The 57671-nt window shown below is 73.6% G+C and carries 42 protein-coding genes and 1 pseudogene (1 of these 43 running past the window's edge); 13 read left to right on the top strand and 30 right to left on the bottom strand.

Going from position 1 to position 57671, the window contains the following annotated elements:
• From AAC134_RS12940 to AAC134_RS12950, 3 genes and pseudogenes are all read right to left on the bottom strand, one after another.
• The coding region (locus AAC134_RS12940; protein WP_339949513.1) for an alpha/beta hydrolase at positions 1-828 on the bottom strand (828 nt) is incomplete at its 3' end.
• 200 nt (positions 829-1028) lie between these two features.
• Positions 1029-1520: pseudogene (locus AAC134_RS12945) on the bottom strand (pirin-like C-terminal cupin domain-containing protein); the annotation flags it as partial.
• A 150-nt stretch (positions 1521-1670) separates the two neighbouring features.
• Complete coding sequence (locus AAC134_RS12950; protein WP_339949514.1) at positions 1671-2666, bottom strand: zinc-dependent alcohol dehydrogenase family protein; 996 nt, start codon at positions 2664-2666, stop codon at positions 1671-1673.
• Positions 2667-3069: 403 nt separating this feature from the next.
• Between AAC134_RS12950 and AAC134_RS12955 the strand changes: the two genes are divergently transcribed.
• Together AAC134_RS12955 and hpxZ are read left to right on the top strand one after the other, a co-directional pair.
• Positions 3070-4224 (top strand): amidase, encoded by a 1155-nt coding sequence (locus tag AAC134_RS12955; RefSeq protein ID WP_339949515.1) that lies wholly within the window; start codon positions 3070-3072, stop codon positions 4222-4224.
• A complete protein-coding gene (gene hpxZ / locus AAC134_RS12960; protein WP_339949516.1) occupies positions 4221-4622 on the top strand; it encodes an oxalurate catabolism protein HpxZ in 402 nt (133 codons plus the stop codon). Before AAC134_RS12955 ends, hpxZ begins: the two co-directional genes overlap by 4 nt.
• Positions 4623-4682: 60 nt before the next feature.
• Here hpxZ and AAC134_RS12965 read toward each other — a convergent pair whose 3' ends face one another.
• The 7 genes from AAC134_RS12965 to AAC134_RS12995 form a co-directional block, all read right to left on the bottom strand.
• Positions 4683-5315, bottom strand: a complete 633-nt coding sequence (locus tag AAC134_RS12965; protein ID WP_339949517.1) for a TetR/AcrR family transcriptional regulator — start codon at positions 5313-5315, stop codon at positions 4683-4685.
• A 110-nt stretch (positions 5316-5425) separates the two neighbouring features.
• A complete protein-coding gene (locus AAC134_RS12970) occupies positions 5426-5641 on the bottom strand; it encodes an acetyl-CoA carboxylase biotin carboxyl carrier protein subunit (protein ID WP_339949518.1) in 216 nt (71 codons plus the stop codon).
• 10 nt (positions 5642-5651) lie between these two features.
• Positions 5652-7199, bottom strand: coding sequence for a carboxyl transferase domain-containing protein (locus tag AAC134_RS12975; RefSeq protein ID WP_339949519.1), 1548 nt, complete (start codon positions 7197-7199; stop codon positions 5652-5654).
• 100 nt (positions 7200-7299) lie between these two features.
• Positions 7300-8910 carry an AMP-binding protein gene (locus tag AAC134_RS12980; protein ID WP_339949520.1) on the bottom strand — a complete coding sequence of 537 codons (1611 nt, stop codon included), beginning with the start codon at positions 8908-8910 and terminating at the stop codon, positions 7300-7302.
• A gap of 14 nt (positions 8911-8924) precedes the next feature.
• Complete coding sequence (locus AAC134_RS12985; RefSeq protein WP_339949521.1) at positions 8925-10487, bottom strand: ABC transporter substrate-binding protein; 1563 nt, start codon at positions 10485-10487, stop codon at positions 8925-8927.
• 86 nt (positions 10488-10573) lie between these two features.
• Positions 10574-12184 carry an acyl-CoA carboxylase subunit beta gene (locus AAC134_RS12990; RefSeq protein ID WP_339949522.1) on the bottom strand — a complete coding sequence of 537 codons (1611 nt, stop codon included), beginning with the start codon at positions 12182-12184 and terminating at the stop codon, positions 10574-10576.
• Between the two features lie 321 nt (positions 12185-12505).
• Complete coding sequence (locus AAC134_RS12995; RefSeq protein WP_339949523.1) at positions 12506-13399, bottom strand: dihydrodipicolinate synthase family protein; 894 nt, start codon at positions 13397-13399, stop codon at positions 12506-12508.
• A 192-nt stretch (positions 13400-13591) separates the two neighbouring features.
• Between AAC134_RS12995 and AAC134_RS13000 the strand changes: the two genes are divergently transcribed.
• Positions 13592-14605, top strand: a complete 1014-nt coding sequence (locus AAC134_RS13000) for an alpha/beta fold hydrolase (protein ID WP_339949524.1) — start codon at positions 13592-13594, stop codon at positions 14603-14605.
• Positions 14606-14790: 185 nt separating this feature from the next.
• On the opposite strand, the gene AAC134_RS13005 is transcribed toward AAC134_RS13000, so the two are convergent.
• Both AAC134_RS13005 and AAC134_RS13010 read right to left on the bottom strand, forming a co-directional pair.
• Positions 14791-15369, bottom strand: a complete 579-nt coding sequence (locus AAC134_RS13005) for a hypothetical protein (RefSeq protein WP_339949525.1) — start codon at positions 15367-15369, stop codon at positions 14791-14793.
• A gap of 35 nt (positions 15370-15404) precedes the next feature.
• Positions 15405-15812, bottom strand: coding sequence for a hypothetical protein (locus AAC134_RS13010; protein ID WP_339949526.1), 408 nt, complete (start codon positions 15810-15812; stop codon positions 15405-15407).
• 400 nt (positions 15813-16212) lie between these two features.
• Here AAC134_RS13010 and AAC134_RS13015 point away from each other — a divergent pair, with 400 nt between their 5' ends.
• Both AAC134_RS13015 and AAC134_RS13020 read left to right on the top strand, forming a co-directional pair.
• Positions 16213-17217 carry a lytic transglycosylase domain-containing protein gene (locus tag AAC134_RS13015; RefSeq protein ID WP_339949527.1) on the top strand — a complete coding sequence of 335 codons (1005 nt, stop codon included), beginning with the start codon at positions 16213-16215 and terminating at the stop codon, positions 17215-17217.
• Between the two features lie 123 nt (positions 17218-17340).
• Positions 17341-18228: an enoyl-CoA hydratase-related protein gene (locus tag AAC134_RS13020; RefSeq protein ID WP_339949528.1), complete on the top strand. Its 888-nt coding sequence runs from the start codon at positions 17341-17343 to the stop codon at positions 18226-18228.
• Positions 18229-18625: 397 nt separating this feature from the next.
• Here AAC134_RS13020 and AAC134_RS13025 read toward each other — a convergent pair whose 3' ends face one another.
• On the bottom strand, positions 18626-20488 hold the full coding sequence (locus AAC134_RS13025; RefSeq protein ID WP_339949529.1) for a di-heme-cytochrome C peroxidase: 1863 nt from the start codon (positions 20486-20488) through the stop codon (positions 18626-18628).
• A 140-nt stretch (positions 20489-20628) separates the two neighbouring features.
• Between AAC134_RS13025 and AAC134_RS13030 the strand changes: the two genes are divergently transcribed.
• A complete protein-coding gene (locus tag AAC134_RS13030; RefSeq protein ID WP_339949530.1) occupies positions 20629-23703 on the top strand; it encodes an AAA family ATPase in 3075 nt (1024 codons plus the stop codon).
• 14 nt (positions 23704-23717) lie between these two features.
• Here AAC134_RS13030 and AAC134_RS13035 read toward each other — a convergent pair whose 3' ends face one another.
• Complete coding sequence (locus tag AAC134_RS13035) at positions 23718-25037, bottom strand: hypothetical protein (protein WP_339949531.1); 1320 nt, start codon at positions 25035-25037, stop codon at positions 23718-23720.
• Positions 25038-25578: 541 nt separating this feature from the next.
• Here AAC134_RS13035 and AAC134_RS13040 point away from each other — a divergent pair.
• Positions 25579-26256 (top strand): Crp/Fnr family transcriptional regulator, encoded by a 678-nt coding sequence (locus AAC134_RS13040; protein ID WP_339949532.1) that lies wholly within the window; start codon positions 25579-25581, stop codon positions 26254-26256.
• Positions 26257-26448: 192 nt separating this feature from the next.
• Here the strand turns inward: AAC134_RS13040 and AAC134_RS13045 are convergent, their stop codons facing one another.
• The 3 genes from AAC134_RS13045 to hisD all read right to left on the bottom strand — a co-directional run bounded on the left by AAC134_RS13045 (position 26449) and on the right by hisD (position 31091).
• Entirely contained in the window at positions 26449-28116 is a 1668-nt protein-coding gene (locus AAC134_RS13045; RefSeq protein ID WP_339949533.1) for an AMP-binding protein, read from the bottom strand.
• A 261-nt stretch (positions 28117-28377) separates the two neighbouring features.
• Positions 28378-29625, bottom strand: coding sequence for an aminotransferase class V-fold PLP-dependent enzyme (locus AAC134_RS13050; protein ID WP_339949534.1), 1248 nt, complete (start codon positions 29623-29625; stop codon positions 28378-28380).
• Positions 29626-29768: 143 nt separating this feature from the next.
• Positions 29769-31091 carry a histidinol dehydrogenase gene (gene hisD / locus AAC134_RS13055; protein WP_339949535.1) on the bottom strand — a complete coding sequence of 441 codons (1323 nt, stop codon included), beginning with the start codon at positions 31089-31091 and terminating at the stop codon, positions 29769-29771.
• Between the two features lie 165 nt (positions 31092-31256).
• On the opposite strand from hisD, the gene AAC134_RS13060 reads away from it, so the two are divergent.
• Positions 31257-32444, top strand: a complete 1188-nt coding sequence (locus tag AAC134_RS13060; protein ID WP_339949536.1) for a serine hydrolase domain-containing protein — start codon at positions 31257-31259, stop codon at positions 32442-32444.
• Between the two features lie 398 nt (positions 32445-32842).
• On the opposite strand, the gene AAC134_RS13065 is transcribed toward AAC134_RS13060, so the two are convergent.
• The 4 genes from AAC134_RS13065 to AAC134_RS13080 all read right to left on the bottom strand — a co-directional run bounded on the left by AAC134_RS13065 (position 32843) and on the right by AAC134_RS13080 (position 38151).
• On the bottom strand, positions 32843-33682 hold the full coding sequence (locus AAC134_RS13065; protein ID WP_339949537.1) for an enoyl-CoA hydratase: 840 nt from the start codon (positions 33680-33682) through the stop codon (positions 32843-32845).
• Positions 33679-34860, bottom strand: coding sequence for a CaiB/BaiF CoA-transferase family protein (locus AAC134_RS13070; protein ID WP_339949538.1), 1182 nt, complete (start codon positions 34858-34860; stop codon positions 33679-33681). The genes AAC134_RS13065 and AAC134_RS13070 overlap by 4 nt, the downstream gene beginning before the upstream one ends.
• Before the next feature lie 325 nt (positions 34861-35185).
• The gene (locus AAC134_RS13075; protein WP_339949539.1) at positions 35186-36409 is read right to left on the bottom strand and encodes a CoA transferase; all 1224 of its coding nucleotides are present in this window, start codon (positions 36407-36409) and stop codon (positions 35186-35188) included.
• A 5-nt stretch (positions 36410-36414) separates the two neighbouring features.
• The gene (locus tag AAC134_RS13080; protein WP_339949540.1) at positions 36415-38151 is read right to left on the bottom strand and encodes an acyl-CoA dehydrogenase family protein; all 1737 of its coding nucleotides are present in this window, start codon (positions 38149-38151) and stop codon (positions 36415-36417) included.
• Between the two features lie 132 nt (positions 38152-38283).
• Here AAC134_RS13080 and AAC134_RS13085 point away from each other — a divergent pair, with 132 nt between their 5' ends.
• A complete protein-coding gene (locus AAC134_RS13085) occupies positions 38284-39192 on the top strand; it encodes a LysR family transcriptional regulator (RefSeq protein ID WP_339949541.1) in 909 nt (302 codons plus the stop codon).
• Positions 39193-39430: 238 nt separating this feature from the next.
• Here AAC134_RS13085 and AAC134_RS13090 read toward each other — a convergent pair whose 3' ends face one another.
• Genes AAC134_RS13090 through AAC134_RS13100 form a run of 3 tightly spaced genes read right to left on the bottom strand, consistent with a single transcriptional unit; the run spans position 39431 to position 42549 of the window.
• The gene (locus tag AAC134_RS13090; RefSeq protein WP_339949542.1) at positions 39431-40585 is read right to left on the bottom strand and encodes an acyl-CoA dehydrogenase family protein; all 1155 of its coding nucleotides are present in this window, start codon (positions 40583-40585) and stop codon (positions 39431-39433) included.
• Between the two features lie 13 nt (positions 40586-40598).
• Positions 40599-41789 (bottom strand): acyl-CoA dehydrogenase family protein, encoded by a 1191-nt coding sequence (locus tag AAC134_RS13095; protein ID WP_339949543.1) that lies wholly within the window; start codon positions 41787-41789, stop codon positions 40599-40601.
• Between the two features lie 16 nt (positions 41790-41805).
• Positions 41806-42549, bottom strand: coding sequence for an enoyl-CoA hydratase/isomerase family protein (locus AAC134_RS13100; RefSeq protein WP_339949544.1), 744 nt, complete (start codon positions 42547-42549; stop codon positions 41806-41808).
• 368 nt (positions 42550-42917) lie between these two features.
• Here AAC134_RS13100 and sthA point away from each other — a divergent pair, with 368 nt between their 5' ends.
• Both sthA and AAC134_RS13110 read left to right on the top strand, forming a co-directional pair.
• Positions 42918-44309, top strand: a complete 1392-nt coding sequence (sthA, locus tag AAC134_RS13105) for a Si-specific NAD(P)(+) transhydrogenase (RefSeq protein WP_339949545.1) — start codon at positions 42918-42920, stop codon at positions 44307-44309.
• Between the two features lie 212 nt (positions 44310-44521).
• A complete protein-coding gene (locus AAC134_RS13110; protein ID WP_339949546.1) occupies positions 44522-46906 on the top strand; it encodes a transketolase in 2385 nt (794 codons plus the stop codon).
• A 48-nt stretch (positions 46907-46954) separates the two neighbouring features.
• Here the strand turns inward: AAC134_RS13110 and AAC134_RS13115 are convergent, their stop codons facing one another.
• The 4 genes from AAC134_RS13115 to AAC134_RS13130 all read right to left on the bottom strand — a co-directional run bounded on the left by AAC134_RS13115 (position 46955) and on the right by AAC134_RS13130 (position 52784).
• The gene (locus AAC134_RS13115; RefSeq protein ID WP_339949547.1) at positions 46955-48817 is read right to left on the bottom strand and encodes a calcium-binding protein; all 1863 of its coding nucleotides are present in this window, start codon (positions 48815-48817) and stop codon (positions 46955-46957) included.
• A gap of 196 nt (positions 48818-49013) precedes the next feature.
• Positions 49014-51275, bottom strand: coding sequence for a xanthine dehydrogenase family protein molybdopterin-binding subunit (locus AAC134_RS13120; protein ID WP_339949548.1), 2262 nt, complete (start codon positions 51273-51275; stop codon positions 49014-49016).
• Positions 51268-52278 carry an FAD binding domain-containing protein gene (locus AAC134_RS13125; protein WP_339949549.1) on the bottom strand — a complete coding sequence of 337 codons (1011 nt, stop codon included), beginning with the start codon at positions 52276-52278 and terminating at the stop codon, positions 51268-51270. Before AAC134_RS13125 ends, AAC134_RS13120 begins: the two co-directional genes overlap by 8 nt.
• The gene (locus AAC134_RS13130) at positions 52275-52784 is read right to left on the bottom strand and encodes a (2Fe-2S)-binding protein (RefSeq protein ID WP_339949550.1); all 510 of its coding nucleotides are present in this window, start codon (positions 52782-52784) and stop codon (positions 52275-52277) included. Before AAC134_RS13130 ends, AAC134_RS13125 begins: the two co-directional genes overlap by 4 nt.
• A 174-nt stretch (positions 52785-52958) precedes the next feature.
• On the opposite strand from AAC134_RS13130, the gene AAC134_RS13135 reads away from it, so the two are divergent.
• Positions 52959-53618, top strand: a complete 660-nt coding sequence (locus AAC134_RS13135) for a helix-turn-helix domain-containing protein (RefSeq protein WP_339949551.1) — start codon at positions 52959-52961, stop codon at positions 53616-53618.
• A gap of 24 nt (positions 53619-53642) precedes the next feature.
• Here the strand turns inward: AAC134_RS13135 and AAC134_RS13140 are convergent, their stop codons facing one another.
• Together AAC134_RS13140 and AAC134_RS13145 are read right to left on the bottom strand one after the other, a co-directional pair.
• The gene (locus tag AAC134_RS13140) at positions 53643-55766 is read right to left on the bottom strand and encodes an acetate--CoA ligase family protein (protein WP_339949552.1); all 2124 of its coding nucleotides are present in this window, start codon (positions 55764-55766) and stop codon (positions 53643-53645) included.
• On the bottom strand, positions 55763-56929 hold the full coding sequence (locus AAC134_RS13145; protein WP_339949553.1) for an acyl-CoA dehydrogenase family protein: 1167 nt from the start codon (positions 56927-56929) through the stop codon (positions 55763-55765). The genes AAC134_RS13140 and AAC134_RS13145 overlap by 4 nt, the downstream gene beginning before the upstream one ends.
• Before the next feature lie 99 nt (positions 56930-57028).
• Here AAC134_RS13145 and AAC134_RS13150 point away from each other — a divergent pair, with 99 nt between their 5' ends.
• Positions 57029-57671, top strand: partial view of a LysR substrate-binding domain-containing protein gene (locus AAC134_RS13150; protein ID WP_339949554.1) — the 5' portion only. It continues 293 nt past the right edge of the window; 643 of the gene's 936 nt are visible here — the first part of the coding sequence; the start codon lies at positions 57029-57031; its stop codon lies off the right edge, out of view.

Below are 57671 nucleotides of genomic sequence, written 5' to 3' on the forward strand. Positions count from 1 at the left end.
GATGAAATCCAGGATCTCCGCGTTCAGCATCTCGGCGTTCACCGTCAGCATGCCTTGCGAGAGGCCCGCGTAGGTTTTCAGCGTCCCGTCCGACAGCAGCCGGATCGCCTTGTGGGCGGAGGCCTCGATCGGGACCACCTGGTCGTCCTCGCCGTGCAGCAGCAGCGTGGGCACGGCGAGCGCCTTGAGATCCTCGGTCAGGTCGGTCTCCGAGAACGCCTTGATGCCGTCGTAGTGGGCCTTGGCGGCGCCCATCATGCCCTGCCGCCACCAGTTCTGGATCACGCCCTCCTGGACCGTCGCGCCCTCGCGGTTGAAGCCGTAGAAGGGGCCCGCGGGCAGGTCGCGGAAGAACTGCGCGCGGTTGCCCGCCAGCGCCGCGCGGAAGCCGTCGAAGACCTCCATCGGCGTGCCCTCGGGGTTGTCGGCGGTCCTGAGCATCAGCGGCGTGATGGCCGCGACCAGCACCGCCGCGCTGACCCGGCCCGCCGGCCCGCCGTGCCGCGCCACGTAGCGCGCCACCTCCCCGCCGCCGGTGGAGTGGCCCACGTGGACCGCGTCGCGCAGGTCCAGCGCCTGCGCCACGGCGAAGGCGTCGGCGGCGTAGCGGTCGATGTCATGCCCATGCGAGACCTGTTCCGAGCGCCCGTGCCCGCGACGGTCATGCGCGACGATGCGATAGCCCCGGGACAGGAAGAACAGCATCTGCGCGTCCCAGTCGTCGGAGCTGAGCGGCCAGCCGTGGTGAAAGACGATGGGTTGGGCGTCCTTCGGACCCCAGTCCTTCACGAAAATCCGCACGTCGTCCGCGGTCGTCACATAACCCATGGCATTGTCTCCGTCTGCAAGGTCGAGGGGGGCGGGATCGGCGGCCCGGGCGCCGCCCGGGCGCCACAGGACGGCGGCCGCGAGGGCCGAGCCCGCGCGCAGGACGTCGCGGCGGCGGAGCGGAGGGCCGCGGTCGGACGTCGAGGGCATGGCGCGCCTCGCCGGAGCCCGAAAGCGTCGGGGCGGGTCAGTCCGGCAGGGGGGATGTGTTCGTCGCGATCCTCGGCCGGCAGATCGAACCTGCCCTCGCCCCACCTGCCTGCGCGCCATTCGGCCTTGGCCTGCTCGATGCGCTCCTGCGAGGAGGCGACGAAGTTCCACCAGAGGTATCGCGGACCGTTGAAGGTCGCGCCGCCCAGGATCATCAGCCGCGCCCCCTGCTCGCCGGCCGCGACCGTGATCCTGTCGCCGAGCCGGAAGACCATCATCTGCGCCGCGCCGAACGCCCGCCCCGCGACCGAAATCGCGCCCTCCATCACATAGATCGCCCGGTCCTCGTGATCGTCGGGCATCGGAAACCGCTGGCCGGGCGCGAGCGTCACGTCCGCGTAGAACGTCTCGGAGAGCAGGGTCGCGGGCGCGGTCTCGCCATAGGCCGCGCCCAGGATCAGGCGGACCGAAAGGCCGCGATCCTCGATCATCGGCAGCGCGTCCTTGCCGTGATGTTCGAAGCTGGGCGCCGCATCCTCGTGCGCGTCGGATGCGGGGTCGGGGGGGCGTCGGAAGGCATCCCGGGTCCGTTTGCCGGTTGTGTCTCGGCCCGACTGGACGGGGCGCCGCGTCGGTCGGGGGCCGCGCCCCGCCCAGGCGATCCGGGGGGGGCGATCCGGGCGGGCGCGTCGTCAGAACATGGGCTCGCCGCCCGGAGCGACAGTGATCACGACCTTGCCGCGCAGCGCGTTGGCCCGGCCCGCTTCGAGGTAGGCGTGCGCCTCGCCGATCCGCTCGAGGGGGAAGCTCGCGCCGATGATCGGCTTCACCTGCCCCCGCTCCAGCAGCCGGGTCAGCCCGTCGAGCTTGCCGCGGTTCTGGCGCGTGAAGACGAAGTGGTAGGAGGCGTTGCGGCCCCAGGCCTCGATCAGATTCTGGGGCCTGGCGATGTCCACCAGCGTCACCACGCGCCCCAGCTGGGCGAGCGCGAGCGGGCTGCGGGTCAGCGTATCGCCCCCGATCGTGTCGAAGATCACGTCGACGCCGGCATCTCCGGTCACCCGGTTGACGACCTCGACATAGTCCTCGGTCTCGAAGTCGATCGCGAGATCGGCGCCCAGCCCGACGACGAACTCGTGGTCGCGGCCGGCCGCCGTGGTGAACACCCGCGCGCCCATCGCCTTGGCGAACTGGATCGCGACCGAGCCGACGCCGCCGGCGCCGCCATGGATCAGGATGGTCTCGCCGACCTGGAGCTGCGCCCGCGTGACGAAGGATTCCCAGACCGTTCCCCCGACCAGCGTCAGGCTCGCCGCCTCGGCGTGGCTGAGGTTCGCAGGCTTGCGCGCAACGAGGTCGACATCAGCCACGTGCTGCTCGGCATAGGATCCCTGGGCGCCGAAGATCTGGGGGGTGTAGTAGACCTCGTCCCCGACGGCGAACTCGGTCACGTCCGCGCCGATCTCCTCGATCACGCCCGAGACGTCGTGGCCGGTGATGGCGGGCAGCGGCACATGGCCGACGTAGTCGCCGCGCCGGACCTGGTAGTCGAGCGGGTTGATCGCGGTGGCGTGGACGCGGACGCGCACCTCTCGCGGACCGACCTCCGGCACCGGCACCTCCCTGATCTCGAACATCTCGGGGCCGCCGAACTTCGGGAGCACCGCGGCCTTCATCATCTGGGTCATCTGTCGTCCTTCCAGGGTCGTCCGGTTTCGCGTCGGATCGAAGCGGCTGCGCGGGGGGGCCGCGGGCCGGTCGACTGCAGGCCGGGCGGCGGCGCCGCCCGTCGCGGCGTCGACCCGTTCTAGGCCGAACGCCCCGCGCCCGCGGCGCACGGGCTGCTGCGCACGCGCCGAAACTGCGCAGTCTCGCCGCAGGGGGGCATGCCGAGCCGGGCGAGCGCGCGCGGCCTCGCGCCCCGGTCTTCCCTTGCCCCGTCGCCCGGGCGCGCGATGAGTCCGATCCGCGTCGAAACAGGTTCGCGCGCCGACGTCGGCGCTTTCGCCTGCGGTCCGGGCGCCGGCCTTTGGGATTGCCCTCGCGCCGGCTTGCGTCGAGGGTGGCCGGGGCGGCGCGAAAGGGATCGGGATGGGCGAGTGCTTCGTGGAGCGGTTCGAGGTGGCGGGCGCGGCCGAGGGGCCGCTCGCGGGGCTGACCTTCGCGGCCAAGGACCTGTTTGACGTCGCCGGCCGCGTCACCGGCGCCGGCAACCCGGACTGGGCCGCGAGCCATCCCGCCGCCACGACCCACGCCGCCGCCGTCGCCCTGCTGCTGGAGGCCGGGGCGAGGCTGGTCGGCAAGACCATCACCGACGAGATCTCGCTGGGTCTGCTGGGCGTCAACGCCTTCGACGGCACGCCGCTGAACCCCAGGGCGCCGGACCGGGCGCCGGGGGGCTCGTCCTCGGGCTCCGCCTCGGCGGTGGCGCAGGGGCTGTGCGATGCGGCGCTGGGCACCGACACCGGCGGCAGCGTGCGCACGCCGGCGAGCTTCTGCGGTCTCTACGGGCTGCGGCCGACCCATGGGCGCGTGCCGACCGCGGGGATGCTGCCGCAGGCGCCCGGCTCGGACACCGCCGGCTGGTTCGCGCGCCGCGGCGACGTCTTCGCCCGCGTGGGCGCCGTGCTGATCGGCGAGGCGCCCTCCGCCCCGCCCCGCGGCCTGAGTGTGGCGGCGGACGCCTTCGGCTTCGCCGGCCCGGGCGTGGCCGAGGCGCTGGCCCCGGCGCTGGCGCGGCTGGAGGCGATCGTCGGACCCGGGCGCGAGGAGCTTCTGGCGCCGCCCGGCCTCGCCGCCTGGGGCCGCGCCCAGCGCACGTTGCAGAGCGCCGAGGCCTGGCAGACCTTCGGCCCCTGGGTCGAGGCGACGGTCCCGCGGTTCTCCTTTCTGGTGGCGCGCTCGCTGATGGCCGGCGCGGCGACGCCGCCCGCCGAGCTGCCCCCCGCCCGACTGGTGCGCGACGAGGCGCGCGGGCGGCTGGCGCATCTGACCCGCGGAGGCGCCTGCATCGCCCTGCCCGCGACGCCCGACCCCGCGCCGAAGCTGGGCCTGCCGCTGTCGCAGATGGACCGCGCGCGCGACCGGATCAACGCGATCTGCGCGCTGGGGGGCTTGACCGGCCACCCGGTGCTGGTGCTGCCGGGCGGAGAGGCGGAGGGCGCGCCGGTGGGGCTCGCCGTGATCGGGGCGCGGGGGGCGGACGCCTCGCTGCTGGCCCTCGCGCAGATCTGGGAGGACGCATGACCGACCGCACGCCCAACATCCCCGAGGTGGTCGAGGAGGTGCGCGCCCTCTTCGAACGCTACGAGACGGCGCTGGAGACCAAGGATGTCGAGGTGCTGGACGAGACCTTCTGGCGCTCGCCCCACACCATCCGCTACGCGCTGCACGAGAACGGCTACGGCTTCGACGAGATCCACGCCCACCGCGTGCGCCGCCCCCCGGGGCCCGGCATCAAGGAGAGGCGGATCCGGCTCGAGATCCTGACGCTGGGCCGCGACTTCGCCACCACGAACCTCGAGTTCAAGGTGCGCGGCAAGAACCTGGTGGGCCGGCAGAGCCAGACCTGGATCAGGTTCGACGAGCTGGGCTGGAAGGTCGTCGCGGCCCATGTCTCGACGGTGAGCGAGCCGCTCTGGTAGGGGCTCGCCCAGCCCGCGGAGGGAGGCGCAGCCCGCGCTCAGCCCGCGCTCAGCCCGCGCTCAGCCCGCGCGCGACAACGAGCGGCGGGTGAACTCGGCGTAGTGATCGGCGAGCCAGGCGGCCCCGGTCTCGCCCCACAGCGCGGTCAGGCGCGGCAGCATCAGGGGCGCCGAGACGATCCAGCTGACGGCGGCCGAGGGGTCCTCGACCTCGATGCTGCCGTCCTCGACCCCGGCCTTGACCAGGCGGATCAGGCGGCGGCCGAAGCGGCGCTGGCGCGCGCGCACCTCGTCGAGGTCAGAGGGGTGCAGCGAGGTCAGATCCGTCAGCACCGCGCAGGCCCCGAGGTCGGAGGTGATCCCCTCCACGTAAAGCCGGGTGAAGGCGACCACGCGGTCGAGCGCGGCGCCGGGGCGGCTCTCGGCCTCGGCCATCGCGGTCTCGGCCAGTTCGAAGCCGATCTCCACGCAGCTCAGCAGCACGTGGTTCTTGTCGCGGAAATAGTAATAGAAGACCGTCTTGGTAATCCCCAGCCGAGAGGCGACCTCGTCGAGCGAGACGTTGTGGTAGCCGCGGTCGTTGAAGGCCTCGGCGGCCTCGCGCAGGATCATCCGGCGCTTCTCGGCGTGCTGCTCGGAGGGCGCGGCGAACTTCCCGTTCCATTTCGCGCGCGGTCTGGCGTTCGTGCTCATTCGGATCGCCCTCGGCGGGCCGCGGGCGCGCCGTCGCGGGCCGCGGTCTGGGTCTCGACTGCTAGCGGGCGGGGCGCGGGGTGTCCAGTTCGGCCCCCGCGCCGGCCGACTCAGGCGGGATCGAGCAAGGCCACCACCTGGCCCTCCTCGACCAGGTCGTCGACCGCGACCCGGATCTCGCGCAGGGTCCCGGCGCGCGGGGCGGTGACGGCGATCTCCATCTTCATGGATTCCAGCACCACGATCGGGTCGTCCTCGGCCAGGGTCTGGCCGGGCTTCGCCGCCACTTCCAGCACGCGGCCGGTGATCTCGCTTTTCGCTTCCATTTCGGGTCCTTCAGAGGCTGGTGGGCCAGGTGGCGAGGCGGTGGGCGCCGACCTCGCCCTTGGGTCGGCGGCGCATCACCTCGAGCATGCGCGAGAGCCAGGCCCGCGTCTCGCCGGGGCGGATGACCGAGTGGGCGGCGAACATGCCCGCCAGCTCCCACGGCGAGTTGGAGACGACCATGTCCTGCATCAGCGTGTCGAAATCCTCGCCATCCCCGCGGCGGCGGTTGTGCACGACCGAGACGGCGACGGCGGGGTCGACGAAGCCGACCTCGCCGGTGGTCATCACCGCCAGCGCGTCGGCGATGCCGCCCCCGAGGTTGAGGTAGGCCTGCCCGTAGCTCTTGCGCACCACGACGGCCAGCTTGGGGACCGTCGCCAGCGTCAGGGCGCGGATGTTGTTCATGATCTCGCCGGCGACGCCCTCGCGCTCGGCCTGCAGGCCGACGAGGAAGCCGGGGGTGTCGGCCAGCAGCACGATGGGCACGTTGAAGCTGTCGCAGAGGACCGTGAACTCGGTCATCTTGCGGCAGGAGGGGCCGTCGATGGCGCCGCCCTTGCGCATGGGGTTCGAGGCGATGACGCCCACCGTGCGCCCCTCGATCCGCGCCAGCGCCGTTTCCAGCGTGCGCCCGAATCGCGGCCGGAAGGGCATCACCGAGCCCTCGTCGGCCAGAAGCTCCACCAGCTTGCGGCCGTCGTAGATCTTGTGACGCTCGGGCGGGATCAGCGCCTCGACCGCCTCGGGCGCGCCGCCGGGCGCCGCGGGGGCGGAGGGGGGCGCCTCGGCGGCGTTGGAGGGCAGGTAGGCGAGGAACCGGCGCAGGGCGTCGATCGCCTCCTCGTCGGTGTCGGTCACCAGGTCCACCTGGCCGGTGGTCTCGGCATGCAGGTCGGCGCCGCCCAGCTCCTCCGGCGTCACCTCCTGGCTCATGGCGACCGAGGTGACCTTGGGGCTGGAGACGGAGAAGGTCGCGTCCTTCCGCATCACCGCGAAGTCCGACATCACCGCATACCACGTCCCCATCCCGTAGCAGGGGCCCAGCACGGCGGAGACCCAGGGCGTGTCCCGGTCGCGGGACATCGAGGACAGCAGCCCGATCCGCCCCATGCCGGTGGCGCCCTGGATGTCGGGCATCCGGGCGCCCGCGCTCTCGATCAGGAAGGCGCAGGGGATGCCGGCGGCCGAGGCGCGGGTCTTGAGGAAATCGAGCTTGCGGATGTTGGTGGCCGAGGACGAGGCGCCCAGCACCGTCAGGTCGAAGGAGGCGACGGCGACGTCCCGGCCCTCGACCTTGCCGAAACCCGTGACGATGCCTTCGGCGGGGGTGCGGCCGCGGTCTTCCTCGCGGGCGGACCAGGCGAACTCGCCGATCTCGATCCAGCTGCCGGGATCGCAGAGCCGGTCGATCCGCTCGCGCGCGTTGAGGATGCCGGCCTCGCGCCGGGCGGCGAGCTTGGCCTCGCCGCCCATGGCGTGGACATGGGCGCGGCGGGCCTCGAATTCCTCGGCCGTGACGGCGAGCGAGGGCGGGCGGGGTCGGGCGTCTGCGGTCATGGGTCCTCCGGTCGCCCGGCGCGCGCCGGGCGGGGGATGGGAAGGGGGCGGAGGGCCGGCCCGCGGAGCTCGCGGGCCGGGCGGGAGGTCAGAAACCGGGTCAGGAGCTGGCGATGACCAGCCGGTCGCGCTTGATCACGATGCCGGCTTCCTCGCGGTCCCAGGTGTCGGGGGTCACGCCCTCTGCCCGGAGCAGGTGCTTCTGCACTTTCTCGGTGGGCGTGCGGGGCAGGTCCTCGACGATGCGGAAGAAGCGCGGAACCATGAAATGCGCGAGCCGCGGGCGCAGGAAGGCGACCAGCTCGGGCAGGTCGACGGTCTGGCCGGGCGCGGGGCTGATCACGGCCATCACCTCGTCCTCCGACAGGTCCGAGGGCACGGCGACCACCGCGCAGTCGCGCACGGCGGGGTGGGCGGCGACCTCCTTCTCGACCTCGAAGGACGAGATGTTCTCGCCGCGCCGGCGGATCGCGTCCTTCATCCGGTCGACGAAATAGAAGTTGCCCTCGGCGTCCTTGCGGAAGCCGTCGCCGGTGTGGAACCAGCCGTTGCGCCAGGCTTTCGCAGTGGCCTCGGGGTTCTTGTGATAGCCGCCATTGAGCGCATAGGGCATGTCGGCGCGCACGATCAGCTCTCCGGTCACGCCCGGCGGCAGCTCGCAGTCGTTCTCGTCCACCACCCGGCATTCCACGCCCGCGCGCGGCCGCCCGGCGGTGCCGCGCGCCGAGGGTGAGGGGCCCACGAACAGCGGCGAGGACGTCTCGGTCATGTTGAAGGAGGTGTAGACCTCCACCCCGAAGCGCTCGGTGAACTCGGCGTGCTGGTCCGAGAGGGGGATCATCGAGACGCGGAGCAGCGGGTGATCGCGGTCCTGCGGGCTGGGCGGCTCCTTGAGCAGGAAGGGCGTCATCGCGCCGAGCAGGATGGTGTGCTGGACGTCGAACCTGCGCACCATGTTCCAGAACTCGGAGGTCCGGAAGCTCTCGACCAGGGCAAACGAGCCGCCGCGCATCAGGGTGGCCCAGATCGGGCCGGCGCCGCCGACATGGAACATCGGCAGGTTCACCAGGCCCCGATGCTCCATGCGGGTGGTGTCGTTGGGGATGAAGGTCGCCCACATCTGCAACTGCGAGATCAGGACCCCCTTCGAGGGCCCCGTCGTCCCCGAGGTGTAGATGATCGAGAACATGTCCCAGGGCTCGATCAGGCGCTCCGGCTCGGGCAGCGCGTCGGGGTCGCCCTCGAGCACGCCGGCCGGCAGCAGCTCGAGCCCCGGCACGGGATCCGCCTCGCCGCCGAGCACCACCACGTCGTGAAGCTCGGCCGTGTCGGCGCCGTTCAGGCGCTCGACCAGGGGGGCTGCGGCGATCATCAGCCGGGCGCCGGCGTTGTCGATCACATGCTCCATCAACCCGCCGCGATAGCCGGTGTTGATGGGCACGTAGACCGCGCCCAGGTAGTTCAGCGCCAGCATCACCCGCAGGCAGTCCTTGCCGTTGGGCAGCCACACCAGCACGAAGTCGCCCTGCGCCACGCCCAGCCGGCGCAGCCCGTCGGCGCAGCCGCGCACCGTGCGGCGCAGGTGGGCGTAGCTCCATTCCTCGCCGTCGTCGAAGACCACGAAGGTCTTGTCGGGCTGGGCGGCGGCGTGGCGGTCGAGCACCTCGCGGATCACGCACTCCTCGCGCGGGGGCATTCGGGGGTCCAGCATCGCAGTCTCTCCCTTCAGCTCGTGACCGGCTCGACATGCTCGTAGCGGGGGCGGCCGAGCAGATTGGGCTGGTAGCCCGAGAACCGGTCCGAGACGCCGACGATGTGCACCTCGAACAACAGCGGCACGAACACCGCCTGTTCGAGCGCGATGCGCTGCACCCGGGAGAGGGCGGCCTTGCGCTCCTCCTGCGTGGTCCCGACGCGGGAGGCGGCGATGGCCTCGTCCATGCCCGGGATCGCCTGGCGCCCGCCGTTGTAGGAGCTGTCCTTGCCGAAGATGATCGAGGGCACCATCGAGGGGTCGGGCCGCGCGGTGATCGCGGCGAAGAAGCTGTCCACCGACTTCTGGAAGAAGAACATCTGGGAGCCCTCGGCGACTGTCGTGGTGGTCACCTTGGCCTTGATGCCGACCTTGTCCCACATGCTCATCAGCACCTCGCGCCGCTGGATCGCGGCCTGGTCCTGGTAGGCGACGGCGGTGAACTCGACCTCCTCGACGCCGGTCTCCTTGATCAGGGCGCGGGCGCGGTCGGGATCGTAGGCGAGGATGTCCTCGAGCCCCTCGTCATGGGCCCAGTAGGCCTTGGGATAGAGGGTCGTCGCCGGCTCCCCCAGCCCGCCCATCGCGGCCTTCACGAAGGCCTCGCGGTCGATGGCCAGATTCATCGCCCGCCGCACCCGCACGTCGTCGAAGGGCGGCCTGGAGAAGTCCATGTAGTTCATGTGCAGGTAGAGCGAAGGCTCGGCATGCACGGTCACGTTGGGAGTGCGGTCCAGCAGGACTTTCTGCACCGAGGGCACGGTGACCACGATGTCGTTCTGCCCCGCGATGACCGAGCGGACGCCGGTGGTGACCTCGGGGATGATCTGCATGGTCATCCGGTCGACCTTGGGCAGGCCCGCCTCCCAGAAATCCTCGAACCGCTCGTAGGCGACGACCTGCATGTCCTGCCATTCGACATATTTGAACGCGCCCGCGCCGACCGGGTTGCGGTCGACCGAGCCGCCGTTGGCCTCCACCGCGGCGGGCGAGACCACCATCCCCGCCCGGTCCGTCAGGATCAGCGGCAGGGAGCGGTCGGGCGCCGTCAGCTTCAGCGTCACCGTGGTGGGCCCCGTCGCCTCGACCTCGGCGACCGAGCCGAGGTCCACCTTGATGTTCGAGGTCTCGTCCGAACGGGCGCGGTCGAGATGCGCCTTCACCGCCGCGGCGTCGAGCGGCGTGCCGTCGTGGAAGGTCAGCCCCTCGCGCAGCTCCAGCACTAGGGTGGTGTCGTCGGGATAGGACCAGGCCTTGGCCAGGCCCGGGATCGGCTCCAGCGTCTCGGGCTTCCAGCGGATCAGCGTGTCGTAGAGCGGGTAGAGGAACTGGTGGTCGCCGCCGCTGCGCCCGGTCACGGGGTCGAGCGTCGAGGGGTTGGTGTTGGCCGCGACCCGCAGCAGGGTCCCTTCCTGGGCGCGCGCCCCGCGCAGGCCGCCCGAGGCGGCGAGCGCCCCGGCCGCCAGCCCTCCGGCCAGCAGGTGACGGCGATGGATCTCGAGCGATCTGCCCTTGAGCGTGGTGGCATGCGTCATGGTGGGTCTCCTCCCCGGGGCCGGCTTCGCGTCCGGTTCCCCCTGTTGTGTTGCGGCCGTCTCGACCGCGTCGCCGGGTTCCCGCTTCAGATCGGCGAGATGTCCCGGACCTTGGGCGGCCGCGACCGGCCGCGGCGGCGCGGGGCGAGACGCGACAGCGCCTCGACCAGAACGGGGCGCGTGTCGCGCGGGTCGATCAGGTCGTCCACCCCGAAGCCCTCGGCGGCCTCGACCGGGCCGACGCGGGCGCGGAAGCCCGCGATCAGCTCGGCGCGACGGGCGTCGGGGTCGGGGGCCTGGGCGATCTCGCGGCCGAAGGCGACCTCGGTGGCCCCCTCGATCGACATCGCGCAGATCTCGGCGCTGGGCCAGGCGACGGTCAGGTCGGCGCCGAAGCTGCGCCCGCCGTTCATGGCGATAAACCCGAGCCCGTAGCCCTTGCGCAGCACCACCGAGAGGCGCGGCACCGTGGCCTTTCCCAGCTCATGGATGATCCGGGCCGAGCGGCGCACCAGCCCCGACTTTTCGGCAGGAGAGCCGACCAGGAAGCCGGGGATGTCCACGAAGAACACCAGCGGCAGCCCGAACGCGTCGCAGAGCGCGATGAAGTGGGCGACCTTCTCGCAGGCCGGGCTGTCGAGCGTGCCGGCCAGGTGCATCGGCTGGTTGGCGACGATCCCCACCGGCCGCCCGCCCATCCGCGCCAGCGTGGTGACCACGTTGCGCGCATAGCCGGGCTTCAGCTCGAACAGGCTGTCCCGGTCGGCGACGGCCTCCACCACCTTGCGCACGTCGTAGGCGCGCCTTGTGTTGGCGGGAACGAGGTCCAGCAGCGCCTCCTCGCGCCGGTCGGCGGGATCCTCGCAGGGCTGGATCGGCAGGGGCTCGGCGGCGTTGGAGGGGAAGTAGGACAGGAACCGGCGGATCGCGGCCAGCGCCTGGGCGTCGTCCTCGGCGATCAGGTCGGCGATGCCGTGACGGTCGGCCTGGGTGGCGGCGCCGCCCAGCGCCTCCTTGTCGATGTCCTCGCCGGTGGCGGCCTTGACCAGCGCCGGGCCCGCGATGCCCATGGTGGCGCCCTTCACCATCACCACGAAGTCCGCCAGCGCCGACATGTTCGAGGGCCCCGCGAAACCCGAGCCCATCATCGCCGCGCAGATCGGCGTCCAGCCCGACAGGTCCACAAGCTGCTGGAAGTTGGTCGAGACCGCCGCGAAGTGACGGCTGTCGAGCCCCTCCTGGATCCGGTGCCCGCCGCCGTCGAGCATCGAGACATAGGGGATCCCGTGATCGAGCGAGAGCTGGGTCTGGCGCAGCGTCTTCCTCGCCCCCGCCTCGCCGCTCGAGCCGCCCATCACCGAGAAATCGTTGGAGACGATCGAGACGGGCCGCCCCTCGACCCGCGCCGCGCCCACCACCACCCCGTCGCCGGGAGCGTCGGGCTGGTCGCGCGGGCGCACAAGGGCGCCGGCCTCGACGAAACTGCCGGGATCGGCGAAGGCCGCGATCCGCTCGCGCGCCGTCAGCTTGCCGCGGGAGCGCTGGCGGGCGAGCGCCTCGGCCCGCGCCGCGTCGCCCACGGCGTGCTGGGCGGCCTGCACCCGGGCAAGGCGGGCGCGCATGTCCTCGGCCGGGAGCGGCTGGCCGCCCTGGTCCCCGGTCGAGGCGTTCTCAGGGGCCGCGGTCTTCACGCTCATGCCCTGGCGCCCCGGCCGGAGCGGCGCGAGGCGCGCGGGGCGCGCGCGCAATCGGTCGCGCGTCGGCGACGCGGGGCAAGGGTCATCTGGTCTTCCTCCCGAAGGCGCCTTCGAGGGCGCCTTTCCATTCCGCCTCGGCGTTTATACGCCAGCGTAAGTTTGCCTACGCGACTGTAACCATGCGCCGTCCCCTGTCAATCGAGTCGGCCTCCGCCCCCGTCCAGGAGCAGGCGCGGGACGCGCGCAGCCGGGCGCGCGCCCCCACGCGGCGCGGGGGCGGGTTGACGGGACCAGGAGGGAAGCGGCGGAGGGGCGCGGCGCTCAGGCCGCCAGGGCGCCCACGCGGATCAGGACCTCGCGCACCGCCTCGATCTGGGCGGGCGTGGGGGCGGGCTGGGGCGGGGCGGGGTCGCCGCAGTCGAACCCCTGCAGGCGCAGACCGGCCTTCACCGCGCCGGCCAGGTTGAAGCGCGCGAAGACCTGGTTCACGGCCCACAGCTCCCGCTGCAGCGCCATCGCCTCGTCCCAGCGGCCGGCCTCGCACAGCTCGAACAGGCGCACGCTCTGCTTCGGGATCAGGCAGGAGGGGCCGGCCAGCCAGCCGCGCCCGCCGATCAGCATCACCGCGGTGGTGATGTGCGACGAGGCCGCGAACACCCCGATCCGCCCCTGCGTCCGCTCCAGGATCGACAGCAGCCGCCCGGTGTTGGTCGAGGCGTCCTTCACGAAGACGATGTTGGGGTGGTGGGAAAGCGCGTCGATCGCCTCCAGCGTCAGGTCGGAGCGCTGGAAGTTGGGGTTGGTGTAGAGCGTCACCGGCCTGTCCGTCGCGTCGGCCACGGCGGTGAAATAGTCGATCACCCCGGCGTCGGGGACCGGGAAATAGGCCTCGAGCACCGCCAGGATCCCGTCCGCCCCCAGCGCCGCCCAGCGCTTGGCCTGGGCGACGGCGTCCTTCGTGGCGGTGGCCGCGACGCCTGCGATCACCGGCACGCGGCCGGCGGCGGCCTCGACCACGCAGGCCACCACCCGCTCCTTCGCGGCGAGGTCGAGATAGGCGAACTCCCCGGTGGAGCCGAGCGGGGTCAGCCCGTGCACGCCGCTGTCGATCAGATGCTCGCACAGGCGCGAGAGGGCGGGGGCGTCGACCTCGCCGTCGGCCGTCAGGGGGGTGGGCAGGTAGGGGACCACGCCCCGCAGGTCACGCACATCCATCCTCGCCTCCCGTCGCCTCGCCCTCCGCCCGGGGCGCCCCAAGGCAGAGCAGGCGGGGGCCCGGGGGTCAAGGCGAAGGGGAAAGCCGGAGCGCCGGCGCCCCCCGACCGCCCGGGGTTGACCCCCGCCTGCGCGGCGGCGGAACATCCCCGCTGAGGGGCCCGGCGGCGGCGCCCGGACGGGGAGCGCGCGATGAGCGGACACGAGACTTTCGAGCTGGGCCCCACCGTCCTGCAGTCAGGGATAACCCTGCCCGCCGCGCGGCTGGCCTACAGGACCTACGGCACGCTGGCGCCCGACCGCTCGAACGCGATCCTCTACCCGACCTCCTACGGGGCGCAGCACTCGGATATCGACTGGCTGATCGGTCCCGGCCGGGTGCTGGACCCCGCGCGGTGGTTCGTGGTTATCCCCAACCAGTTCGGGAACGGGCTGTCGTCGTCCCCCTCCAACCTGCCCCTGCCCTTCGCCGAGGGCCGCGCGCCGGTCTTCACCCACTGGGACAACGTCCACGCCCAGCGCCGCCTGCTGGCCGAGGTCTTCGGGATCGAGCGGCTGGCCATGGTCTACGGCTGGTCGATGGGCGGCCAGCAGGCGCTGCACTGGGGGGCGCTGTTCCCCGACCAGGTCGGCGCGATCTGCGCGGTGTGCACCTCGGCCCGCACCAGCCCCCACAACCGGGTCTTCCTCGAGGGGCTGCGCGCCGCGCTGACCGCCGACGCCGCCTATGTCGACGGCCGCTTCGTCGCCCGCCCCCTGCGCGGCCTGCGCGCCTTCGCCCGGATCTACGCCGGATGGGCGGTCAGCCAGACCTTCTATCGCCGCGAGATGTGGCGCGAGGCAGGTTTCGCGAGCTACGACGACTGGATCCTGCGCGGCTGGGAGGGCAACTTCCTGCGCCGCGAGGGCGAGGATCTGCTGTCGATGATCGAGACCTGGATCCGCTCCGACATCTCCGACAACGCGGTGTTCGGGGGGGACCTCGCGGCCGCGCTGAACGCGATCGAGGCGCGCACGATCCTGATGCCCTGCGACACGGATCTGTATTTCCAGGTCGCCGACAACGAGGCCGAGGTCGCGCTGGCCCCGAAGCTCGCGTTGCGCCCGATCCGCTCCGACTGGGGCCATCGCGCCGGCAACCCGCAGCTCTCGCCCCCCGACGAGGCGGTCCTGCGCGCCGCCGTGGCCGAGCTGCTGGAGGGCTGAGGCCCCCTCGAGGCGTCCCCGCCCGCGGCAAGCGGGCCCCGAGCGCGCGGCAGGCGGGCCGTGCGCTCGGCCCCGACCTGTCAGCGCGCGAACAGCGGCCTGCGGACAGCGCGAGGGCCCGCATCGCGCCAGGCGCCCGGCGTATCCCGCCCGGCGCCTGGCTTGTCCCGAGGCGCGCCGCCCGCTCAGTCGCGGGAGAAGGTCAGCTCGGCGACCTTGCCGCGGCTCGAGGACAGGCAACGCCAGCTGCCCTTCTCGCCCTCGTCGTCCAGCACCACCAGCGTGTTGGCCTCGGAGAACTCGACCCGCCGGATCGAGATCCCGCCCCGGCCCGACCGCTCGCGCACCGCCTCGCGGCAGGCCTGGCGGGCGGCGTGGGTTTCCTCGCCCCAGCGCTCGTCGCCGCCCGAGCCCTTGTCCTGGTCCTTGCCGCCCTTGTCCTTGTCGCGCCCGCCGTCGGCGTGGCCGGCCCCGCCCGAGGAATCCTTGCGCAGGTACTCGACATAGCCGTTGTCATGGGCCCGGCAGTCCCAGGGCGTCTCGGCCTGGTCCATGATCACGATGTCCCAGGCGCCGTCGCTGCGGTGGGCGCGGGCGATGCGGCCGCCGGCGCCGGTGTTCTGCTCGCCGCTGCGCTGGAACTCGTAGAGGCAGGCCTGTTTGGCCTCGGTCTCGCCCGCCGCGGCCGGCGGGGCCGTCAGCGCCATCGCGGCCGCCAGCGCCGCGCCCAGCGTCGCGGCGGGGGTCAGTTTCCTGGGGATCATCGTCGTCTCCTCCCGGGTCGATGGGCCCTGCGGCCCTACCAGTTCTTCTGCGCCGACTGATCCGCCCGGGCCACCTGCTTGGGGTGGCAGCCTTGCGAACCCGAGCGCCGGCCCTCCTTGTTGTAGGTCACCAGGCAGCCGTCGTCGAAGGTCACCGTCGCGGCGCCGGTGGCGAGCTTGCGGAACCTGAGCCCCCCGCCGCCCCGCTCGTGCACGTCGTCCTGCACCGCCGCGTCGGCCCGCTCCACCTGTTTGGGCCGGCACCCCTGCGAGCCGCTGCGCCGGCCGGTGGTGTTGTAGGTGACCGCGCAGCCGTCGTCGAACCGCACCGTGTAGGCGCCGTCGTCGTGCCGGTTGACCTTCAGGTCGGCGAGCGCCGGCGTGGCCGTCGCCAGCGCCAGCAGCGCCGCCGCCGCGGCCATGAGAGGGGTGGGAATGGACATGGGTTCCTCGCTTTGACGCCCGCGCGGCCTCCTGCGGGCGCGCGTGGGCGGACCTTACGACAGCAGGCGGGGCCGCTCCACCTCGCAGGCGCTGCGCCCGCGGCGAAAGCTCCGCGCGACCCGGCCCCGTCGCCCTGGCGCTTCCCGCCGCTCGCGCGCCCCCTTGCGCGCCCCCTTGCGCACCGGGCCCCGCCGGCCGAGGATGCGCCCGCCGGGGGCCCTGCGCCCCCCTGCCTTTCCGCCTTGCAGGCGCCTGAACGGGCCCCATCTCCAGCACATGCGACGCCGCTTCGTCTCCCTGATCGCTGCCCTTGCCGTGCTTGCGGCGCCCGGTCCGGGCGTCGCGCAGCCGCGCGCCGAGACGTCAGGCGACGCGCCCGCGGCGGCGCCCGGGCCGGACTTGCCGGGCGCGGACCTCTCCGAGGCCCCCCCGCACCTTGCGCAGCCTCCCGCCGCGCCCCCCCTCGCGCAGCCTCCCGCCGCGCCCCCCCTCGCGCAGCCTCCGGCCGCGGCCCCCCTCGCGCAGCTTCCCGCTGGGACGCCCCCGCTCCTCGCCCTGCCCCCCGAGCGCGCCGCCGCGCTGCCCGTCGCCTTCGATCCCGACGCCCGCTGCACTCCCGACGGGCGCAGCTGCATCCGGCTGGAGACCTATTTCGACGACGTCTGCGCCCTGATCGACCGCGCAGCCGGGGAGGCCGGGCTCGACCGCGGCTTCCTCGCCCGCCTGCTCTGGAAGGAGAGCCTGTTCGACGCCGCCGCCGTCAGCCCCGCCGGCGCGCTGGGCATCGCCCAGTTCATGCCCGGGACCGCGGCGCTGCGGGGACTCGAGGACCCGTTCAACCCGGCCGAGGCGATCGTGGCCTCGGCGACCTACCTCGGCGAGCTTTCCGCGCGCTTCGGAAACCCCGGCCTCGCCGCGGTCGCCTACAACGGCGGCGAGAACCGGGCCGAGCGGTTCCTGGCCAACCGCGATGCGATCCTGCCCGGCGAGACGCTGGACTATGTCGACGCGATCACCGGCCACTCGGCCCGCGCCTGGCGCGACGCCCCGCCCGAGGCGGTCGACTATCGCCTCGACGCCGAGACGCCCTTCCACGAGGCCTGCGTCGAGCAGGCCTCGACCCGCCGCGTGCGCGAATTCGCCGACCCGGTGCCGCCCTGGGGCGTGGTCATCGCCACCGCCCGCCGCCGCGGCATGGCCGAGAGCCTCGCCGGCCGCGTGCGCCGCGCCCGCCCGGCCCTGCTGGGCGGGATCGACCTGCGGGTGGTGCGCGCCTCGATCCCCGGCCGCGGGACGGCGCTGTGGTACACGGTGCAGGCCCCGGCGCAGAGCCGCCGCGGGGCGATGGACTTCTGCCTGCAGCTGCGCCGCTCGGGCGCCATCTGCCGCATCCACCGCAACTGAGCGCCCGCCCCGTCGTCGCGCCCCAAACCCCGGGGTGACCCACGGCGCGCGCCGGGGCACTATGGGTCCCTGATGGAATCCGCCCGCACGAGGCGGAACCGACGGCACCCAGGAGGAACCCCCATGCAGGACGCCACCGCGGCCTGGTCCGACATCGCGCTCGCCCGCCACGGCGACGTGATGGTGATCACCCTCAACCGCCCCGACAAGCTGAACGCCTATACCGGCGTGATGGGCGAGGAGCTTGCCCGCGCCCTGCACGAGGCCGCCGAGGACGACGCCGTGCGCGCGGTGGTGGTCACCGGCGCCGGGCGCGCCTTCTGCGCGGGGGCCGACGTCTCGGCCGGCGCCGACGCCTTCGACTCGGGCGGCGAGGGCAAGGCGCAGATGTTCGGCGACATGGCCGGGACCGGCCGTCGCAAGGCCGGCGGCGGCTTCGTCGAGGCGATCTTCGACAGCCCCAAGCCGGTGATCGCCGCGATCAATGGTCCCGCCGTCGGCGTCGGCCTGACCCTGACCCTGCCCATGGACGTGCGCATCGTGGCGGAGGGCGCGAAGCTCGGCTTCATCTTCGCCCGCCGCGGCCTCGTGCCCGAGGCGGGCTCGGCCTGGTTCCTGCCCCGCATCGTGGGCCTCCCCCAGGCCCTGCGCTGGTCGATGTCGGGCCGCGTCTTCGGCCCGGACGAGGCGCTCGCCGGCGGCCTCGTCTCCGAGATCGCGGCGCCCGAGGCGCTGCTCGACCGCGCGCTCGAGATCGCCGCCGAGCTGACCGCCGACAGCGCTCCGGTCTCGGTCGCCCTGACCCGCCAGCTTCTCTGGCGCTTCGCCGGCGCCCCGGACCCGTTCGGCCTGCTGGAGATCGACGGCCCGATGTCGCTCGAGCGCGGCCGCCATGGCGACGTGAAGGAGGGCGTCGCCTCGTTCCTCGAGAAGCGCAAGGCCGACTTCCCCGGCACGGTCTCGGCCGACATGCCCAGCCAATACCCCTGGTGGCCCGCCGAGAAGGCCTGACCCCCGTCCCAGGCGCCCCGGCGCCACGCCCCCGGGCCTCGCGGAGCGCCTGTTCCCCGGAGCCGTCCGTCGCCGATGCCGACCAGAGCTCCGCGCCCCGCCCGGTCAGGGATCGCGAAGCGACCCCCGAAGGGGGCTTGTCCTTGACCGGGCGGGGCGCGGGGCTCAGGCATCTTCAGGCGGCGGACGGATCCGGGGGACAGGCGCGGCCCTGTTCCCTGGTGAGTCAGGAGCCCCGCCGGAGGCCCCCCGTCCGCAATCCCGGCGCGCCCCCCGCAAAAGGCCCAAGCCCGCCCGCAGGGCGCCTGTAGACCACCCCTTCCACAAGCGGTCTACAGGCGCCCTGCGGGCGGGCTTGGCTGCCTCGCGCCGGTTGCAGCCGGCGCGAGGCCCCCCCTCAGAGCCGCTTGAGGTAGGCGACCAGCGCCTCCTTCTTCGCGTCGTCGAGCTCCACGCCGTAGCTGTGCCCGCAGCGGCTGTTGCCCGAGGCCCGGTCGTCGCAACCCGTGGTCTCGAGCACGAAGGCGCCCGGCGGCTGCTCGCGCGAAAGCCCCGCCTCCACCGGATCGTAGACCGGCCCTACCGCGAAGGAGGCGTCGCGCGCCTCGGGCGGCTCCAGCAACTGGCGCAGCGATCGCACCGAGCCGTTGTGCAGGTAGGGCGCCGCCGCCCAGACCCCGTGCAGCGCCCGCCCCGCGTAGGCGCAGCCGGCCGGCGGGGGCGCGGGCTCGTCCACGAAGGCCCGCAGCTCCTCGACGGAGCTGCCGGCCCCCGCCCCCTGGATCAGCTGCGCGGCGGTGGCCAGCAGCGAGGGCGCGTCGGGCACGCCGCTCAGCTTCCACTGCACCACCGCGCCCTTGACGGTGAGCGACAGCGCCTCCTTGGGCGAGGCCTCGTCGCCCAGCGGCCCGATCCCCCCGCCCAGCATCTCGGGCAGCCGCAGGTAGCCGTCCATCAGCATCCCGGTCTTCACCGTGCCCGCGAACACCAGGCACTGGCGCACGTCGCTGCCCACGTCCACCAGCCGCGTCGCGTAGTAGAACGGCTGGTCGGGCAGGCCCCGCGCGGGCCGCTCGGCGTCAGCCTCGAGCGCCGTCCAGGGCTTGGGCTCGAGCGCGTGGCAGGCCTTGCAGCGCCGGGCGAAGATCGCCTCGCCTTCGGCCGCCAGCGCCTCCTCCTCGGCCGTCGGCGGGACCGGCCAGGCCGGCGGGCCGATCAGGGCGGCCAGCGCCTCGAGCCGCTCGAGGTTCTCGAAGTTCACCGAGTTCTCGGACAGCAGGTCGAGGTTGCTGACGATCTGCGCGCCGCCGGTCCGCCGGTGCGGCCCGAAGCGCGCAAAGACCCCGTAGACCTGTCCCACATTGCGCCCCAGCCGGTCGACGTCCGAAGCGTTGGAGGCGAAGCCCAGCCATTGCGTCCGGCTCTGCCGGGTGGCGTTCCACAAAAACGGGTTGCGCGCCGGCGCCACGGCGGGGCGGATGTTGGAGGGGATCCGCCGGATATCCGGCTCGTTGATGTCGAGCCCGGTCAGCCGGTTCGAGATCATCTGCAGCGCGTCGATCCGGCCCGGCCCCCAGCGCACGTCCCCGGGATCGGAGCGCGAGGTGATCAGCGCGAAATCCGAGACCCAGGCCGCCACCGCCTTGCGCAGGACCTGCGGGTCGCTCTCGCCGCCCTCGGCCGCCACGCGGGCGGCGAAGGCGTCGAAGGCGGCGGGCTCGTCCAGGGTGGCCTTGACCGCCGCGCCCAGCGCCTCGGTGAAGCGCAGGTGGTCGGCCAGCGCCGGGCCGCCGTCGGCGCGATAGGCGCGGCCGTCGATCTCGATCTCGCGCGTGTGGCAGGCCGCGCAGGTCATGCCCAGCACGGGCGCGTCGTCGAGCGTCGCGTCAGTGAAGCCCACCGGCAGCGCCCGCGGGTCGTAGAGGTCGGCGAGGAATCCGAACCGCGCCAGACCGTCGTCGAGGAACCCCGGCCCCTGAGCCGCGCCCTCGCGCCGCAGCGCCCGCGCCCAGGCCAGCGGGATCAGCGCCGAGCCCTGGTCGAGGCGGCTCCACTCCCGCCGCAGCTCCGGCGACCAGTCCGGGCCCTGGTCGAGCAGATGCGTCGCGCCCGCGCCCGGCCCCAGCGCCTCTCCCGCGGGCGCGAGCGCCGGGACCAGCCCGACGGCCATCACGCCGGCCAGCGCGCACGCGCCGGCGAGGAGACCCAGACGCAGCCCTCCGCGCCGGGTCGGTCCGGCGCCCTCATTCCCTTCGGTCATTCCACCCCTCCCTGCCGTGTCGCCGGCGCTCGACTTCCGCCCGGCATCCGCCCTATCGTTCGCCCGAACCGTTTTCCCGCGCCGGGCGCGTCGCCGCGCGGCCCGCGCAGATCCGCGGCGCGCGGACAGGACGAGGCGATATGCAGGCCCCGAGCGAGCGATCTTCCCGGCGCCGCCGCCACCTGACCATCCTGTTTTCCGACCTGTGCGGCTCGGTCCACCTGTCCTCGGTGCTCGAGGCGGAGGTCTTCGCCGATCTGGTCCGCGCCGTCTGGGCCGTGCACGAGCGCACGGTCACGGCCCTGGGCGGGCGCATCTTCGACATCCACGGCGACGGCATCCTGGCGGGCTTCGGCCACCCCAGCCCGTCGGAGGACGACGCCCGCCGGGCGCTTGACGCGGCGCTGTCGCTGCACGCGGGCGTGGCCGAGGTCGCCGCGATGGCCGGCGTGCCGCCCGAGACGGTGCGGTTCCACATCGGCGTGCACAGCGGCCAGGTGCTGGTCGACGACGGGCCCGGCGCCGCGGGCCTCAGCCTGTTCGGCCAGCCGGTCAATGTCGCGGCCCGCCTCTCGGACATCGCCGAGGCCGGCGAGACCCTGGTCTCCGAGGCGGCGCTCGGCCCGGTGCGCCGCTTCTACGACTGCTCCGCGCCGACGCCGCTGAAGCTGCAGGGGGTGGCCGCGCCGATCTCCTGCCTGCTGGTCCGCGGCCGCCGCCGCCCGGCGCTGGAGCGGGAGCCCAAGTACCGCGGCTCGATCCGTCGCCTGGTCGGGCGCGAGGCCGAGATGGCGACCCTGCGCGAGGTGTTCTCGCCCGCCGGCCTGCGCCGGGGGGCCGCCGCGGCGGTGCTGGGCGAGGCCGGGGCCGGCAAGTCCCGCCTGCTGGACGAGCGGCTGGCCGAGCTCGCCGCCGCGCCCGCCCCCGAGGGGACCGCCCCCCCCGAGATCCCGCCCGCCGAGGTCTCCCCCGTCGGGCTTCCCCCCGTCGAGATACATCGCGGCGTCTGCGAGGGCTTCCTGGGCGCCGAGCCGTTCCAGCCCTTCGTGCAGATGCTCCGTCGCCTGGGCCCCGAGGCGGTCGAGGGCGCGGCGGCCCCCGAGCGCGCGGCGCTCGACCGGCTGCTGGCCTCGGGGGCGGCGCCGGCGGACGCGGTGGGCATCGAGACCATGTCCGCCGCGCTGAGCGGGGTCTTCGCCCGCCGCGCCGCGCGCTGTCCGCAGCTTCTGTGCATCGACGACCTGCACTGGGCCGACGCCGGCGCGCGCCGGGTGCTGGGCGACCTGCTGCGGGCGCGGCCGGCCGGCGTCTCGGTGCTGGCCGCCACGCGCGGCGAGGCGGAGGCCGGCGCCCCCGGCGAGACGGCCGAGGTCGACGGCTGGCGCTTCGACCGCACGATCCCGCTCGGCCCGATCGGCGACGTCGCCTGCCGCGAGGCGGTGGCGCAGTTGAAACCCGGCCTCAGCGGCTTCGAGAGCGCGTTGTGCTGCGAGGTCTCGGGCGGCAACCCGCTGTTCCTCGAGGAGGTCTGCCACGCCCTGTCGGACGCCGGCGGCGACCCGCGCGCCGCGCTCGACTGGCGCCTCGACGCCTGGCTGGAGCAGACCATCGAGACCCGCCTGCACGCCCTGTCCGAGCGGCTGCAGCGCATCGTCCACGCCTGCGCCGCCGTCGGTCCCGCCGTCCCGCGGGCGCTGATCGACGCCGTCCTCGACCCGGCGCCGACCGAGGCCGAGCTCGACGCGCTGGCGGGCAGCGACCTGCTTTACCCCTCCGACGCGGCGGGGACGCTGGCTTTCAAGCACGGCATCGCGCGCGACGTGATCTACCGCACCATCGGTCTCGCCGAACGGCGCGCCCTGCACGCCCGCATCGCGCAGGCGCTGGAGGGCGCCGCCGGGCCCGAGGGCCCCTCGATCGAGCTTCTGGCCCACCATTCCTGGCGCGCGGGCGATCTGCGCGCGGCCGCCGCCCACGCCGAGAAGGCCGGCGACAAGGCCGCCGCAGCCTCGGCGCTGGACCGGGCGGGGGCGCAGTTCTCGGTGGCGCTCGACGCGCTCGAGCAACTGCCCCAGGACGCGGAGACGCGGGCCGCGCGCGTCTCGGTCGCCTGCCGGCTGGCGCTGGCCAGCGTCTTCGACCCCTCGGCCGAGGCGATCGCCCGGGTCGAGAAGGCCCGCGCCGCGGCTGAAAGCGCCGGCGACCGGCGCGGGTCGGCGCGCATCGATTACTGGGCCGGCTACCTGCTCTATGCCGCCGGCGACGTGCGGCGGGCGGTGGCGCGGCTCGGCTCGGCGATGCAGGCCGCGCAGGAGGCGCAGGACGCCAACCTCGCCGTTCAGGCCGCCGCGTGCCTCGGCAACTGCCACGTCTCCGCCGGGCGCCACGACGCGGCCGAGGCGACGCTGGCCCCGACCCTGACCGCAATGCGCCCGCATCTGTCGCTCGAGCTGGTGCGCGTGGGCTACGCCTACGCGCTCGCCTCCCGCGGGACCTCGCTGGCCGACCGGGGCGACTTCGCGCAGGCCGATGCCGCCTTCGAGGAGGCGCTGGAGACGGTCCGCGGCCTTGACCACGAGGTCGAGGGCTCGATCCTGCTGCTGTGCAACGCCGCCGCCCTCCAGCAGGGCCGCTGGCGGGAGGCGGAGGAGCGCATCGCCCGCGCCCTGGCGGTGGCCGAGCGGGTGCGCAGCCTCTATCTCGCCCTGCGCGGGCGCGCGGCCGAGGCCTATTCCGGCTCGCTGAGCGATCCGGGGCCGGCGCCGCTCGCCACCCTCCTGGGCGCCTCGGAACGGCTGGAGGCGCGCGGCCTGCGTCTGTGGAGCTCGCTGTCTTTCGGCTGGCTGGCCGAGGCGGCTGTGGCGCGCGGGGATCTCGCGCTCGCCCGTCGCGCCGCCGGGCAGGCCCTGCGCCGGACCCGCGCCGACGACCGGCTGGGAGAGGCCATCGCCCGCCGCGCCCTGGCCCCCGCGCTGGCGGCGGCGGGCGACGCGACGGGCGCGCGACGGCATCTGACCGCAGCCCTGGCCGCCGCGCAGACCCGCGGCGCGCGTCCCGAACTGGCGCTGTGCCGGCTCGCGGAGGGGCGCGCGGCGCTGGCGCTGGGCGAGCGGGCCGCCGCGCGCGCCTCGCTCGAGCGGGCGGGAGAGGAGCTGGCGGCGCTCGACATGGGCGGACGGGCGGCCGGGATCCCCGACCTCCTCGCCCGCCTCTGAGCCGCCGCGGCGCATCAGGCCGCGTCCAGCGTCTCGAGCACGGCCCAGGCCATGCCCGCCATCAGGCCCATCGCGACCTCCCGGCCCGGGCAGGCGTGCTCCTGCCCCGGGCGGCCGTCGCGGGGCTCGCGGTCGCCGCCGAACACCGGGCGCACGTCCAGCGACTCGAAGTCCGGGGTCGAGCCGTCGGCCGGGGTGATCGCCTGCTGTGTGATGCGCTCGATCGCCACCACCACCACGTCGCCTTCCTCGAGCCGCTTGCCCGCCAGGTCGTGATCCACGCAGACCGTGCGCCAGATCTCGACCGGGGTCGGGTCGTCGAGCATCGCGGCGGTCATCGCGGGGACCAGCGTCTTGCGGGCGGCGGCGGCCTCGCTGTCGCCCGCCGCGATGCGGGCGCGCATCGCCGCGGCCAGCGCCGCCTCCTCGCCGAAGTCGGAGCGATCGTCGCGCCAGGCGGCGATGATCTGGCGGAAGTTCTCCTTGGTGGTGGGCACCATGCCCATCACGTGGCCGATCAGGGTCGAGGCCAGCGCCTCGTCGTCCTCGATCCGCCGCCCCAGCTCGCAGGCGATCGTGCCGGGCAGGTCCATCTCGCCCAGGCGATAGCCGCGCACGTGACGCTGCAGGGCCAGGCGGAGTCGCGCGCCGGCCGCGCGCCCGCCCATGGTGATCGGGAACAGCGGGTCCTCGAAGAAGATATGGGCCGAGAGCAGCACGAAGTCGTTGGGGCACTGCGGCGGGCCGGTGTCGAGCAGGCGGGGGAAGGGCGGGCCGCTCCAGGGTTCGCCCTCGATCACCCGGTCGCCGGTGTCGGGCAGGCCGTACCATTCGCGGCAGGCGGCGGTCAGGACGGCGTGACTGACCTGCTCGGGGTCCGGGCGCGCGGGCCCCGCGTGACCGGCCAGCGCCCTGCGCGCGGCGGCCAGCGCCAGGTCGAAGCCGTGGTCCCACTGCAGGGCGCCGACGAGGGCGTTGGCGGTCGGGCCGACGGCGTCGTATTCCGCGCCCCGGTCGCAGCCGAGGTAGAACCGGCCCAGGCTGCGGTCCGCCCGCTCGGCGTAGCCGCGCACCGAATAGCGGCCGTGGACGTTGGAGAGCACCTCCATCGCCAGGTCCTCTTCGAGGATGTACCACACGCCCCGGACCTCCTGGATCGGGCCGCGGGCGACGATCAGGCGGGTGCTGCGCGGGTCCAGCGCGCGGCGCAGGCTGGCGCCGACGAGCTCCCCCAATCCGCTCAGGACGGATGAAATCGTGGGCCGGGGGTCTATTCCGAAGAACTCCTCCAGCGGCCGATGCGGCTCATGCGCGGTGTCGGGCGGCGGCGCCATGTCGTGATCCCCTCTGAAACCGTCCCTGGGACGAACCCTGCGTCAGCCGCAAGCTGCGAGCAAGCCGGCCGGCTCCCCCGGCCGCGTCCCCGGGGCGGGGGCGGGCGGTCGGCGCGCGCGCGGGGTCGCGCGCGCCGGGAGCGCCGGGGAGGAGGGACGGCGCCCCTTCCGCCGGCGACGGACCATCCCGTGCCCGCCGCCGGCTCGGCCGCGCGACGGGTCGGGATCCGCCGCGCAGCCTGTCCGGTCGGCGAAAGCGCCCGACCGGACGGGCGCGAACGACCCCCACGGCGTCGCGCCCCGACATCTCCACCCCAACGGCGCCTCCGACCGTGCCGGGTCGGGACGGGCTTTGGCCCGTCGCCCGTCGATCCGGGATCGACATCGGGCGCCGCATCAACCTCGCGGACGAGGTTAATTTCGGTAAAGAAATCGTAAGGGAAGCTTCGGCCGACTCTCACATGCGAATCTGTGAGAAAACGCACAGGCGCGCCGATTTCATCCCGGGACCGGCGCCGAGAGGGGGAGCGAGGGACGCGCGATGGGCGAGGAGACGGAGTTCCTGGGCCGGCTGCAGCCGGAGGACCTGCAGGCGCTGAAGGCGCGCGCGCGCCTGCGCCAGGTCGCCCGCGGCGAGGTGATCGTCGCGCAGGAAGAGCCGGGGCTCGACGTGTATTTCGTGCTTTCGGGGCGCGCGGTGGCCGCGATCTACGCCGACAACGGCCGGGTGGTGGCCTATCGCGACATCGGCCCCGGCGCGGTGTTCGGCGAGATCGCGGCGATCGACGGCGCCCCGCGCACCGCCAGCGTCGAGGCGGCCGAGGCGATGCAGGTGCTGGTCCTGCCCCCCGCCGGCTTCCGCGAGCTGACCGCCACCCGCCCCGGCTTCGCCTGGGCCCTGCTCGAGCATCTGGCCCAGCAGATGCGCCGGATGACCGAGCGGGTGTTCGAATACTCGACCATGCTGGCGCGCGAGCGGCTGGTCGCCGAGCTCCTGCGCCTCGCCGAGCTTCACGCCCCCGGCGCCCGCCAGGCCGAGCTGCGCCCCCCGCCCAACCATTTCGACCTGGCCTCGCGGATCTCGACCCACCGCGAGGCGGTCTCGCGGGAGATGAGCCGCCTGTCCTCGATGGGCCTGGTCGAGCGCGCCGACGGCCGCCTGCTGATCGCCGACGTCCCCCGCCTGCGCGCCGAGATGCCCGGCGGTCGCGAGGGCTGAGGGCCCGCGCGCTGTCCCGTCCGCCGCTCCGGTTCGTCCCACGCCCGCTTCGCCGGCGTCGCCCGAAGCAGGTTTCGACCGCCATGAGGCGCGGGCGCTGTCGGACGGGACGACAGGTCGCCCCCGGGCGGCGGCCGGGCCCGCAGGCGCCCTGCGGGCGGGCTAGTCGGTCGCGGCGGTCTGCGGCCGCGCTCAGTTCGCGAAGCGTTCGCCTTTCACCGCGATGCCCGCCGCCTCGCGGTCCCAGGCGCCCTGCGCCCCCTCGGCGCGCAGCTCGGTCTTCATCACCTTGGCGCTGGGGGTCTTGGGCAGCTCGGGCAGCACGCGGATGTAGCGGGGGACCATGAAGTAGGCCATCCGCCCGCGCAGGAATTCGAGCAGCGCGGCGGGGTCGATCTCGCGTCCCGCCACCGGCGCGACCACGACCATCACGTCGTCCTCGCCCAGATCCGAGGGCACGGCGACCGCGGCGGCCTCGTTGACGTCGGGGTGGGCCAGCACCTCGACCTCCACCTCGAACGACGAGATGTTCTCGCCCCGCCGGCGGATCGCGTCCTTCATCCGGTCGACGAAGAAGAAGTTGCCCTCGGCGTCCCGGCGAAACGCGTCGCCGGTGTGGAACCAGCCGTTGCGCCAGGCGCGGGCGGTGGCCTCCGCGTTCCTGTGATAGCCCGAGTTCATCGCCCAGGGGCGGTCGGTGCGCACCAGCATCTCGCCGACCTGGCCCTGCGCGACCTCGCAGTCGTTCTCGTCCACCAGCCGCACCTCGACGCCGGGGCGGGGCTTGCCGCAGGCCCCCACGGCCGAGGGGTTGGCCTCCGAGACGAGGGGCGAGCTGATCTCGGTCATGTTGAAGATGGTGCGGATCTCGACCCCGAAGCGGGCGCCGAAGCGCAGCGCCTCCTCGCCGAGCGGCACCGCCAGCGCCAGGCGCAGGGGGGTGTCGGCGTCGTCCGGCGCGGGGGGGCGTTTCTCGAGGAAGGTCGCCATCACCCCCAGCAGGAAGCAGACTGTCGCCCCGGTGTGGCGCACCGAGTCCCAGAACGTCGCCGTGTCGAAGCGATCGACCATCGCCAGCGAGCCGCCGCGCGCCAGCATCACGTACATCGGCCCCATGCCCCCGATATGGAACATCGGCGCGGCGATCAGGTAGCGGTCGTCCTCGCCCACGAAGGGCCAGGTCTCGGGCCCCGCGTTGGAGAAGATGTGCAGGTAGGACGCCAACACCCCCTTCGAGGGGCCGGTGGTGCCGGAGGTGTAGATGATCGCCATCGGGTCCCAGGGCTGGATGGGACGCGCGGGCGCGGCCAGTTCGCCCGCCTGCGGCAGCAGCGCCTCGGCGTAGCGCAGCGAGGGCAGCGCGGTCCCGGTCTCCGGGCCCAGGATCACCAGCCGCTCGAGCTTTGCCGTCGCCACCTCCGCGAGGCGCGGGGCGAGGTCGCCGTGGACCACCGCGAGGCGGGCGTCCGAGACCTCGATGACGTGCTCCAGCAGCTTGCCGCGGTAGGCGGTGTTGATCGGCACGTAGACGGCGCCGAGGTAGTTCAGCGCGAAATAGACCCGCAGCTGCTCGCGCCCGTTGGGGGCGAAGACCAGGACATGGTCGCCCTGCCCGACGCCGAGCGACTGCAGCCCCAGCGCCGTCTGCACGACCCGGTCGCGGAATTGCGCGTAGCTCCAGCGCTCGCCGTCGTCGTCGAAGACCACGAAGGTCTTGTCGGGCCGCTCGCGGGCCCAGCGGTCGATCAGGTCGCGGGTGACGACGCGGTCGCGGGGCGGGATGCGCGGGTCGGCGGTCGGCGGCGCCTCGGGCGCGGGGTGCACGTGAATGCCGGCGGGCGCGGGGGTCGCGTCGTCCATGTCGGTCCTCCCAGGATCTCGCCCGTCTTCGACGCGCGGCCGCGCGGGCTTTGAGCCTGAGTGAAGCGCCGGGCCGCGGAGAACGCAACGCCCGCGATCTCGGCGACGACGCCCGCGGCACGCGCGCTCGCGCCCGGGCGCCGTCGGCCGCCCGTCCCGGCGCCGGCAGGCTCATGCTCGAACGGGGGCGCGCCCCGGGCCCCGACCCGGGGCCTCGCGCCGCCCGCCGCCGGCGAGCGCTTTCCGGCCGCCCGCCCCCCGTCAGACCTCCGCGCGGCGCCCCGCGCGACGGGCGATAGCGTCGGCCAGCCGGTCGACATCCTCGGCATCCACGTAGGGCGCGCCCGAAAGGCGCAGCACGACCTCGCCGAGGAACGGCTGCACGTAGACCACGACGCCCTCGGCCAGCAGCCCCGCGCGCCGGGCCGCGGCGCGGGCGGCGGGATCGGGCCCGGGGGCCAGCGCCTCGGGCAGCAGGAAGGCGCGCAGGCGCAGGTCGGGGTCGGGCGGGGTCAGGGGGCGGGCGCCCAGCGCCTGCAGCCGCTCGGCGCCGCGAGCCAGCAGGCCGGCGCAGTGCTCGCGGACCCCGGGCCCGAGACGCTCGGCGAAGGCGACGCCGGCGGGGGCGGCGAGCCAGGGCGTCGCGTCCCGCGTGCCGAGGCAGTCAAAGGCCAGCGGAAACCCGGCCTCGGCGAAATGGCTGATCTGCAGGGGCGCCAGGCGGGCCGCCGCCTCGGGCGAAGCGTGCAGCGCCGCCGTCCCCCGCGGCGCATACAGCCACTTGTGGGCGTTGCTGACATACCAGTCCGCCCCGATCCGCCCGGGCGCCGCGGCCAGATGGCCCAGCGCATGGGCGCCGTCCACCAGCGTCGCGATCCCGCGCGCGCGCAGCAGGGGGACCATCTCCTCGACCGGCCAGCGCAGCGCCGAGGCCGAGGCCACGTGGTCCACGACCGCCAGCCGGGTGCGCGGGCCGACGCCGTCCAGGAACCGCTCGGCCGCCGCCGCGGGCGTCGTTGGCAGCGGCGCGCTCACGATCCTCGGCACGGCGCCGGTCCGCCGGCACAGCGCCGCCACCGCCAGCCGCACCGCGGGATACTGGTGGTCCGAGAGCAGCACCTCGTCCCCCGCCGCCAGCGCGACCGAGGCGAGCGCGGCCGAGACGCCGGCCGTCGCGTTCTCGACCAGCGCCACCGAGTCGGTCGGAACCTCCCACAGGCCTGCGAAAACGGCGGCGACGCGGCGCAGGGGGGCGTCGGAGCCGCTGCGGTGCAGGTCGGCGAAGAAGGCGTCGGGCGCGGCCTCCATCCGCGCGCGATGCGCGGCCTGCACTGCGGCCACCGCCCGCGGAGGCGCGCCGTAGGAGCCGTGGTTGAGGAACGCCGCGCCCTGCGCCAGCGGCCACAGCGGACGCAGAGCGCGACCGAAGACCGGCGCGGGCGGCGGGAGGGTCCCGGCCGGCGCGGCGTCAAGCGCGCCGGACGTCGCGAGCCTGTCGGCCGGTTCCATGCCCCTCGCGTCCGCCATCCGCTCCCCCCGTCAGCATTCCCGATCCAGGCTCGCCACGCGCGCGCCCCGGACCCGATCCGGGGCGCGCGCGCGGCCGGCCGCCGGGGCCTGGCCGCGCGGCCGGGCCCCGAGCCCCCGCAAGCTCAGTCGCCCGCAGGCTCCGCCGCCGCCCCGAAGGGCACGTTGCGCTTGCCATAGCGGCGGACGCGGACGTTGCACTGCTCGGCATGGGCCACGAAGCCCTCGAGCATGCACAGCCGCGAGCCGTACTCGCCGATCATCGCCGCCGCCTCGTCGGTCAGCACCTTCTGGTAGGAGTGGGTCTTGAGGAACTTGCCCACCCACAGCCCGCCCGTGTAGCGCCCGGCCTTCTTCGTGGGCAGCGTGTGGTTGGTCCCGATCACCTTGTCGCCGTTGGCCACGTTGGTGCGCGCGCCGAGGAACAGCGCGCCGTAGCTGGTCATGCGCTCCAGGAACCAGTCGTCGCGGTCGGTCATCACCTGCACATGCTCGGAGGCGATGTCCTCGGCGGCGGCCAGCATCTCCTCGTAGCTGTCGCACAGGATCACCTCGCCGTAGTCGCGCCAGCTGGCGGCGGCGGTCTCGGCGGTGGGCAAGATCGCCAGCAGGCGGTCGATCTCGGCCAGCGTGTCCTGCGCCAGCCGGCGAGAGTTGGTGATCAGCACGCAGGGAGAGTTGTAGCCGTGCTCGGCCTGCCCCAGCAGGTCGGTGGCGCAGAGCTCGGCGTCCGCTCCGTGCTCGTCGGCGATCACCAGGGTCTCGGTCGGCCCGGCAAACAGGTCGATGCCCACCCGCCCGAACAGCTGCCGCTTGGCCTCGGCGACGTAGGCGTTGCCGGGGCCGACCAGCATGTGCACCGGCTCGATCGTCTCGGTGCCGAGCGCCATCGCGCCCACGGCCTGGATTCCGCCCAGCACATAGATCTCGTGCGCGCCGCCGAGGTGCATCGCCGCGATCACGGCGGGGTTCGGCTCTCCCTTGAACGGCGGGGTCGCGGCGATGATCCGCGGGACGCCCGCGACCGAGGCGGTGGCCACCGACATGTGGGCCGAGGCGACCATGGGGAACTTGCCGCCGGGCACGTAGCAGCCCACCGACTGCACGGGGATGGTCTTGTGGCCGAGGATCACGCCGGGGATCGGCTCGACCTCGATATCGGTCATCGAGGCGCGCTGGGCCTGGGCGAAGGCCTTCACCTGCGCCTGGGCGAACTTCAGATCCTCCATGTCGCGGGGGGCGACCCGGGACATCAGCCCCTCGATCTCGCTCTGCGACAGGCGGAAGGCGGGGGGCGAATAGTTGTCGAACTTCTCCGAGCACTCCCGCACGGCGGCGTCGCCGCGCGCCTCGATCTCCGCCAGCGTCGCCTCGACCGCAGCACGGACCTTCGCGTCGTCGTCCTGGCGATCGGCGGCGGAGCGGGCGGTCTTGAGGTGGGTGATCACGGGCGGACTCCTCGGGTCGCGGGCAGGACGGCCCCAAGGGATAGAGCGATCGCGCGCCGGGGTCGATGCGGATGCGCGCGTTGCCGGCGCGGCGAGGGGCGGTCTATGCAGGAGGCCGAACGCCCGGCCGCTCCAAGGCGCGGGCGACGTCCTGGGAGGATCCCGATGTCCGACGCGCCCGAACTCCGCATCGAGGGGCGCTGCGCCCCCGGCTTCGAACCGGTGCGCGAGGCCTTCGCCCGCAACTTCGCCGAGCGCGGCGAGGTCGGCGCCTCGGTCTGCGTCACCCATCGCGGCGAGAGCGTGGTCGACCTGTGGGGCGGGCTCGCCGACCCTGCAACGAGCCGCGCGTGGGCGCGCGACACGGTCTGCGTGGTGTTCTCCTGCACCAAGGCGGCCACCGCCCTGGCCGCTCACCGCCTGGTCGAGCGGGGCCTGCTGGACCTCGACGCCCCCGTCGCCGACCTGTGGCCGGAGTTCGCGGCGCAGGGCAAGGGCGGCGCGACCCTGCGGATGATGCTCGACCACACCGTCGGCCTGCCGGCGCTGCGCGAGAAGCTCAAGCCCGACTGCCTGCTCGACCCCGCCTACATGGTCGAGCGCCTGGCCGCCGAGCCCCCGTTCTGGGAGCCGGGCGAGCGCACCGGCTACCATGCCCTGACCTACGGATTCCTGGTCGGCGAGATGATCCGGCGGGCGACGGACCAGTCCCTCGGCGCGGTCTTCGCGCAGGAGGTCGCGGCCCCCCTCGGCCTCGATTTCCACATCGGCCTCCCCGCCGAGCAGGAGGCCCGGGTCGCCCCGATGATCCTCTTCCGCCCGCCGAAGGACGCGCCCGAGACCGCTTTCTCGCGCGCCGCGCGCGAGCCGGGGTCGATCCCCAACCTGTTCCTGTTCAACCACGGAACCTGGGCCGGCGGCGGCGTGAACACGCCCGAAGGCCGCGCCGCCGAGATCGGCGCCGCCAGCGGCGTGGCCAACGCCCGCGCGCTGGCGGGAATGTTCGCCCCGCTCGCCTCGTCTGCGGGCCCCCGCCTCCTCGCGCCAGAAAGCTCGGCCGCCTTGGCCCGGGCCAGTTCGGCCGGCCATCTCGACGCCACGCTGAAGATCCCGACCCGTTTCGGCCCCGGCTTCATGCTGGCGATGGACAACCGCGCCCGCGGCCTCGACAGCCTGGTGATCGGCCCCAACGCGTTCGGCCACGTGGGCGCAGGCGGCTCGGTCGGCTTCGCCGACCCGGACCTCGAGATGTCCTTCGGCTACGCGATGACGAAGATGGGCCCCGGCCTGCTCCTGAACCCGCGCGGACAGTCCCTGTGCGACGCCGCCCGCGCCTGCGCCCGCTCCGCCTGACCGCCCCTCCGCCCGCCCTTGGCGCGACGCCCGGGCGCCCCGCGTCAAGCGCCTGTTCTCCGGAGCCGTCTCTCGCTGATGCCGTAAAGAGCGACTCGTCCGCAGGGGTCAGGGATCGCCGCAGGCGACCGCCGAAGGCGGCTTGTCCTTGACCCCTGCGGGCGAGTCGCTCAGGCATCTTCAGCGAGAGACGGATCCGGGGAACAGGCGCGGGGCTTGTTCTTGGGTGAGTCAGGAGCCCGCCGGAGGCTCCCGTCTTCCCCCTCCAGGCGCCCCCTCCCCCCTCACGCCATGCAGCCAGGCCCGCCCGCAGGGCGCCTGCAGACCCCTCGCGGGACAGGGGCGGCCATCCCCACGCGTCCGCCCTGCCCGCGAGGCTTCGCCCCTGCGCGCGTCGCTCAGCGCCCGCGGAACCGGGGGGCCCGCTTCTCCTTGAAGGCCGCGCGGCCCTCCGCGTAGTCCTCGCTGTCGAAACAGGCCTGGATGGCGGCGTCGATCGCTTCGATGTTGGCGGGCTCCCCGGCCGCGGTCGCGCCTCGGATCGCCATCTTGGCCGCCTGCATCGTCAGCGGCGCGTTGCCCGCGATGGAGGCGAGGTAGTCGGCCGCCGCCGCCTCGAACCCCTCGACCGGCAGGACCCGGTTGATCAGGCCGATGCGCAGCGCCTCCTCGGCGACGTAGTGGCGGGCGGTGTAGAAGATCTCGGCGGCGTGCGAGGGGCCCACCAGGTCCACCAGCGTCTTCACGCCGGGATAGCGATAGCCCAGCCCCAGCCGCGCCGCGGGGATCGCGAAGCGGGCCTCGGCGTCGGCGATGCGCAGGTCGCAGCCCAGCGCCGTGCCCAGTCCTCCGCCGACGCACCAGGTCCGGATCACCGCCACCGTGGGCAGCGGGCAGCCCGCGATCGCCTCGCCCGCCGCACGGCCCGCATGGTCGTAGGCCGCCACCTGCTCGGGCGTCGAGCGCAGGCGCCCGAACTCGGTGATGTCGGCGCCCGAGACGAAGCTCGCATCGCCCTCGCCCCGGATCGCCACCACCCGCACCGAGGGATCGGCCCCCAGCATCGCCATCGCGCCGGGGATCTGGCGCCACATGTTCAGGGTCAGCGCGTTGCGCCGGCGGGGGTTGGAGACGATCATCCAGCCCACCCCGTCCTCGACCTTCGCAACGATCCGAGGGGTGTAGCCGTCGGCCTCGGGGATCGGCGCAGGCATTGGCTCGGGCATCGGATGGGTCATGTGACCTTGCGCTCCTTCAGGGTTTCGATCTCGTCGGGGGTCAGGCCAAGCTCGGCCAGCAGCTCGGCCGAGTGCTCGCCCGCCTCGGGCGCGGGCGCGCTCAGGACCGAGGCGGCGCCCGACATCGCCACCGGCTGGTCGAGGACCTTCAGCGGCCCGCGGGTGGGATGCTCGACCTCGCCCACCAGGCCCAGCGCCTGCACCTGGGGATCGGCGAAGACCTGGTCGATGGCGTTGATCGGCCCGCAGGGGATGCCGGCGGCGAGCAGCGCCTCGGTCCACTCGGCGATGGCGCGTCCCGCGGTGATCCCGCCGATCAGCGCGTTCAGCGCGGGGCGGTTGCGCAGCCGGTCCCCGGGGGTCGCATAGTCGGGGTCATCGGCCAGCGCCGGCCGGCCGATCACGACGCAGAAGTCCCGCCACATGCGGGCGCCCGACACGGCGATGGTCATCTCGCCGTCGGCGGCGGGATAGACGCCCATCGGGGTGGCGGTGGGGTGATCGTTTCCGGCCTGACCCGGGACCTCGCCGTCGATCAGCCAGCGGGCGGCCTGGAAATCCAGCATCGCCACCTGCGCCTGCAGCAGCGAGGTCTGCACCCAGCGCCCCTGGCCGGTGACCTCGCGCTCCAGCAGGGCGGCCATCATGCCCATCGCGCACCACATCCCCGCGGTCAGGTCGGCGACCGGGATCCCCGCGCGCACCGGCCCCTGGCCCGGCAGGCCGGTCACCGACATCAGCCCGCCCATCCCCTGCGCCACCTGGTCGAAGCCGGGGCGCGCGGCGTAGGGGCCGACCTGTCCGAAGCCCGAGATCGAGCCCATCACCAGGCCCCGATTGCGCGCATGCAGCGCCGCCCACCCCAGGCCCAGCCGATCCATCACCCCCGGCCGGAAGTTCTCGACCAGCCCATCGGCGCCCGCGACGAGGCGCAGAAGCAGCTCGCGCCCCGCCTCCGTCTTCAGGTCCAGCGTCAGCGAGCGCTTGTTGCGGTGCAGGTTCTGGAAGTCCGAGGAGCCGCGGTCGGCATAGCCGCTGGCGTCGGCCGGCGGCTCGATCCGGATCACGTCCGCGCCCCAGTCGCCGAACTGCTTCACGCAGGTGGGCCCCGAGCGGATGCGCGTCAGGTCCAGGATGCGGAAGCGCGACAGCGGCCCGGCGGCGACGGGCGGCCTCACGGCCAAGGGCTCCGAATGGGCACGGGCGGGTCTCCTTCGGGCGTCCGGCGCAGCCTAACGAGCGCGAGCCCCGCCCGTCGAGGGCCAATGCGCCGGCCCGGGGCGGGGGCGAGACGCCGACCGGGGCCGCGCCGCCGCCCGCCGCCGGCGCTCCCGTCCCGGCCCGCGCCCCTCGCCACGCGCGACCGGCCAGCCGCGCGCCGCGGGCGAGACCTTCCGACCGGGCGCCGCGGCCGACGCGGCGCCCGGTTGCCCGGCCCCGCCCGCGGCGCAGGGCGGGCGCAGGCGCCCGGGACCCGCGCCTCTGCGCGAAAGAGGTCGCGCCTCAACGCTTCGCCGCGGGGACCGCGCCGCTCTCGAGCAGGGCCGCGACCTCGGCCTCGGAGTATCCGGCCTCGGCCAGGATCTCGGCCGTGTGCTCGCCGAAGGCCGGGGGCGCGCGGCGGAAGTCGGCCGGGGTGCGGTCCAGCTTCGCCGGGGCGCCGAGGCCCTTGTAGTCCCCGATCTCCACCCGCATGCCGCGGTGGCGGGCGTGAGGCTGCTCGAGCGCCTCGGCCACGTCGAGCACCGGGCCCGCGGGCACGCCGCCCTCGATCAGCCGCTGCGCAAGCGGCCCGCCGTCCTGTCCGGCCATCGCCGCCTCGAGGGCCACGCGCAGGTCCTCGCGGTTGGTCACCCGGTCGCCGTTGGAGGCGAAGCGCGGGTCCTGCGCGATCTCCGGCGCGCCGATCAGGGCGCAGAGGCGCTGGAACTGCCGGTCGTTGCCCACCGCCAGGTAAATCGGCCGCGTGGCCGTGGCATAGGCCGAGTAGGGGCTGATGTTGGGATGATCGTTGCCCGACAGGCCGGGCGTCCTGCCGTTCAGCACGTAATTGGCCGCGTGGGGGTGCAGCAGCGACAGCGCCGCGTCGAACAGCGAGCTCTCCACGAACTGCCCCTTGCCCGTGGCCTCGCGGTTGCGCAGCGCCAGCATCACCGCCAGCACCGCGTTCAGCCCCGCGACCATGTCCACCACCGGCAGGCCGACGCGGGTCGGGCCGCTCTCGGGCGTGCCGTTGACCGACATGATCCCGCCCATCGCCTGCAGGATCGCGTCATAGCCCGGCAGACCGCCCAGCGGCCCATCGGCGCCAAAGCCCGAGACGCGGCAGTGGATCAACTTGGGGAACCGCGGGGCCAGAACCTCGTCGTAGCCCAGGCCCCATTTCTCCAGCGTGCCGGTCTTGAAGTTCTCGACCAGCACGTCGGCCTCGGCCAGCAGGCGGAACAGCACCTCGCGCCCCTCCGGCTTCGTCAGGTCCAGCGCCATCGCCCGCTTGTTGCGGTTCAGCCCGAGGAAATACGAGGCCGTCCCGTCCAGGAACGGCGGACCCCAGGCGCGGGTCTCGTCGCCCGCCGGCGGCTCGACCTTGATCACGTCGGCGCCGTGGTCGCCCAGGATCTGGCCGCAGAACGGCCCGCCCAGCACGCGCGAGAGGTCGACGACCTTCAGCCCCGCCAGCGCGCCGGTGGGGGCGAGGCCCGGATGGGTTTCGGGGGCGTCCTTCATGACGGTCACTCCGCGGCCAGGGCGTCGGCGCCCGGCGCGTCGGCCAGGGCGCGGGCGAGAATGTCGGGGGCCTCGGCCTCCGCGTCGGAGGTTCCGCGCAGGGGATCGCGCAGGCCCAGCTTGTGGGCCACGACGGCGTCGGACAGGCGGGCCCGGTCGCCGGCATAGCTGTTGGAGCGCTCGCGCAGGCGGGCGTCCTCCCAGCACATGACCACGGCCGAGGCGCCGTTGTACACGGCCGAGGCCGCCTGGCGGGCGTCGGCCTCGCGGTCGCGGTCATGGGCCACGCCGTCGAGGAACTCGGCCGCGCGGAAATAGGCCTCGCGCGCCCGCCCCGCCGCCGCGGCGTCGCCGTCGGACTGGGCCGAAAGCTCCTCCATGTAGGCCGAGAGGTGGGTCAGCGCGTCCTCCCGCTTCACCGCGCGCGAGACGTCGAGCGCCACGATGTTCGAGGTCCCCTCCCAGATCGAGCCCAGGTGGGCGTCGCGCAGCACGCGGGCGTCGGACCATTCCTCAATGTAGCCGCAGCCGCCGCGCACCTCCATCGCGTCGCCGGCCACCTTGCGCGCGTCGCGGCAGGTGCGGAACTTCAGGAGCGGCGTCATGATCCGCAGCACCTTGGCCATGCGCGCGTCGCCCTTGTCGGCGGCCTCCAGCGCGCGGGCGGTCTGGAACACCATCGAGCGGCCCTGCTCGGCCGTCACCAGCATCTTCATCAGCTGGCGGCGCATCAGCGGCAGGTCGATCAGCCGCTTGCCGAAGGCGGTGCGGTTGCGGGCGATGAACAGCGCCTCGTTGACCGAGCGACGCATCATCCCCGCCGAACGGACGCCGTTGGCCAGCCGCGAGTTGTTGATCATGTCGGTCATCTGCTTGAAGCCCTGGCCGGGGTCGCCGACCATCCAGGCGGTCGCCCCCTCGAGCGCGATCTCGCCCGAAGCCATGGACTTCGTGCCCATCTTCTCCTTCAGCCGCAGGATCCGGTAGGCGTTGCGCGTCCCGTCGGGCAGATGCCGCGGCAGCAGGAACAGCGACAGGGCCTTGGTGCCCTCGCCCCCGCCCTCGGGGCGCGCCAGCACCATCGCCAGCGCCGCGTCGGGGTTCGAGCAGAACCACTTGTCGCCGTAGAGCTTCCACTCGCCCCCCTCCTGGCGGGCGACGGTGTCGATCGCGCCCACGTCCGAGCCCGCGACCTGCTCGGTCATGAACATCGCGCCCTGGAACAGCTGGTCCATGTCCTGGGAGGTGAGCTGGTCGAAGTAGCGGTCGATCAGCGCGCGGTCGCCGAACTTCACAAGCGTGCGGGTCAGGCTGTCGGTCATCGACAGCGGGCAGCACAGGCCGAACTCCGCCTGCACGAACAGGTAGACGAGCGCGTATTTCACCAGCGGCGGCAGCTTGTCGGGCGCGCCGAAGACGCCGGCGCGGTGGGACATGGCCGCAAGCCCGAACTCCGCGAACGCCACCCGCTCCAGCTCCCGGTAGGCGGGGTGCTTCTCGATCCGCTCGAGGTCGGCGCCGTTGCGCGCGCGGATGTGCAGGGCGGGCGGGTTCTTGTCCGCGGTCAGCGCCAGCTCCTCCAGCGCGCCGCCGGCGAGCGCGCCCATCCGGTCCACCTGGGGCATGACGCGGGCGAAGATCTCCGGGTCGAGGTAGGTCTCGAGCAGCGCCGACATCGCGGGGTCGGCCTGCAGCAGGTTCAGCCCGGCGCTGTCGGGGATGTTGCGGTGGATGCTCGCCATGGCGTGTCTCTCCCGTGGGGTCTCTCTCGCCCGAAAGCCGGACGGGGCCGGGGGCGAGACTGCGCCATCCGCGATTGCCGATCCAATACCGAGTTTCTATCGTTCGATAGGCTTTCAGCTATGGAGCGCGCCATGGCCATCACCTTCCGCCAGCTTCAGCACTTCCTTGCGCTCTCCGAGGAGCTGCACTTCGGGCGCGCGGCGGCGAAGCTGAACATCTCGCAGCCGCCGCTCTCGGCCAGCCTCCGCCAGCTGGAGGAGCAGCTGGGCTGCGCGCTGATGGAGCGCAGCTCCCGTCAGGTGCGGCTGACCGAGGCGGGGGCGGTGTTCGCCGCCCAGGCGGCGCGGATCCTCGGGCAGCTCGACCACGCCCAGGCGCTGGCGACGCGGGCGGCGCGGGGGACCGGGGGGCGGCTGACAGTCAGCTTCGTGCCCTCGATGCTGTTCCGCCGCCTGCCCGAGACCCTGCGCGGCTTCGAGGAGGGTTTCCCGGACGTCGAGCTCGCCCTGCACGAGGTCAACACCGCCGGCCAGGTCGAGGGGCTGATGCAGGCGCGCTTCGATGTGGGGTTCGTGCACGAGTGCTCCCTGCCCGAGGCGCTCGCCAGCCGCCTGATCGAGACCGAGCGCCTGGTCTGCGCCCTGCCCCGCGGCCACCGGCTGGCGGGGCGCAGCCGGATCTCGCTGGATCAGCTGGCGGGGGAGCGGGCGCTGCTGTTCTCGCGCGAATACGCCGCCGCGGCGCATGACCGGATCGCGGGGCTGCTGGCCGAGGCGGGGGTGGCCGCGCATGCGCCCTGGCAGATCCGCACCTGGTTCACCATCGTGGCCCTGGTGGCGCAGGGGATGGGGGTGGCGCTGGTGCCCTCGGCGCTGGCGCGCACCGGCTACGGCGACGTGGCCTATGTCGAGGTCGACGGCGCGCGGGCCGAACAGGGGATCCTGATGTGCTGGCGGCGCGAGGCGCCGAGCCCCGCGGCGCGGGAGTTTGTGGCCCACGTCCGGGCCAACGGCCTCGGCCGGCCGCTGGAGGGGGGCTGAGGCCGTCGCGCGCGACCTTCGCCGCCTCGCAGGCGACGCGCCCCGGGCCTGACCCGGGGCCTCCGTCACGGGCGCGGCGCAGGAGGCCCCGGGTCAAGCCCGAGGCGCCCTCCACGCCCCGAGACGGGTCCCACCGGCGCCGCGCCCGCCGCGCGCCGCGAGCGCGACGGCGAAACCAGGCGCCGCGTCTGCCGCGGCGCCTGGATCCGAGGCTCCGCTCGCGGCGCGCGGCCGGCGTCTACAGGGCTTCGACCGCGTTGCGCGCGCGGCCCATGGCCTTGCCCACGATCCGGCGGTGCTGGGCGTCGGTCCCCAGCAGCGTGCCGGCCGCAAGGATGCGCTTGACGTGATGGCCGACCTCCAGCTCGTCGGTGGTGCCCATGCCGCCGTGGACCTGCACGGCCGAGGCGCCCAGCTCCCGCCCCAGCCGGCCGACCTGGGCCTTGAGGATCGACAGGTGTCGCGGCTGCGCCTCGCCCGCGTCCAGCATCGCCGCGGTGACCAGCAGGGTCGCCCGGCAGCGCTGGTGGGCCATGTACATGTCCGCGATCCGGTGGCGCAGGGCCTGGAAGCTGCCGATCGCCACGCCGAACTGCTTGCGCCCGGCGGCGTATTCCGCGGTGGCGGCCAGCAGCGCCTCCATCGCGCCCACCGCCTCGGCGCAGAGCGCCAGCATCCCGCGGTCGAGCGCGAAGCGCAGCAGCGCCGGGCCCGCCTCGCCGTCGGCCAGCAGGGCGTCGGGCCCCAGCTCGACGTCGAGCGTCAGGTGCGCGCCGGTGCGGCCCTCGACGGTGCGGTAGGCGCGACGGCTCAGGCCGGAGGCGTCGGCGGGAACCAGGAACAGGGCCACGCCCGTCTCGTCCCCCGGCGCGCCGGAGACCCGCGCGCTGACCACCAGCCAGCCGGCGATGTCGGCGCCCAGCGCCAGACGCTTCTCGCCCGACAGGACCCAGCCGTCGCCGGACTTCGTGGCCTCGAGCGCCACGCGCGCCGGGTCAGGCGTGCCGTGGCCCTCCTCATGGGCCAGCGCCAGATGCTCGGTCCCCGCGGCGACCTCCTCCAGCAGGGCGTCGCGGGCGGGGCTGGCCGGGGCGCCGGCCAGCGCCAGGCCGCCCAGGATCACGGTCGAGACATAGGGCTCGATCGCCATGCGCCGGCCCATCACCTCGCAGACCGCGGCGAGATCGGCGGCCGAGCCGCCCATGCCGCCGCGATCCTCGGGGAAGGGCAGGCCCAGCAGGCCCATCTCGGCGAAGGCGGCCCAGACGGCCTTCGAATGCGGCTCGCCCGCCGCCACCAGCTTCTGGCGTTTTGCGAAATCCATCTCCCGCTCCAGGCAGCGCTCGACGGACTGGCGGAAGAACTCCTGATCCTCGGTGAAGGCGTATCCCATGGCTCTCTCCCCCTCAGCCCAGCACGCGGCGCGCGATCAGGTCGCGCTGGATCTCGTTCGAGCCCGCGTAGATCGTCGTCGCCCTTGCGTTGAGCCAGTAGGGCATGGCCAGCATGTCGAACTCCGAGCTCAGCGGATCGACGTCCGAGCCGACCTCCAGCGCCTCGAGCTGGCGGGGCAGACCCTCGACGCCGGCCACCTCGATCATCAGGGCGGCGATGGACTGGCCGAGATCCGCGCTCAGCGTCTTCATCATCGAGGGATAGGCCGGGTCCATCTCGCCGCCGCCCCGCGGAGAGCAGACGCGGAACAGGTGGTCGAGGCTCTCGACCTCTGCCGCCAGTTCGCCCAGCCGCTCCTGGAAAGCCGGGTCGTCGGACATCTTGTTCCCAAAACCGTCGTCGCGGGCGGCGGCGGCCCTCTGCACCTGGATCAGCTTGCGCCGCAGACCGGGCGCCGGGGCGCCGCCGCCGCGCTCGTATTTCAGCAGGTGCTTGGCGACGGTCCAGCCGTCATGCTCGGCGCCCACGATGTTGGCGCGCGGCACGCGGGCGTCGGTGAAGAACACCTCGCACTGCTCGGGGAACCCGTCGAGCGCGATGATCGGGCGAACCTCGATGCCGGGCGTCTTCATGTCGTCGATCAGCAGGAAGGTGATGCCCTGCTGGGGCTTGCCTTCGAACCGGGTGCGCACCAGCAGGAACATGCGGTTGGCGTGGTGGGCGTAGGTGGTCCAGGTCTTGGAGCCGTTGAGCACATACTCGTCCCCGTCCGCCACCGCCGCGCATTTCAACGAGGCGAGGTCAGAGCCAGCCCCCGGCTCCGAATACCCCTGGCACCAGAAATCCGTGCCGGAATAGATGCCCGGCAGGTATTTCGCCTTCTGCTCGGGCGTCCCCAGGTCCAGCAGCAGCGGACCGATCATCTTGAGGTTGTGGGGCAGCAGGGCCGGCGCGCCCGCGGCCTGAAGCTCCTCCTCGAAGATGTCGTGCTGGGCGTCGGTCCACTCGCAGCCGCCTTGATCGGCGGGCCAGCGCGGCGCGGCCCAGCCCTTGGCGGCCAGCGCCTGCTGCCAGGCCATGCAGGGGGCGAAGGGGGTGAAGACGCTGGTCGACTTGACCGCGGCCTCGCGCATCTCGTCGGTCAGCTCGGCGTCCAGGAACGCGCGGACCTCGGCGCGGAAGGCTTCCGGATCGGGGGTCATGGGGGCTCCTCCGGGGCTATTTCTTCAGGAAACGGGAGATGCGCTCGGCGGCGTCGGGGCCGCGGCCCTCGCTCTCCTGCCATTCCCAGGCGAGACCGGCGTCCAGCGGGCGGGCGTCGGTGGCCTCCAGCAGGCGTTTGGCGGCGGCGTGGGAGAACGGGGAGTTGTCGGCGATCTTCCGGCCCAGCTTCTCGATCTCGGCGTCGAAGGACGCCAGCGGGACCACGTATTCGGCCAGCCCGATGCGCAGCGCCTCGTCGGCCTGGACGGTGTCGGCGGTGAAGGTCATCCGCTTGGCCGTCGCGACGCCCACCCGGCGCGGCAGCCGCTGGCTCATCCCCCAGACCGGCGACAGCGCCCAGCGCCCGTGGGTGTCGGCGAATTTCGCGTCGTCCGCGGCCAGGATGAAGTCGCAGGCCAGCGCCACCTCCAGCGCGCCGGTGTAGCAGTGCGAGTGCACCGCCGCGATCACCGGCTTGGGCATCTTCTCCATCATCCTCAGGGTCTCGGAGTGCCAGCCCCGCGAGGGCGGCTTCTTGCCCGCGCCGATGTCGGCGAGATCGTTGCCCGCCGAGAAGCACTTGCCCGCCCCGCGCAGGACCACGCAGCGCACCGCGTCGTCCTCGGCCAGCGCCTCGACATGGTCGCGCAGCTCCTGGAACAGGGCGACCGTCAGGGCGTTGAGCTTGTCGGGACGGTTCAGCGTCAGGATGGTCAGCCCGTCGCGATCCTCGCGCAGCACCAGTTCGCCCATGGTCATCCTCCCGGCCTCTCGCGGCCTGATCTCGGTCCGGGGCGAGCGCCCCTCCGGCCCGTTAACCGGGCGATTGAAATGTTGTCCTACGCCATCCCCGCGCGCGGGTCGATCCGCTTCGCACCCGCCGCGAGGCGGCGGGCCGGCCCCCGGCCGCCCCGGGCCTCCGCCGCCCCCGACCCGCGTTAACCGCCCGATTGAAAAGCGCCGGGCGCGCGCGGCGTCCCCTGGGGCCCCGGCGCCCCGCGCCCGCGGCGCGACGACCTGCCGCGCGGGCGGGGCGGGCTTTCGGGCCTGCGCGGTTGCCGATGTTAACGAATCCGGGTGCACTTCCTGCGCGCGACGCGGGGCGCGGGGCATGAGAAGGGGGCGGCATGGATCGCATCGACATGCTGGTCATCGGCAGCGGGCCGGCAGGACGACGCGCGGCGGTGCAGTCGGCCAAGCTGGGCCGAACGGTCCTGGTGGTCGACCGCGGCCGGCGGCTGGGCGGCGTCTCGGTCCACACCGGCACCATTCCCTCCAAGACCCTCCGCGAGACGGTGCTCAACCTCTCGGGCTGGCGGGAGCGGGGCTTCTACGGCGCCGGCTACCGCGTGAAGAAGGACATCGAGGCCGGCGACCTGATGCAGCGCCTGCACAAGACGCTCGACCACGAGGTCGAGGTCCTCCAGCACCAGTTCATGCGCAACCAGGTCCGCTCGGCCTATGCCGAGGCGCGGTTCCTGGACGCCAACCATGTCGAGCTGGTTTCGGGCGACGACGAGATCCACCGCGTGGCCTTCGACAAGGCCCTGATCGCGACCGGCACCCGCCCCTTCCGCCCCACGCATGTGCCCTTCGACGGCGAGACGGTCTTCGACAGCGACGACATCCTCGAGATCCAGACCCTGCCCCGCAGCCTGACCGTGATCGGCGGCGGCGTGATCGGGGTGGAATACGCCACCATCTTCTCGGCCCTCGACGTGCCCGTCACCCTGATCGAGGCCCGCGAGAGCATCCTCGAATTCGTCGACCGCGAGCTGGTCGAGGATTTCGTGCACCAGATGCGCGACCGCGGCATGCAGATCCGCCTGGGCGCCACGGTCAGGGAGATCGCCAGGGGCCCCCGCGGGATCGAGACGACCCTGTCCGACGGCCGCACGGTGCGCAGCCAGATGCTGCTGTTCGCCGCCGGCCGCTCGGGCAACGTCGACGCGCTGAACCTCGCGGCGCTGGGGCTGACCCCCGACGCGCGCGGGCGGCTGAAGGTGAACCCGAGGACCTTCCAGACCGAGACCCCCAACATCTACGCCGCGGGCGACGTGATCGGCTTCCCCTCGCTCGCCTCCACCTCGATGGAGCAGGGGCGGGTCGCGGCCTGCCACGCGTTCGACGCCGCGCCCCCGCCGGCGCCCGAGACCTTCCCCTATGGCATCTACGCGGTCCCCGAGATCTCGACCGTCGGCAAGACCGAGGAGGAGGTTCGCGCGGAAGGCGTCCCCTACGAATGCGGCGTCTGCCGCTTTCGCGAGACCTCGCGCGGGCACATCATGGGGGTGGCCACCGGCTTCCTGAAGCTGATCTTCGCGCTCGACACCCGCCGCCTGCTGGGCGCCCACATCGTGGGCGAGGGCGCGACCGAGCTGATCCACATCGGCCAGGCGGTGATCAACCTGCAGGGCACCGTGGACTTCTTCGTCGAGAACACCTTCAACTACCCGACGCTGGCCGAGGCCTACAAGGTCGCCGGCCTCGACGCCTGGAACCGCATGGGCCAGGCCTGAGGCCGGGCCCGGCGACCGGCGGCGCGCCGTCACGCATGGGGCGGCGGGTCACCCGCCGGGCAAGCAAGCGCGCCGATCACGTGCCAGCGCGCAGGACCGCGCGGCCCGACGCCTTGCCGCAGATTTCCCCCACGCCGGCGCGTCGATAAAACGGGAACCCGCCGCCCTCTCCGCGCTATGCTCCCCCACCGACCCTTGCGCCCGAGCCCGCCATGACCCGTCCCGACGCGCCCTTCCTGAAGATCCTCGAGCAGCGGCTGCTGTGGCTGTCGCACTGGATGATCCACCACGCCAACCACGTCCGGCCCAAGGTCGACGGGATCAAGGTGGGCGGGCACCAGGCGAGCTCGGCCTCGATGGTCTCGATCATGACGGCGCTGTATTTCTCGGCGCTCCGGCCCGAGGACCGGGTGGCGGTGAAACCCCACGCGAGCCCCGTGTTCCACGCCATCCAGCACCTGATGGGGAACCTGCCGCGCGAGAAGATGGAGGCGTTCCGCGGCCTGGGCGGCGTGCAGTCCTATCCCTCGCGCACCAAGGACGTGGACGACGTGGATTTCTCGACCGGCTCGGTGGGGCTCGGCGTCGCGATCACCGCCTTCGCCTCGCTGGTGCAGGACTATGTGCAGGCCAAGAGCTGGGGCGAGGGCGCGCCCATGGGCCGGATGATCGCGCTGGTCGGCGACGCCGAGCTCGACGAGGGCAACGTCTACGAGACCCTGCAGGAGGGCTGGAAGAACGATCTTCGGAATTGCTGGTGGATCATCGACTACAATCGCCAGAGCCTCGACGGGATCGTGCGCGAGGGGCTGTTCGAGCGGATCGAGAAGATCTTCGGGGCGTTCGGCTGGGACGTGGTGCGGGTGAAATACGGCGCCCTGCAGCGCGCCGCCTTTGAGGAGCCTGGCGGGTCCGCCCTGCGCGAGTGGATCGACGCGTGCACCAACCAGGAATACTCGGCGCTGACCTTCATGGGCGGCGCGGTGTGGCGCAAGCGGCTGCTGGACGACCTCGGCGACCAGGGCGACGTGACCGCCCTGATCGAGCGGCGCAGCGACCGCGAGCTCGCCGCCCTGATGGAGAACCTGGGCGGCAACTGCGTGGAGACGATGGCCGACGCCTTCGCCGCCATCGACCACGACCGCCCCACCTGCTTCCTCGCCTACACCGTGAAGGGATGGGGCACCCCCATCGCCGGCCACAAGGACAACCACGGCGGGCTGATGACCGCAAAGCAGTTCGCCCGGTGGCAGGAGCATATGGGCGTCCCCGAGGGCGAGGAGTGGGAGCGCTTCGCCACCGTGCGCGACGTCGGCGCCCTGCAAGGCTTTCTCGACCGCGTCCCGTTCTTCGCCCGCGGCCCGCGGCGGCTGTCGGACGCGCGCATCGCCGCCCCCGCGATCGAGGCGGCGAGCGAGCGCGAGATCTCCACCCAGATGGCCTTCGGCAAGATCCTCGACGGGATCGCCAAGGGGGGCGGGGACCTGGCCGACCGGATCCTGACCACCTCGCCCGACGTGACCGGGACCACCAGCCTCGGCCCCTGGGTGAACCGCCGCAAGCTCTTCGCCCGCAAGGCCCAGACCGACGCCTTCATCGAGCATCGCATCCCCTCCACCGCCAAGTGGGAGTTCACGCCCGAGGGCCAGCACATCGAGCTCGGCATCGCCGAGATGAACCTGTTCCTGCTGCTGGGGGCCGCCGGGCTCTCGCATTCGCTGTTCGGGCGGCGGCTGATCCCCATCGGCACGCTCTACGATCCGTTCGTGAACCGCGGGCTCGATGCGCTGACCTACGCCTGCTACCAGGACGCGCGGTTCATCGTGGTGGGCACGCCCTCGGGGGTGACGCTGGCGCCCGAGGGGGGCGCCCACCAGTCCGTCGGCACGCCACTGGTGGGGATGAGCCAGGACGGCCTCGCCGCCTTCGAGCCCGCCTTCGCCGACGAGCTGGGGGTGATCCTGGAATGGGCCTTCGACTACCTGCAGCGCGACGGCGATCATGAGCCCGACGCCCGCACCTGGCTGCGCGACGCCACCGGCGGCTCGGTCTACCTGCGCCTGACCACCAACCCGATAGAGCAGCCCAAGCGCGAGATGACCCGGGCGTTGCGCGAGGCCATCGTCGACGGCGCCTACTGGCTGCGCGAGCCCGGCCCCAACGCCGAGGCGGTGATCGCCTTCCAGGGCGCCGTCGCCCCCGAGGCCATCGCGGCGGCCGGCATGCTCGCCGAGGGCCGTCGCGACATCGGGGTGCTGGCCGTGACCTCCGCCGACCGTCTCCACGCGGGGTGGAGCGCCGCCCAGCGCGCCCGCGCCGCCGGCCGGCCCGAGGCGCGGGCGCATGTGGAAAGCCTGCTCGCCCCCCTGCCCCCGCATTGCGCGCTGATCACGGCGATCGACGGTCATCCGGCGACCCTGTCGTGGCTGGGCTCGGTCCACGGCCACCGCACGATCCCGCTCGGGGTCGAGCATTTCGGCCAGACCGGGACCATCGGCGACCTCTACCGCCACTACGGCATCGACGCCGTCTCGATCGCGCAGCGGGCAGAGGCGCTGACCGTCGGCCGGCCGATGCTGGCGCGCGCGCGGCGCTGAGCCGGGCGGGCCTGCGGGCCTGCGCCGACCCTGGCCGGACACGGGCGCCTAGAGGAGGAAGTCGGCGGCCTTCAGCGCCCCGCCGCCGACCTGCACCGCGAAGACGAGGTCGGCGCGCCCGTCGCCGTCGACGTCGGCCTGCACGATCGCCGCCTCGTCGCGCAGGGTCCGCAGCCGGAGCTGGCCCGCACGCTCGGAGAAGTCGGCCTCGCCGATGAACTTGAAGGCGTCGTCGCGGCCGGTGTTGGTCCGCGCGTCGATGGCCGAGAGATCGATCCGGTCCCCCTGCCGCCGCGAGAAGTCCACGATCACGTCCAGGTCGTCGGCCGCGCCGCTGTCCTCGACCGCGAGGAAGACGAAGCGGTCCCCGCCCTTGCCCCCGCGCAGGATGTCCGAGCCCTCGCCGCCGACCAGGAGATCGCGCGCCGCCCCGCCTTCGAGCTCGTCGTCGCCGGATCCGCCGTCGAGCCGGTCCCTGGCGCCGCCGCCCTCCAGCTCGTCGCCGCCGGCGCCGCCCGCCAGGCGGTCCTCGCCCCCGCCGCCCTCCAGCCGGTCGGCGCCGGCGCCGCCGAACAGCGCGTCGCGCCCGCCATCGCCCAGCAGGCGGTCGCGACCCTCGCCGCCGTCGAGATGGTCGGCGCCCTCGCCGCCCTCGAGCCGGTCGTCGCCGTCGTCGCCGAACAGGAAGTCGTCGCCGCCGTGGCCGAAGATGCGGTCGTCGCCCGCCTCGCCGCGGATCACGTCGTCCTTGTCGTAGCCGGTCAGGAAATCGTCCAGCGACGTCCCTGTCACGTCGATCGCCGGGCGCAGGTCGACCGTCGCGGCGGTGGAGACGTCGCGCGTGCCATCGGCGGTGTTCTGCGTGCCGATCGAGGCGAGCAGGAGCCGCATCCCCTCACCCGGCGGCCGGGCCAGCGCCACGACCTGCAGGTCGGAGCCCACGCCCGACACCGCGCCCGGGAAGATGGCAGAAGCGATCACGTCGCCGTCGAAGTCCACGACCTGCACCTGCGCCTCGCCGCTCAGGGAGGAGGCCGCCACCACGGCATAGCCAACGCCCGCGATCTCGACCGCGCCGGCCGCGGACAGCCGGTCGGCGCCGGGCAACAGGTCGAGCGCCGCTTCCGCCGCCGCCCCCGCGCCGGGCCTGGCCACCGTCAGCAGCAGCCCGCCCGAGACGACCAGCGCGGCGGCGGTGTTGCCCGACGCGGCGAAGGTCGGCACGAAGGGGGCCGAGACGTTGAGGAAGTCGAAGCTCACGTCCGAACCGGTCCCCGCGAGGCTCTCGAGCGAGAAGCCCGAGACGAAGTTCCCCGGATCGAACACCGAAGGCGTGACCAGCAGCGTGCCGTCGTCGAGCGCCAGCGCCCGCGCCTCGGTCGACACCGACTGGTTGAGCGCGAGCATCCGCCCGGACCTGGGGTTGAAGCCGAACAGCTCCCCCGTCCCGCTCATCACGACCGTGGGTTGCGCGTCCTCGTCCGGCGCGGCGGCCGCGAGGAAGACCGAGGGCGCGATCCGTCCGTCGATCTTCTGGGAGTTGCTGGCGACCTGGCGCCCCTCGTCGTTGAACAGTCGAGACGTGAAGCGCGAGACCGGGGTCTCCTCCCCGGTCAGCCGCCGGCTGAGATACAGGATCCCCCCGTCGTCGGTCGCGGCGATCCCCGCCGACAGGTTGATGTCGCTGGGTTTCTCGACCTCGATCACCTTCGGCCGCCCGTCGGCCTTCAGCTCGCCCGCGGCGTCGGGGCGGAAGAAGGCGAGGCACAGACGCTCGATCTCGGAATCGTCCGGCCCCACCAGCGAGCGGTTGAGGAACAGCGCCGCCAGCCCCCCGTCCGAGGTGGCGACGAGGTCGAGGATCTGGGCGTTCGCGCGCAACCCTCCGAGGAGCAGGCTGAAACTGGTCATGGGTCCGATCCGATCAGATGACGCAACGGCATTTGATCGGGGCGGCGCGCGCCGTCCAACGCCCGCGCAGACCGGCGCGAAGGAAATCCCGCGCCGCGGCGCCGGCGCCACAGAGACGCGCGAATTCAATGGCATAAATGAAAGCGCCCGCCCGCGGTCGGCGGACGGGCGCAGGGCGCGGAGATCGCGCGAAGGCTCAGCCGATCAGCGTCTCGAGCCGGATCGGGAACTTCCGCGCCCGCTTGCCGGTGGCGTGCCAGAGAGCATTCGCGATCGCCCCCGCGGCGCCCGAGATCGCCAGCTCCCCGACCCCCTTCACGCCCAGCGCGTTCACGTGGGGGTCGTCCTCGTGCACCGTCAGCACCGTCATCGCGGGGATGTCGGCATGCACCGGCACGTGGTAGCCGGCGAGATCGGCGTTCGCGATCCGGCCCGAGACGGGATCGTGCACCGCCTCTTCATGCAGGGCGAAGCTCAGCCCCCAGATCATGCCGCCCTCGAGCTGGCTCTTGGCCAGCTTGGGGTTGATGATCCGCCCCGCCGCGAAGGCGCCGACCATGCGGGTGACTTTCGCCTGGCCCAGCTCCGGATCCACCGCCGTCTCGGCGAAGATCGCTCCGTGCGAGAAGAACGCGTGCGCCTCGCCCGCCGAGGCGGGACGCGAGGACGAGCCCTCGCCCACCACCATCTCCTGCCCCGCGCGGGCCAGGATCTCGGCATAGCTCTCCGAGCGGCTGTCGTCGTCGCGCCGGTGCAGGCGGCCGTCGCGGGCCTCGACGCCGGAGTTGCCGGCCCCGTGCAGCGGCGATTCCGGGTCGTTCACCGCCATCTCGGTCAGCCGCTCGATGGCGTCGGCGCCCGCCGCATGCAGCGCCGCCCCGGCCGTGGCCGTGTGGCCCGAGCCGCCCGCGATCCCCGCATCCGGCAGGTCCGAGGAGCCGGAGCGGAACTCGACCTGGTCGATGTCCAGCCCCAACCCGTCCGCGGCGATCTGGGCGAGCGCGGTCCACGCCCCCTGCCCCATGTCGACGCCCGAGGTCTCGACCATGGCGCTGCCGTCGGCCCGCAGCGTGGCCTTGGCCTGGGCGGCGAAGAAGGTGGCGGGGAACTGCGCGGTGCCCATCCCCCAGCCCAGCAGCCGCCCCTGCGCATCGGTCATCGAGCGCGGCTCGAGCGGCCGTTTCTCCCACCCGAAGGTCTTCGCGGCCTGCTCGTAGCACTCCCGCAGCGCCTTGGAGGAGAAGGGCAGGCCGGTGGCCGGGTCGCGGTCGGCGTAGTTGCGCAGGCGGAATTCGAGCGGGTCCATGCCCATCTCGTAGGCCGCCTCGTCGATGGCGCATTCCAGCGCCGCCGAGCCCGAGGCCTCGCCCGGCGCGCGCATCGCCATCGGCGTGCCCTTGTCGACCCGGATCCCGCGGTGGCTGACCGTCAGGTTCGGCGTCGCATAGAGGTTCTTCGAGACGTTGGCCGCCGGCTCCAGGAACTCGTCGAAGCTCGAGGTCAGGCTGTCGGAATGGTGGGTCACCGCCGTCAGCCGGCCCGAGTCGTCCATGCCCAGCCGCAGGGTCTGGCGGGTGCCGCCGCGGTGGCCGGTGGGGCCATACATCTGCTCGCGCCGGAACACGTATTTCACCGGCCGGCCCAGCGTCCGCGCCGCCAGGATCGCCAGCACATAGGGCCCCGTGGGGATCGCCTTCGAGCCGAAGCCCCCGCCGAGGAAGGGCGTGCGGATCAGGATGTTCTCGGGCGGGATGGCGAAGAAGCGCGCGAACATCGCCCGCGCCATCACCGGCGCCTGGTTGGGCATGTCGAAGGTCACCCGGTCGCCGTCCCACTCGGCCACCACGGCATGGGGCTCCATGGCGTTGTGGTACTGGTCGGGCGTCTCCCAGGTTCCTTCCACGCGGTGGGGGGCGGTGGCGAGCGCCCCCTCCGCGTCGCCGACCGAGTGGCCCGGAGGCGCGCCGACGCCCACGCTCTCGGGGGCGAAGGGCTCTCCGCCGTCGAACCCCAGACGCGGGGTTTCGGCCTCGATCCTGGGGGCCAGCAGGCGGGCGGCCTCGGTCGCGGCCTCCAGCGTCTCGGCCACCACCAGCGCGACGGGCTGGCCGGCATAGCGGACCCGGTCGCTCTGCAGCACGTCGATCTTGAAGGCGAAGGGGAAGGGCTTGGAGTCGGGATCGTCCGACAGCGCGGGACGGTTCTCGTGCGTCCAGACCTCGACCACGCCCGGATAGCTGCGGGCCGCCTCGACATCGAGCGAGACGATCCGGCCCCGCGCGACCGGCGAGGTCGCGGTCACCGCGTGCAGCAGGCCCGCGGGGTGGTTGTCCGCGGCGAAGGTGGCGCCGCCGGTGACCTTGGCGATCCCGTCGCGGCGGGACATCGGCTGGCCGGAGTTCGAGCCCAGCCGCGTGGGCGTCGCGCCGGCAAGGCCGGGGGAAGTCGCATCAGACATGAGCGGGCGCTCCATACTCGGCGTCGAAGGGGGAGGCCGGCAGCGCCGGCATCCGCGCGGGCGTGCCGGCCGCGGCCAGCGCCAGGGCGCGGGCGGCGGTGCGGCGGGCCAGCTCGATCTTGAAGGCGTTGTCGCCCGAGGGCCTGGCGTCGGCCAGCGCCAGGGCGGCGGCCTCGGCGAAGATCGCGGCCGAGGGCGCATTGCCCGTCAGCAGCGCCTCGGCCGCGTCGGTCCGCCAGGGCCGGTGCGCCACCCCGCCCAGCGCCAGGCGGGCGCGGGCGATGGTCCCGCCCTCGATCTCCAGCGCCGCGGCGGCGGAAACGAGGGCGAAAGCGAAGGAGGTGCGCTCGCGCAGCTTCACGTATCGGGCGTGCGCGGCGAAGGCCTCGATGCCTGCGGGCAGCAGCAGGGCGGTCAGCAGCTCTCCCGGACCCAGCGCGGGGAAGGCCTCCTCCGCACCGTCGGGCAGCGAAAAGAAGTCGCGCAGCGCCACCTCCCGCCGTCCCCCGATCCCGGCGATTTCCACCGAGGCGCCCAGCGCCACAAGCGGCACGCAGAAGTCGGAGGGGTGCACCGAGCGGCAGGCCTCGGTCCAGCCGAGCACGGCGTGCTCGCGCGGCTCGCCCGCAATCCCGCCCGACAGCAGCGCCCGGGGATGCTGGAGGATGTTGCCCCCCACCCGCGCCGCGTTGCGCAACTGCGCCGAGGCGCCCGAGAGCAGCGCCTCGGCCACCATCGGCGCGCGCGCCAGCACGTCGGGATGCCGCGCCACGTCGGAATTTCGGGCCATCGCGCCGATGCGCAGGCCCCCGCCCGGCAGCGCCTCGATCACGTCGAGCCCCGGCAGGCGGGTGACGTCGACCAGCGTCGAGGGCGTGGCGACGCCCACCTTCATCAGGTCGAGCAGGTTGGTCCCGCCCGAGAGATAGGCCGCGCCGGGGGTCGCGGCCGCGGCGACCGCGTCCTCGACCGAGGCGGGGCGCAGATATTCGAACCGGTTCATGCCGCGGCCTCCCCGGACTTGGCGTCTTCGGAACGCTCGTCCATCCGGGTCCGGGCGGCGAGCACCGCCTCGACGATGCCGGTGTGGGCGCCGCAGCGGCAGAGGTTGCCGCTCAGCCCCTCGCGGATCCGCTCGGGGTCGGCGCCGGCCTCGCCCTCGGCGATCAGGGACACGGCCGACATGATCTGGCCCGGCGTGCAGAAGCCGCACTGGAAGCCGTCATGGTCGATGAAGGCCTGCTGGACAGGGTGAAGGGCGCCGTCGAGGGCGAGCCCCTCGATCGTGGTGATCTCGGCGCCGTCGAGCGTCACGGCGAGGGTCATGCAGGAATTCACCCGCCGCCCGTCGACGATCACCGTGCAGGCGCCGCACTGGCCGCGGTCGCAGCCCTTCTTGGTTCCGGTCAGATCCAGCCGCTCGCGCAGCAGGTCGAGCAGGGTGACGCGGGGATCGTCCAGCGCGATCTCGCGCGGCGCCCCGTTGAGGGTGAAGCTCATGGCGGTCATGGGGGGCTCCCGTTGGCCTGGAGGCGGTCTGGTTTCGAGTCGACCTTGGGGCGGGGCTGTGTCACGGAGAGGGGGAGGCCCCCTCCGCATCGACCGCGGGCGCGGCCTGAAATCAATATGCGGAGGCACCCTCCGCTTTTCAAGGGCGACGTGAGCGGTTCGCTCCGGAGAGGCATGGGCGACAGCGGACGACATGGCGCGAAGGCGCCCGGGATCGAGCCTGCGGGCGACGCGCCGGCCCAGACCTCGCCCCGCGCTGCGCCGCGCGCGGCCCGGAAGCCCCGCGCCGATTCCCAGCGCAACCGGGAGCGTCTGCTGACCGCCGCCCGCGCCATCTTCGCCGAGGGCGGGCCGGAGGCGAGCCTCGAGGCGGTGGCGAAGCGCGCGGGCGTGGGCATCGGCACGCTCTACCGTCACTTCCCCACCCGCGAGACGCTGTTCCTGGCTGTCTACCGCCGCGAGGCCGAGGCGCTCGCCGCCCTGGCCGACAGCCTCGCCGGCGCCAACGATCCGGTCGAGGCGCTGCGGCGCTGGCTGCATGCGGCGGTGAGCATGGTGGCCACCAAGAAGGGCATGGTCGCGGTGCTGTCGCCGACGCTCGACACGGCCGAGCCGCTGTTCGCCGAGGTCAAGGCGATGCTGCTCGGCGCCATCGCCGCGCTGGTCGGGCGCGCCGCGGCGGCCGGCGCGATCCGCGACGACGTTCCGCCCGAGGACGTGATGCGGGCGCTGTTCGGCTTCTGCTACACGGTCGAGACGCCGGACTGGCAGCCCGCGGTCCTGCGCCTGCTCGACGTCTTCGTCGACGGGCTGCGGCTGCCGCCCGGCGACTAGGGTGCGCGCCGGGACACGCCCCGCTCAGCCCAACCGCACCAGCGCATCGAGCAGGACGACGCCCTCGCGGCCGACAAGGACGGGGTTGATCTCCGCCTCCTCCACCCGCGGATGCAGGGCGATGCGCGAGACGTCGGCGACGAGCCGGGCCAGCGCCTCGAGGTCCCCCTGCGGCCTGCCGCGGAAGCCGCGCAGCAGGGCGAAGCCGCGGACCTCGGCGATCATCTCGCGCGCCGTTTCGAGGGAGACCGGGGCCGGGCGCACGGCGGCGTCGCGATAGATCTCGGTCATCACCCCGCCCTGGCCGACGGTGACCACCGCCCCCGCCAGCGGATCGCGCGAGATCCCCACGATCGCCTCGCCAAGCCCGCGCCGCATCTCCTGGGCCAGCATGCCGCGCAGCGCGAGGCCGGGCGCATGCGCCTCGGCCGCCGCGCGCATCTCGGCGGCCGCCGCGCGCAGGGCCGCGAGGTCGGGCACGCCGACCCGGATCGCCCCCGCCTCGGTCTTGTGGGGCAGTTGCGCCGAGACCAGCTTGGCGACCACCGGCCAGCCGAGCCCGGGGTCGACGATCGGCAGCGCCAGGTCGAACAGCGCCTGCGCCGGCCGCGGGGCGCCCAGCGCCGCAAAGACCTCGCCCGCATCGAGTTCGTCCAGCACGCCGGGCCCGGCCGCGTCGAGCAGCGCCGCCGCCCGCGCCGGCAGGGGCGCCTCGGGGACCGGATCCGGCGCGCAGGCGCCAAGCAGCATGGCCGCCGTTTCGGCGCAGACCTCCACCGAGCGGAAGGTGGGCACGCCGCCGGCCTCGAGCATCGCCAGCCCCTCGGGCGCCTCGGGCAGCGGGAAGGCGATGACGGGGGCGGCGCCGGGCTGGGCCTCGGCGACCGCCTCGACGATGGGCTTGACCGCAAGCTCGGGCTGGAACTGGGCCGAGGAGCCGATGCAGACCACCAGAAGCCCCGTCTCCGGGTCCGCGGCCAGCGTCGAGACCACCGCCTTCATCGTGGCGGGGTTGGTCCCGGCCAGCGTCACGTCGACCAGCTTGCCGTGGCCCATCGGGATCGACTGCGCCTCCAGCGTCGCGCGCGCCGCGGCGCCGGCGCCCGCGATCCCGACCCCGCGGGCCGCCATCTGGTCGATCAGCATCGCCCCCCCGCCCCCGGTGGTCGAGACCACGGTGACCGTCCGCGGACGCTCCGGCGGCGGCGTCGCGCGGACCAGCGCGGGCGGGGCGTCGAGCAGCGTCTCGAACTGCTCGGCCTGCCGGATGCCCAGGCTGCGCAGCAGCGCCGAGCAGGCCTGGGCCGAGCCCGTCAGCGCCCCGGTGTGGGAGACCGAAAGCGCCTGCCCCTCCGTCGAGCGCCCGATCATGTAGGCGACCACCGGCTTGCCCCGGGCGTGGGCCTCGCGCGCGAAGGCGGTCAGCGCCTCGCGGTCGCGGATCGTCTCGAGGAACAGGGCGAAGGCGTCGGTGTGGGGATCCTCGAGCAGCAGCGAGCCCAGCTCCCCCACGCCCGCGCCGGCCTCGTTGCCCACCGAGATCAGGTGCGAGAACCCCCGCCCGCGCGCCTCGCCGCGCGAGAGCACCGTGCCGATCAGGCTGCCGCTCTGCGACAGCACGGCCAGCCCGCCGCGGCGCAGCGCCTCGACCCGGAAGGCGGCGTTGGCGGTGCACGAGAAGCCCGAGCGGGTCGAGACGACGCCCGTCGAGTTCGGCCCGATCAGCAGCATTCCCGCCTCGGCCGCCATCGCGGCCAGCCCGTCCTGGCGGGCGCGGCCCTCGGGGCCCGCCTCGGCAAAACCGTCGGCAAGCAGGCTGACCACCTGAACGCCCTTGGCCGCGCAGTCCGCGACCGCCTCGAGCGCCGCCTCCGCCTCGAGCAGCACATAGGCGTGATCCACCGGCCCGGGGATCTGCGAGACGCGGGCAAAGGCCGGGACACCCGCCACATTCGCGCGGCCGGGGTTCACCGGGTGAACGGCGCCGGCAAAGCCGTGCCGGCGCAGGAACGCCATCGGCCGGGCCTGCAGCTTGGCGGGATTGTCCGAGGCGCCCACGATCGCCACCGCCCGAGGGTCGGTCAGGGCTCGCAGCCGCGCGGCCGCGGCGACGCTCCCGATCCCGCGGCCTGCGTCCGGCCGCGTCACTCGGCGGCCTCCGCCCGCGGCGCCCGCTGCGAGAACCGCCGCCCGAAGACGCCCTCGGCGATGCGGTTCTTGAGGATCTCGGTCGAACCGCCGGCAATCTGCCAGCCGCGCGTTCGCCGCATGCAGTACTGGACCGTGCTCTCCTGCGAGAACCCATGCCCGCCCATCACCTGCAACGCCTCGTTGGCGGCGAAGAACCCCGCCTCGTTGCAGGCGAACTTGGCCATCGCCGTCTCGTGAGCCGAGGGCAGCCCTTCGCCCGCGTTCACCGCCGCCCGCATCAGCAAGAGCTGCGCGGCGTCGAGCTTCGTGGCCATTTCGGCGAACTTCCACTGCAGGCCCTGGAACTCGCACAGCGGCCGGCCGAACTGGCGCCGCGTCAGGGCGTAGTCGCGCGCGACGTTGAACGCATGCCGCCCGCAGGCCACGGCGCGCGAGGCGTTGCCCAGCCGCTCGACGTTGAACCCCGCGATCTGCTTCTTGAACCCGCCCGGCCCCAGCAGCGTGTTCGTCTTCGCCACCCGGCAGCCGGAGAAATACAGCGGCGCCCAGTCCTCGCCGTTCATGAACCCCGAGGGGCGGCCGATCTCGAACCCCGGCGTGCCCTTCTCGATCAGCAGGCTGCCGATCCCCTCCACGCCGGGACCGAAGCGGACATAGACCAGGAACACGTCCGCCTCGGCCGAGTGGGTGCCGAAGATCTTCTGCCCGTCCACGATCCAGTGGTCGCCGTCGTCGCGCGCCGAGGTCCTGAGTTCGGTCACCGCCGAGCCCGCGTCCGGCTCCGTCATCCCCAGCGAGATCGAGGTCCGCCCCGCCAGCAGATCCGGCAGGAACCGCGCCTTCTGCTCGGGGCTGGCGTATTCCCAGAAGGTGCGGATCGGGCCGAAGTTGCCCGCCTGCACCACGTCGCCGGAGCGGGGGCAGACCTCGGCCACCGTCTGGATGGCCAGGATCGCGTCGACCAGCGAGCCGCCCTGCCCCCCGTCGGCGGGATCGAGCGTGATGCCCAGCAACCCGGCCTCGGCGAAACGCTGCGCCACTTCGCGGGGGAAATGCGAGGTGCGGGCGCGCTCGGCCGCGCCCTCGGCCAGCTCGGCGCGGGCCATGCGCTCGACGCTGTCGCGGAACATCCGCTGGTCGTCGGTAAGGGTGAAGTCCATGCGGCCCCGCTGCGGCTGGTGGGTTGATCGGGGGCGGAGCCTAGACCAATCATCGGTTCTGAAAACCCCGTTCCGCTCAGCCCCGGAAAACCGCAGCTTATGGATCGCCCCTATCGCAGCCTGCCGCTGAACCCGCTGCGCGCCTTCGCGATCGCCTCGCGCCACCGCACCTTCACCGACGCGGCCCGGCACATGGGGGTCAGCCAGGTGGCGATCAGCCGCCAGATCGCGATCCTCGAGAACTGGCTGGAGGTGAAGCTGTTCGAGCGGGGCGCCCGCTCGGTGCGCCTGACCGAGGCCGGGCGCGCCTTCGGCCACGAGATCGCGGGCCTGTTCGACCAGCTCGAGACCGCCACCGCCCGGATGCTGGCCGACGAGGGGCGCAACACCGTCAACCTGCGCATCTACCCAACCTTCGCCCACCACTGGCTGCTGCCCCGCCTGCGGGAGTTCGCCGACGCCCATCCCGAGGTCCGCGTGCGTCTCGACACGCGGGTCGAGCCGCTGGACTTCCGCGGCGCCCATCTCGACGCGGCGCTGCAGCTGGGCGACGGCGCCTGGCGCGACGCGCGGGCGCGAAAACTGTTCGACGAGGTGGTCGACGTGGTCTGCGCCCCGGCCTACCTCGCCCGCTTCGGCGGCGCGCTTGCCCTGGCCGATCTGCCCCGCGCCGAGCTTCTGCATTCCCGCTATCGCCGGCGCGAATGGGCGCTGTGGGCGCGCGAGGCAGGGGTCGAGATCG

It is taken from the genome of uncultured Albimonas sp. (assembly GCF_963977235.1).
Taxonomy (GTDB): domain Bacteria; phylum Pseudomonadota; class Alphaproteobacteria; order Rhodobacterales; family Rhodobacteraceae; genus Albimonas.

Bases quoted from the DNA above. Each gene is read 5' to 3' on its own strand.
- AAC134_RS12990 (WP_339949522.1), bottom strand. From the start codon at position 12,184: ATGAGCGTGAAGACCGCGGCCCCTGAGAACGCCTCGACCGGGGACCAG.
- AAC134_RS13000 (WP_339949524.1), top strand. From the start codon at position 13,592: ATGAGCGGACACGAGACTTTCGAGCTGGGCCCCACCGTCCTGCAGTCA.
- AAC134_RS13115 (WP_339949547.1), bottom strand. From the start codon at position 48,817: ATGACCAGTTTCAGCCTGCTCCTCGGAGGGTTGCGCGCGAACGCCCAG.
- AAC134_RS13110 (WP_339949546.1), top strand. From the start codon at position 44,522: ATGACCCGTCCCGACGCGCCCTTCCTGAAGATCCTCGAGCAGCGGCTG.
- AAC134_RS13125 (WP_339949549.1), bottom strand. From the start codon at position 52,278: ATGAACCGGTTCGAATATCTGCGCCCCGCCTCGGTCGAGGACGCGGTC.
- AAC134_RS13135 (WP_339949551.1), top strand. From the start codon at position 52,959: ATGGGCGACAGCGGACGACATGGCGCGAAGGCGCCCGGGATCGAGCCT.
- AAC134_RS13030 (WP_339949530.1), top strand. From the start codon at position 20,629: ATGCAGGCCCCGAGCGAGCGATCTTCCCGGCGCCGCCGCCACCTGACC.
- hpxZ (WP_339949516.1), top strand. From the start codon at position 4,221: ATGACCGACCGCACGCCCAACATCCCCGAGGTGGTCGAGGAGGTGCGC.
- AAC134_RS13005 (WP_339949525.1), bottom strand. From the start codon at position 15,369: ATGATCCCCAGGAAACTGACCCCCGCCGCGACGCTGGGCGCGGCGCTG.
- AAC134_RS13020 (WP_339949528.1), top strand. From the start codon at position 17,341: ATGCAGGACGCCACCGCGGCCTGGTCCGACATCGCGCTCGCCCGCCAC.
- AAC134_RS13010 (WP_339949526.1), bottom strand. From the start codon at position 15,812: ATGTCCATTCCCACCCCTCTCATGGCCGCGGCGGCGGCGCTGCTGGCG.
- AAC134_RS13065 (WP_339949537.1), bottom strand. From the start codon at position 33,682: ATGACCCATCCGATGCCCGAGCCAATGCCTGCGCCGATCCCCGAGGCC.
- AAC134_RS13080 (WP_339949540.1), bottom strand. From the start codon at position 38,151: ATGGCGAGCATCCACCGCAACATCCCCGACAGCGCCGGGCTGAACCTG.
- AAC134_RS13050 (WP_339949534.1), bottom strand. From the start codon at position 29,625: ATGGAACCGGCCGACAGGCTCGCGACGTCCGGCGCGCTTGACGCCGCG.
- AAC134_RS13095 (WP_339949543.1), bottom strand. From the start codon at position 41,789: ATGACCCCCGATCCGGAAGCCTTCCGCGCCGAGGTCCGCGCGTTCCTG.
- AAC134_RS12975 (WP_339949519.1), bottom strand. From the start codon at position 7,199: ATGACCGCAGACGCCCGACCCCGCCCGCCCTCGCTCGCCGTCACGGCC.
- AAC134_RS12980 (WP_339949520.1), bottom strand. From the start codon at position 8,910: ATGCTGGACCCCCGAATGCCCCCGCGCGAGGAGTGCGTGATCCGCGAG.
- AAC134_RS12965 (WP_339949517.1), bottom strand. From the start codon at position 5,315: ATGAGCACGAACGCCAGACCGCGCGCGAAATGGAACGGGAAGTTCGCC.
- AAC134_RS13035 (WP_339949531.1), bottom strand. From the start codon at position 25,037: ATGGCGCCGCCGCCCGACACCGCGCATGAGCCGCATCGGCCGCTGGAG.
- AAC134_RS12995 (WP_339949523.1), bottom strand. From the start codon at position 13,399: ATGGATGTGCGTGACCTGCGGGGCGTGGTCCCCTACCTGCCCACCCCC.
- AAC134_RS13025 (WP_339949529.1), bottom strand. From the start codon at position 20,488: ATGACCGAAGGGAATGAGGGCGCCGGACCGACCCGGCGCGGAGGGCTG.
- AAC134_RS13100 (WP_339949544.1), bottom strand. From the start codon at position 42,549: ATGACCATGGGCGAACTGGTGCTGCGCGAGGATCGCGACGGGCTGACC.
- AAC134_RS12955 (WP_339949515.1), top strand. From the start codon at position 3,070: ATGGGCGAGTGCTTCGTGGAGCGGTTCGAGGTGGCGGGCGCGGCCGAG.
- AAC134_RS12970 (WP_339949518.1), bottom strand. From the start codon at position 5,641: ATGGAAGCGAAAAGCGAGATCACCGGCCGCGTGCTGGAAGTGGCGGCG.
- AAC134_RS13090 (WP_339949542.1), bottom strand. From the start codon at position 40,585: ATGGGATACGCCTTCACCGAGGATCAGGAGTTCTTCCGCCAGTCCGTC.
- AAC134_RS12950 (WP_339949514.1), bottom strand. From the start codon at position 2,666: ATGACCCAGATGATGAAGGCCGCGGTGCTCCCGAAGTTCGGCGGCCCC.
- AAC134_RS13045 (WP_339949533.1), bottom strand. From the start codon at position 28,116: ATGGACGACGCGACCCCCGCGCCCGCCGGCATTCACGTGCACCCCGCG.
- AAC134_RS13130 (WP_339949550.1), bottom strand. From the start codon at position 52,784: ATGACCGCCATGAGCTTCACCCTCAACGGGGCGCCGCGCGAGATCGCG.
- AAC134_RS13120 (WP_339949548.1), bottom strand. From the start codon at position 51,275: ATGTCTGATGCGACTTCCCCCGGCCTTGCCGGCGCGACGCCCACGCGG.
- AAC134_RS13075 (WP_339949539.1), bottom strand. From the start codon at position 36,409: ATGAAGGACGCCCCCGAAACCCATCCGGGCCTCGCCCCCACCGGCGCG.
- AAC134_RS13145 (WP_339949553.1), bottom strand. From the start codon at position 56,929: ATGGACTTCACCCTTACCGACGACCAGCGGATGTTCCGCGACAGCGTC.
- AAC134_RS12985 (WP_339949521.1), bottom strand. From the start codon at position 10,487: ATGACGCATGCCACCACGCTCAAGGGCAGATCGCTCGAGATCCATCGC.
- AAC134_RS13060 (WP_339949536.1), top strand. From the start codon at position 31,257: ATGTCCGACGCGCCCGAACTCCGCATCGAGGGGCGCTGCGCCCCCGGC.
- AAC134_RS13085 (WP_339949541.1), top strand. From the start codon at position 38,284: ATGGCCATCACCTTCCGCCAGCTTCAGCACTTCCTTGCGCTCTCCGAG.
- sthA (WP_339949545.1), top strand. From the start codon at position 42,918: ATGGATCGCATCGACATGCTGGTCATCGGCAGCGGGCCGGCAGGACGA.
- AAC134_RS13040 (WP_339949532.1), top strand. From the start codon at position 25,579: ATGGGCGAGGAGACGGAGTTCCTGGGCCGGCTGCAGCCGGAGGACCTG.